Origin of the sequence: Nostoc sp. XA010 (genome assembly GCF_020829625.1) — a bacterium.
Lineage (GTDB): Bacteria > Cyanobacteriota > Cyanobacteriia > Cyanobacteriales > Nostocaceae > Nostoc.
In genome coordinates, this window is sequence record NZ_JAIVFX010000013.1 from 173,015 (window position 1) to 225,540 (window position 52,526).

The following is a 52,526-nucleotide window of genomic DNA, read 5'->3' on the forward strand; positions in this document are numbered from 1 at the left end:
GCGAATGCGTGAAACCAGTTGCGTTGCTAGTAGCGAATGTCCCCCAAGTTCAAAAAAGTTATCGTAAATGCTTACTTGCTCTACTTTCAGCACTTGTGCCCAAATTTGTGCCAGCATTTCTTCAATTGGGGTGCGTGGGGCGACAAATTTTTCTAGCAGTGTGCTGTCTAACTCCGGTTTTGGCAGTGCGCGGCGGTCTATTTTGCCGTTAGATGTCAGGGGTAAGGATTCCAGCATCACAAAAGTGTTTGGCACCATATAGCTGGGGAGTTGGTTGGCTAGGAACTGACGTAGTTCTGCGGCTGTAGAAGATTGTTTCAGCTTCGGTACTACGTAAGCTACTAAACGTTTGTCGTCAAGTTCATCCTCTCGTATCACCACCACGCTTTCCCAAACAGCTGGGTGTTGCGCTAGTAGTGCCTCAATTTCTCCCAACTCAATGCGGAAGCCGCGAATTTTGACTTGGTTATCGATGCGCCCTAAATACTCTAAATCGCCATTGGGCAAATACCGCGCCAAGTCTCCTGTTTTATATAATTTTGAATTGTCAAAAGGACTAGATATAAACCTCTGTGCTGTCAATTTGGGACGAGCGAGATAGCCACGCGCTACCCCAGCACCGCCAACGTACATCTCGCCAGGAACCCCAATTGGCATCGGCTGTAAATATTCATCTAGCACATACACCTGTAAGTCAGGAATCGGACGACCAATTACACTTGCCGTGCCATTCAAATCAGCTTTGCTCAATGGACGATAAGTTACGTGTACAGTTGTTTCTGTAATCCCGTACATATTCACTAACTGTGGCAATTGGTCGCCGTGGCGTTCAAACCAAGGCTGTAAACTTTTGAGTTCTAGGGCTTCTCCACCGAAAATTACCAAGCGTAAGTTCAAATTGCCAGTAGTTGCTATTGACTGTTCGGCTTGAATCAACTGGCGGAAAGCTGAGGGTGTTTGATTGAGAATTGTGACTTTCTCTTGACATAACAATTCATAGAAAGACTCAGGCGATCGTGTCACTAAATAAGGCACTACTACCAGTCGTCCACCATACAGTAAAGCTCCCCAAATTTCCCATACGGAAAAGTCGAATGCATAAGAGTGGAACAGTGTCCAGACATCATCTTGATTGAAGTGATACCAAGAATTTGTCGCTGCAAACAGACGAACTACATTTGAATGGTTGACTAAAACGCCTTTGGGCTTACCTGTGGAACCAGAAGTGTAGATGACGTATGCTAGGTTATCGGGTGTGGGGGTGTAAGAAGGGTTTGACTCGCACTCTTGAGAAATTTTTTCCCAGTCGCTGTCTAAGCAGACGACACGCGCCTGATGTTTGGGAATAGACTCTACTAATTGCTGTTGGGTCAGCAGCACCGAAACTTGAGCATCTTCTAACATGAAGCTTAAACGCTCAGTCGGATAATCGGGGTCAAGTGGCACATAAGCTCCACCCGCTTTGAGAATACCTAATATTCCCACGATTGTTTCTAGCGATCGCTCCACACACAACCCAACCAGCACATCTGCTCCCACGTCCAAAGACTGCAAATAATGCGCCAACTGGTTAGCGCGACAGTTCAACTGGTGGTAAGTCAGTTGTTGATTTTCAAATACAATTGCTACTGCATCTGGGGTTCGCTCAACCTGTTCTTCAAACAATTGATGGATACACTTATCCTGGCGATACTCCACTTGTGTGTTGTTCCACTCAACCAATAACTGGTGTTGCTCAACTTCTGTAAGCATTGGCAATTGCGAAATCTTTTGTTGTGGATTAGCCACAATTGCTTCCAGCAAGGTCACAAAATGCCCCAGCATCCGCTCGATAGTGCTGGCATCAAAAAGGTCAGTGTTGTACTTAAAAATCCCAGATAAAGAAGAATTTGCTTCTGCGATCGTCAGATTTAGATCGAACTGACCCTCCATCTGAGGCATTTCAAAAGGTTTAAGTTTAATCCCTTCTTTATCTACTTCACCTCCTAACCAAAGTTGTTGCGTATGCTCAAACTGTCCCAAGTTCTGGAAAAGGAAGTTGAATACAGCCCCGAAGATAGGAGAACGGCTCGGATCGCGCTGTGGCTGCAATCTTTCTACCAGTAGAGCAAAGGGAAAATCCTGATGCGCTAATGCTTCTGATACTGTTTGGCAAACTTGAGTCAGAAACTCCTGAAAACTGGGATTTCCTGAAAGATTCGCCCGCATAACCACTGGATCGACAAAATAGCCAACTAGTGGCACAAATTCCGGTTGAGTTCTGCCTGATGTAGGCGCACCAACCAGAATATCCTCTTGCCCCGTGTAACGATACAAGAGAACCTGAAATGCAGCTAGCAGAACTATGTATTGGGTCACGCCTTCTGCTTGAGCTAGCTTTTTCAGTTGTTCTGTGAGCTTTTGGGATATTTTGAAATTATAAGAAGCACCGTTATAGGTTTGTATGGCTGGTCTTGGTCTATCTGTTGGCAAGTTAAGTACAGGCAACTCCCCTGCGAGTTTTTGCTGCCAGTAGTTCCACAGTTTTTCTCCTTGAGTACTGGTTAATAATTCTCTTTGCCAACGAACGTAATCTATATAAGAGTGCTTTAGAGGAGTTAGAGATGGCTGAACACCTAGCTCTAGTGCAAGATAGACCGTTATTAACTCTTCTATTAGTAATAGTACAGACCAAGCATCAACAGCAATATGGTGTATGGTCACTAACAAGATATGTTCCTGCTGTGAGCAACTGAACAAACGCACCCGCATTATCGAATCATTTTCGATATTGAAGGGTTGTTGGTATTCCTGAAAAACTCTTTGCTCAAGCTCCTGCTCTCTCCAGATAGAGGCATTTATCTGCTGAAAATCTGTGAACTGAGTTTGATGGATCTGTTGAACAATATTATTATCTTGCTTAAAAAACTTGCTACGTAATTGGGAATGACGGTCAAGAATAATTTTGAGACTTTTTTGTAAATTTTTAATATTTATAGGTGAACAGATACGACAAGTAAAAGCTACATTATAGCCTGCGCTTTTAGGTGCTAATTGCCATAGAAACCACAGGGATTTTTGACCGTAGGAAAGAGGATAAATATTTAAAATATCGGGGCAATCGCGCAGTAACTGTAAAATTTCAGTTTTGTGCTGTTTGAGTTGAGCAATTACATCAGGAGTTAATAAATTTTCAGAACCATCTATTAGCAATTTTTCTCCATCATGCCCCAACTCGATTCCTTTAAAAGAAATGTCTTGTAAAAATTCTAATAAATTCATAATTCTATTTTAATCCTATTACTATTTTTGATATTTACTAGTTGAAATGGCTCATTAGTTTCCTCCTGAATTTCTTTGTCTGATTGCTCATCAGAATCTAAGCCAAGTTCTTCCAATAGATAATCAGTTAGCAAATCTACAGTAGGATACTTAAAAACTAAATTTAGCGGTACAGAGCATTTTAAACTCTTTTGCAGGTGATTTTTCAAATCTAAAGAAGTTAGTGAATCCATCCCTAACTCGAAAAAGTTTTTTTGTATATCAATGGATTCTGATAGATGCCAACCGAGGACTTTAGCCACTACTGAAAAAATATGATCCTGTAAAAGTTTTCGACGTTTGGTAATATTTGTTGTCTTGATTTGTTCAACCATGTCAGATTGCATAACCACAGTTTTTACTGAGGTTTGTAAAAAGTTGGCGAACAACGGCGAAACTGAATTTGATTTTTCTAAAAACTGCACCCAATTTACATGCATAAGTGCAACTTGAGTAGAGGATTGACACAGTAATTGCTCTAGAGCAACTAATCCCTGTTCTGGAGAAAACGTTCCAATACCCCGTGTTTTTGTTTGCTCATCAAGTTGACGCTCTGCGAAGGCTCCTACTTGTGACCAAGCTCCCCAGTTAATGCTCAAACCTACTAGTCCTTGAGCCTGGCGATGATGGGCTAAAGCATCAAGAAAAGCATTGGCTGCCGCATGGTTAGATTGACCTGCATTACCAAGTAAAGAAGCTATAGAAGAAAACATCACAAAAAAGTCTAAAGGCTGGTTCTGAGTTAAAGTATGCAGATGCCAAGCTCCTTCTACTTTTGGAGCCAAAACTTTTGCAAAGCGTTGCCAGTTTTGTTGTTGTAGAACGCCATCATCCAAAACACCAACAGAATGAATAATTCCGCGCAGTGGTGGCATTCGCTCAATTTTTGAGAGTACTTTTGTAATTTGTTCGACATCAGACACATTGGCCTGAATAACATTTACTTGAGCGCCAGCCTGCTCTAACTCTTGAAGTTGCTCATGAACAGCGACACTTGCACTACTACGCCCAACTAATACCAAATGCCTTGCTCCCCGTTGAACCATCCAACGAGCTACCAATAAACCCAAACCACCCATACCGCCAGTTATCAGGTAGGTACTATCTTCACAAAACCTTAGAGGTTTGGGCGCTGCCGTTTCTAGATAATCTTTAGGCTTCTGATAGCGAGCTAACCTAGCGACATAACGCAGTTGGTCTGTAAAGGCAACTTGGTCTTCTGTAGTCGGTAACCAAATTTCCTCAAATAAAGCTTGTACAACTTTTGCATCTGCCTTTGGAGCTAAATCTACTCGCACACAGTTGAGTTCTGGATGTTCGGTAGCAATCGCCCTTGCCATTCCCCACAAGCTTGATTGCGCTACTCCCTCTAGGTTGGCGATGGCGTTCCGCCCAGCGTAGCTGATCGCTACTGCTCCCTGAGTTACTAACCAGAGGCGAGGATGATCAGATAAATTAGTCCCTGTCAATGCCTGGACTAAATGCAAGGTGCTACCGCATCCTAGTAAAGATGCCGCAGTTAAATCGGTTGCGGTGAGTTCTGCTGCTTTAACTGTATCTAAATTCCAGCAATGAACTACACCATATAAACTCAAGGGTTTGCTATTGATGGCCTGTAATAGCTTTTGATAATGTTCTGGGTTGCTTGGGTTAATTTTAAATTGTTGCTGGTCTAATTGTTCATATTCCTCACCAACAAATACCAAGGTACAAAGTTGTGAGTGAGTATCTAGCTTGTCAGCTAACTGTTGCGCTATGCCTTGCCGATCTGCGAATAACAGCCAATGTTTTTGCTCAACTTGTACCAACTCATTTGCTGATGGTGGTACTTGTGCTAGCATTACCATTGCTTTTGATAAAACGCTTTGAGTCTGTTGAGTAGATGATATATTAACTGTGCTTATAAACCCAGTTTCTCGCAATACTTCTTGCCATTGGGTAGCACTAATTAAGGGATAGTCTGGGCGCAAGTGCAAATCACTAAATCGCCACCATCCTGGAGTTAACCCAAATATTAAGTCAAGCCAACGCTGACGCTGAGTTGTTTCTAATAAAATTAATATGCCCTGTTGTGCTAATAATTGCTTGGTGTGTTTGAGGGTTTGTTGTAAATGTTGGGTGGCGTGCAAGACATTGGCAGCCACAATTACATCATATTGCTGCTTTTCAAATCCTTGGCTAAAGGGGTCTTTTTCAATGTCTAATACTTGATATTTTATAAATGGGAAATCCTGGAATTTCTCTTGGGCTTTTTGAGTAAAAGAGATCCCAATATCGCTGAAGTGGTATTCGGTTTGCTCACAGGACAAATGTGGTAGCAGGTAAGAGGTTGTTCCACCAGTTCCTGCGCCAATTTCCAATATTCTCAATCCCCGTCCAGTTGGTAAATGCTCGACAAGTGAAATTATGGCTTGTTGAGCTAAGATATTCATCACTTTTGTCAGTGGCGAATTCTCATATAACTGGGCTGTAGTTGAGTCGTTTTCGGGGAAAAGCAATTGCAATGGATCGCATTTGCCCTGTAGTACTTGGGCTAATGATGGGCCGCAACGTCCTAGAAGAGTGAATTCAGCAATTGCTATTGGATATTGAGTTAACAGGGCATTTAATTTAGCTTGCGGATCGCTGTCTTTTGGCTCGCGGATAACTTGCCATTCCAAAGCTTTTGCTTCTAATACCCCTACTTCTGCTAACATCTCTAGTAGTCGCTTGAATAACCGTTGATGTTGGCTGACTACTCCTAACTGGTTAGCGATCGCACCTGTTGTGAAGCGCTGCCCTAGTTGCAATTTCCACCCCATTGCTGTCAGGGCTTGCAGCACATAGTTAATACTGAGTGATTCTAACTGACTAACTGCTGCTTCATAAACTTTTAGCTGTGGTTCAGCCATCAATTGAGAATATTGTGGCTGAAGTTTACGGCTAATTTCTGCAAGTGCTGGCAGGTAATTTGGAGACAGTTGCTCATTGCTAAAGCGCACTTGAGGTTGCCACTCTACTTCATACAGCCAATTTTCTACAGAATTTTCTTTGAAGTCTAACTGGAGACTTTGCAACAAAGTGTTGGGAGTTGCTTTTTTAGCCTCAAAACCTTTGATGTCTGCAATCAACTGCCCGTTAGCGTCAAATAGCCTGATATTTGCTATAAGGTTGTCCGAATCGGAGTTCTCAGACTGCGTAGGCGTAGCCCGTCGGAGACATCGTACTGCATGACACCATAACTGCTGACTTTGGGGACGTTGGTAAAATTGGAAACTCTCAATTGCGAAAGGTACAAATGTGTCTTCGCTAGGGAAGAAAAAGCTGGTCAGTTGCAAGCAGGAATCTAGAAGACCTGGATATAATTGATACTTCTCTAAATCATCTACTAGATCAAGCCATTTGAGCTTGGCTAGGGCTTCTCCTTCTCCACACCAGACACAATCAAGCCACTGGAAGCTTGCACCAAATTGAATCTGCCGCTTTTGCCAACTTTGGGAAATTTCCGCAGCAGCTATTTGTTGAGTACAGCGCGTCTGTATCTGTTGGAGAAAGACAGTTTCTGGCGTAATGTTAACGCCTTGTGAGATTTTCCCTGTGGCATGGACTAACCACTGACTTACCTGAGTACTCCCATTCGGAACTGTATCAAAGCTGATGAGTTGGAAAGATGCACTACTTTCCTCAAAAGACAGCACTAGCTGCACTGTGCGTGCTTTATCTTCCGGGATAACCAATGCCTGGGGGAAAACTACATTTTCTAACAGACATGACTCACTGGCGAAAGTCAATCCTGCTGCACCCAATAGCAAGGAGAGATAACAGGCTCCAGGCACAACAATTTGGTTATAAACTTGATGATCTACTAAAAACGGTAGGGTTTGGCTACTGAATTCAGACTCAAACAAGATTTCTTTGCTTAAGGGCAACTGGAGCTTTTTGTCTAATAATGGGTGCAGTTTTGTCGAGTTTTGTTGGTGTTGAGGTTTACGGGGTGTATTCTCAATCCAATAGCGCTGTCGTTGAAACGGATAAGTGGGTAATGTAACTTTCTTGCGGAAATAGTCGCGGTCAAACCCTGACCAATCTACTGCCATTCCACCTACATATAACTCACCCAAACTTGAAAGCAACTGTTGCCATTCTGGTACTCCCGGACGCAGAGAAGGCAACCACAAACCCACACTTTCAGGCAAACACTCACGACCCATACCCAACAAAATTGGCTTAGACCCAACCTCTAAAAAGACTCCATGCCCAAGTTGATGTAATGTCTGCATACTATCAGCAAACCTCACTGTTTGCCGGATGTGATTCACCCAGTATTGTGCATTGGTGATATTCTCATCAGCAAGTTGTCCGTTGATATTAGAGACTAATGGTATCTGGGGTTGGTTGTAAGTTATTTGACTAGCTACTTGCTCAAACTCCTTTAACATGGGTGTCATCAATGGAGAATGGAAAGCATGGGAGACTTGTAACCGCTTCGTTTTTACCCCCTGTGTTGACAGTTGCTGACAAATAGCAGCAATGTCTTCACTGGCTCCCGAAATCACTACACTTTCGGGCCCGTTGATAGCTGCTAATGCCACTGTGTCATGAAATGGCGCTATAACTTCCCGCACTCTTGACTCTGAAGCCATCAGTGAAACCATCTCGCCTCCAGAAGGCAGTTGCTGCATTAACTGCCCCCGATAGACGATGAGTTTAAGTCCATCTTCTAGGCTGAAAACGCCTGCGACAGTTGCCGCAACATATTCGCCTACACTATGACCCATCACCACATTTGGTTCAATGCCCCAAGATTTCCAAAGTTGATACAGGGCATATTCAAAAGCAAACAATGCTGGTTGGGTATAGGCGGTTTGATCCAACAAAGATGATTGCTCAAGAGCCTGGGTAGGATAAAGTACTTCTAACAAAGAATGCTTCAAATAAGGGCGGAGAATTTCATCGCACTGCTCGATAGTTTGGCGGAAGATGGGTTGGCTATCGTAGAGTTGGCGACCCATATTGATGTATTGGGAGCCTTGACCAGTGAATAGAAAGGCTATCTTTGCTGGCTTTTTGCCGGGTCGATCGCTAATTAAGCCGATGGTATCTTTCCCAGATGCGAAAGCAGTGAGTCGATCGACCAACTGCTCTCTAGAGTCGGCCACAATAGCAAGGCGGTAGTCAAAATGCGAGCGCCCAGTGTTGGCAGTGTAACAAATATCTGCTAGCGATATCTTCAAATCAGATTTTAAATAAATTTGATATTTTTTTGCTAGTTCTTCTAGAGCCTTATCAGTTTTCGCCGAAAGTGTCATCAAGTGGCTTGGACGCTCAATTCTCGTCACCACTATTTCTTCTGGCACTGACGACTCTTCTAGGATTACATGGGCATTAACACCCCCAAAACCAAAGGAACTTACCCCTGCTCGTCTAGGAATAATTTTTCCTTCTTTTGTCTTTAAATGTTGCCAGTCTTTTGTTTCTTTTACTATATAAAAGGGACTACCATCTAACTTTATTCGAGGATTTAATTGCTGAAAGTTGTTAATTCTTGGCAATTTTTTATATTTCATTGCCAATAATACTTTTATGATCCCGGCAATACCTGCTGCTGATTCTAAATGTCCAATATTTGTTTTTACTGAACCTAATCCACAATAGCTTTCTGCGGTTTGTTCAATACCATAGTGCTGATACAGTTGTGTATATGCTCGTTTTAAAGCATTAATTTCAATTGGATCGCCTAACGGCGTACCTGTTCCATGAGCTTCTATATAAGATATTGTATCAGGTGTAATATTTGCCTTTATACATCCAGACCTTACAACTTGTGATTGAGAATAAGCATTGGGAGAGGTTAAAGTACGAGCATGACCACCATGATTTATGGCGCTCCCTTTAACTATTCCATAAATATAATTTTTATCCTCAACTGCTTTTCCCAAAGGTTTTAATAAAATGACACCTGCCCCTTCACCTCGCACATAACCGTCTGCTTGAGCATCAAAGGTTTTGCATTTACCTTCAGGTGATAACATACCCAACTTACTAAAAGAGATATAACTAGTCGGTGTACACAATACACTGACACCACCAACTAATGCCATCTCACATTCATTTTGATTGAGTGCATTCACGGCTTGATGAATGCCTACAAGTGAGCTAGAACAAGCAGTATCTATAGGAATACTCGGCCCATGAAAGTTGAAAAAGTAGGAAATTCGATTCGGAATAATAGAAGTATATGTACCTGTAGAATTATATCCTTCAATAACTTCGCCCTTATCTTGTAATTCTTTATAATCAAAATTACAAACACCAATAAAAACACCAACGTTATTTCCTGATAATTCTAATGGTGAATATCCAGCATCTTCTAAGCATGACCAACTCAGTTCTAGCATGATCCTTTGTTGAGGATCTATTCGCCGAGCTTCTCTCTCTGATATTTGAAAAAATTTAGCATCAAATTTATCTACATCTTCGATAAATCCTCCCCATTTGCTAGTGCTTGTATTGGGAAGTTCGATATTTGAAGAATAAAATTTATCAAGATTCCATCGCTCTTGAGGTATCTCCGTTACACTATTAACTCCTTTCTCTAAATTTTCCCAAAACTCATTATAATTATTTGCTCCTGGAAATCTACACCCTATACCAATAATGGCGATCGCCTCTGACTGAATGTTAATAATTTCTGCTTCATCGTTCATAATTAAACTCACTAAAAACTAACTCTAATTTTTTAACTTTATTAGTTTATAAATCTTCCTAAATATTCTATTTATTTAAATCAATATTACCTTACTGAACCTTTGATAAAAATGAGTTGGCTTATATAACAAGGCTTAAGCTTTTCTATAATGAGTAAATTTTTAATTTATTTGAGAAGCAATCTTACAGATTCGGTCTTGCTACATTTGCATAAATAGCCTTGATCCTGGCTTTAATTCCATATCCCATTAGACTATTTCCTACAACCGTTATTAGACCAAACATATTTATACCTCCTACGATACCAAACGGAGTTCCCAGCGCTGTAAGTGTGGCTGCGATCGCAGTACAACTAACTCCTGATATTACTAATGATTTTACTCTTTTTTGATACAGACTAATTTATTGTTGAAAAAAACTTGTTTTCTTTAAATTAACATACTTATAATTTCAATTTAAGCATAATCTCATTTTTCTAGAGAAAATGCAACAGCATTTAAAACAATTAACTTAAGAAACTTAAGAAACTTAAGAAAGTTAAGAAAGTTAAGACAGATATTTTTCCTTAACTACCACTTAACTTTCCTAACTTTCTTAACTGTCTTAGGATCATTATTTCTTAACTGTCTTAACTGACATTGAAAAAATATTTAATTAATGATATATATTTAAGTTGAAAAACAAGTTAATTTTTTTAAGGAAAACTCTATGCCTACAAACACAGTCAAAACAGTGAATGTTGTAGCGGTACCATTCTTTGCGCGTTTCTTGTCAGAGCAAGCTACTGAAGGGACAGAGGTTCCTTGGACTTACAAGTTTCCTTCAGATTTGGAAGATAAATAATTTATTTGCTCTTCTACATCTGAAAGTATAGCCGCAGCCACATAGGTTAGGACTTAATGACAAGCGTGAATGCTAGGAATAGCAATAGTTTTACCTCCTGCCTCCTGCCCTTTGTTCTCGGAAAGATACCTTGTAATTGGCTGAATCATAATTTAATAAAGTAGCAGTTATCAAATAACTGAAAACTACTCTTAGAGACGCGATGGTGCAGAGCGCCTGCCGGAGGCGATCACTTTCATATTACCTTATCCATAACATGGAGATGATTGCTTTTTTAGACCCCTAGATTCTTAAAAAATCCTGGTTTATAGAAAGCAATTTTTTCGCTATTTCTTAATAGCTACCTCCTAAAATTATCAAAAAAATATATGCATCTGTCTCGTGATGTTGTTTTATTAATCACCCACAGTGGTGATTTCTTCACTATAGATAGAGTGGCAGAAGCCTTATCAAAAAAAGGGGTGCAACCATTTCGTCTAGATACTGATAAATTTCCTCTAGAAGTGCAATTAGCAGCACATTTTGATAAGTCAAAAAGCTACCACACTATAGACTATAACAACCGCTCTATCAGCACAGAGCAGGTGCAAGCTGTATGGATGCGCCGTATTTGGGAACCACAACTGAGTCAAGAATTAGCGCCAAAGTTCCGAGAAGCTTGCGTCAGAGAATCACTTGCAACTTTAGATGGTTTTTGGGACAGTCTTAAGGGGGCTACATGGGTAGATAATTTAGAGCGGATAAATTATGCAAGTAACAAACTGCGTCAACTACGGATTGCGTCTGAAGTAGGTTTTGTTATTCCCCAAACTCTTGTTACCAACAAAGCCCAAGCAGCACGAGAGTTTTTTCAGCAAGTTAACGGCAAAATGGTGAGCAAGCTCTTAACTGCTCTTTCCCATAGTATGGAAGCTAACTCTTCGTTTTTTCTGTACACCAGCATCGTCAAGTCAGAAGACTTACAAGATGCCGAATCACTGCGCTATTGCCCAATGGTTTTTCAAGAGCAAATTCCAAAGCAACAAGAATTACGGGTGGTGTATGTGAATGGTAATGTATTTGTGGGGGCGCTAAATGCAGATGTGTATGCAGCAGCCAAAGTTGATTGGCGTAAACCTGGTGTTGAGGTTGGTGCATGGCAACATCACCAGCTTCCTGATGAAGTAGTTCACCGTCTCAAAGCCTTTATGGGGAAATTTGGGCTGTTGTTTGGAGCCTTAGATTTCATCATCACACCGTCAGGCGAATACGTCTTTTTGGAAATCAACCCTGTGGGAGAGTGGGGAATGTTGGAAAAAGATTTAGACTTGCCTATTGCAAGTGCGATCGCAGATGCTCTACTTGAAAGAAAGCATGATCAAAAATTTAATATTGGATACTAGCCTGTGGTAACCCACCTAAAGGGTGTCTAGATACTTCACACTTCATACTTTTTATGACCGTATTAATAGTTACGTTTAGTAAAGACAACGAAAGTATTCCTCTAGTCATCAACGAAATTGAGGCTAGAGGAGAAAAAGCATTTCGGTTTGACACAGACAGATATCCTACTGAAGTCAAGCTAGATATTTACTCTGGCAATACTGAACGAGTAATTATTACTGATGGCGAACAGAAGCTAGATTTGAGTGAAGTCTCCTCAGTTTGGTATCGGCGGATGCGCTACGGGCAAAAAATTCCCGACTCAATGGACAAGCAATACAGAGATGCGTCAATTAACGAATGTCGCGCCACAATCAGGGGTATGATTGCCAGCCTTCAGGGATTCCACTTCGATCGAATGTCCAATGTGGATCGGGCTAATAATAAGCAACTCCAATTGCAAGTTGCACGAGAAATTGGTCTTCTAACTCCACGTACTCTAACTTCAAACAATCCAGAAGCAGTTAAGGAATTTGCTCAAGAGTGTAAGCAAGGTATAGTTACCAAAATGCTTTCTTCCTTTGCTATTTATGATGATCGGGGGCGAGAAAACGTTGTATTTACCACTCCAGTTACAAATGATGATCTGGAGAATATGGAAGGGCTGCGTTTTTGTCCGATGACCTTTCAAGAAAATGTGCCCAAGGCGCTGGAGCTGCGGACAACTATTGTCGGACACCGTGTATTTACTGCCGCAGTAGATTCCCAAAGCTTGTCAGGATCTACTTACGACTGGCGCAAAGAGGGGAGAGCCTTAGTTAAAAATTGGCAACCTTACGACTTGCCAGAAGATATTGAGAAAAAACTGCTCAAACTGATGGCTTATTTTGGCTTAAAGTATGGAGCAATTGATATTATTGTCACCCCCGATGGTCGGTATGTATTCCTCGAAGTTAACCCAGTCGGGGAATTTTTTTGGCTGGAGATATATTCACCACACTACCCCATTTCGCAGGCGATCGCAGAAGTATTACTGATTAATAAAAATTAGGGGATTGAGCCTTATATATTTTTCTTGTCTTCTATTTTGAAAAGTGTTAGTGAGATTTCACTATTAAGTTTATTAATCTTAAATTACTTATTGAAAATTATGAATTATTTACATTTGGAGATTAAATCCTTGTGATAAACCTAGTAAATACACAAACAGTTTTAACATTTAATGGGGTAAATGATTATATAGATTTTGGCAGAAACGATATTGGCGGCGTTTTTGCTCAAGGGAGTTCAGCTTTTACGGTTTCAGGACGGATAAATCCACATAAACTAACAAATAAAGCCACTAGTTACGGGACGCGCAATGTATTTTTTGCCCGTTCTTCAGAGAGATTCAGCGATAATTTTGAATTTGGCATCAGTGAAACAGGAAGCCTAGATGTATACATTGATGAAACTGTTAGCAAAAGTATCAAAACCTTTGGGCAAGGAGAATTAACTATAAGACAATGGCACTTTTTTGCTATTGTTTTTAATAGTGGTCAGCTAGCCGTATATCTTGACGATCATGAATACAACGATTCTCTTAGAGGTTCATCTTTAAACAAAGCCACAAGTTCTATAACTCTGGGAGCAACGTTACATAAACAGGTCTATTTCAAAGGACAATTAGCAAACATTAGCGTTTGGAATTATCCCTGTACTCAAGCACAAATTCAGACTCATCGTTGTGGGCTAATAGTTGGGGATGAAGAAGGACTAGTGGCTTACTGGAAATTAGACGATGGGCAAGGTACAACTGTCAAAAACCAAACTGGAAAGTCTTATCAAGGAAATTTTCGTGGCAATCCTATTTGGACTTTAGCAGAAATTCCATTCGCAACACAATCATCAAATCCAGTTCCATTTGTAGCAGAATCATCCAATCAAGAAGATATTCAACTTGAAGAGATACAAACTGAAATAGCAGTTATTCCTGAAGAAAATATCTCACCACTAACTACAAATTTATTAGCAGCAACGGTATCGTTAGTAAGCAACAACGAAGACCAACCAAAGGAAATTCAACAGGCGGAAACAAACAGCGAAGAATCCGAGATTATTCCAACTGCGATCGCTCTCGAACCAGATGACGAGGAAACCAAAACAGACCAAACTGAAGATCCCGTCAATATCCAACAAGCACAAATATTAACTCAGGAGGAATCGCCGTTAGTAAGCAACGACGAAAACCAACCAAAGGAAACTCAACAGACAGAAATAAACAACGAAGAATCCGAGATTATTCCAACTGCGATCGCTCTCGAACCAGATGACGAGGAAACCAAAACAGACCAAACTGAAGATCCCGTCAATATCCAACAAGCACAAATATTAACTCAGGAGGAATCGCCAGAAACCATGAATACAGAAGCCCGTCCCAAATATAAAATACTTTCCATTGATGGAGGCGGTATTCGCGGCATTATTCCTGCATTAATCCTAGCAGAAATTGAAAGGCGGACACAAAAACCTATATTCAGTTTGTTTGATTTAATTACTGGCACCTCCAGTGGCGGAATTTTAGCACTTGGACTAACTAAACCCCGATTAAGTTCTGATGTATCTGATAACTTGCCAGTAGCTGAATACACTGCTGAGGATCTCCTACAGCTGTTTCTTGAGTATGGGGTAGAAATATTTTATGAGCCGTTGTTTGAAAGACTACTTGGCCCATTAGAGGATATATTTCTCCAGCCAAAATATCCTTCCGAAAGCAAAGAAAAAATTTTCCGGCAATATTTTGGTAACGCGCCTCTAGAAAATAATCTTAAAGAAGTTTTTGTAACGAGTTACGATATCGAGCAGCGAATTCCGATATTTTTTACAAATAAAATAGAAAAACAGCAAATAGAATCTAAGAGTTTTCAGAAGTTATGTGGGGATTTTTCGCTCCTAGATGCAGCATTAGCAACTAGTGCCACTCCGACTTATTTTGCTCCTCATCGGCTTGTAAACCCCCATAATAGCGGCATCGCCTATACTTTAATCGATGGTGGAGTATTTGCTAATAATCCAGCCCATTTAGCTATTTTAGAAGCACAAATTAGTAGTAAACGAAAAGCCCAAAAAGTCCTGAATACAGAAGATATTTTAGTAGTTTCTTTAGGTACAGGTTCCCTGACGAGTGTCTACCCTTATAAAGAAGTCAAAAATTGGGGACTCTTACAATGGGGAAGACCGCTTTTAAATATTATGTTTGACGGTAGTAGTGAAGTAGTAGCTGGAGAATTAGAACAGTTGTTTGAGCCTACTGATAAAGAAGCTAAAAGTTTTTATTATCGCTTTCAAACGTTGTTAGATAGTGAATTAGAAGAAATAGATAATACTAAACTCCAAAATACTCGTCAGCTACAAGCTATAGCCCATCGATTAATATCTAACAAAAGTCAACAAATTGATGAACTGTGTAGTCTTTTGTTGGGCTAAATCAGATTTCTTACATCTTGCACCAACTAACTGGTGCAAGATGTAAGATTTTTAATTTCTTCACAAAAGAAATTAGTAATGACTCTCTTAGTCATGTTTTCACTTTATAAGGATTGTAGGTAAGTACAATGGATGAACTCGTCAAAAAAATTTCTGGTTTAGGTCTTCCTGGCATACTTTTCGTAATAGCAACGGGTGCAGCAGGGGGTAACGTCGCTGCCGTTGTCGCTATGCTTTCAGCGCTGGGGGGGCCTTTTGGCCTCTTAGGAGGTTTAGGCTTACTTGGGCTGGTAGCCGTTTTAGGGGAATATATAGCAGGGTTTGGAATTGAAAACATTCTCAAGCTCATCTATACAGAACGTAGCAAAACTGAATCTGTGAGATTTCTTCTCAAAGAAATTCAAGAATTGCCCATTTCAGATGAGTTAAAACTCAAACTGAAACATCATATTAGCCCAGTAGTCGTTACTGAGCCTGACCAAGGCCCTTTTCCGAGAACAGTCGAAATTGTTGATGACGAACCATTGACCTAGTGCATTCGATTTGATTCCCCCTAGCCCACGCCAGTCGCTAGCCTGCTTTAACGCTGACAGTGTAGCTGGCTCCCCTTTAAAAAGGAGGAAATTTAATTAAAGTCCTCCTTAAAAAGGGGAATTTAGGGGAATATACAAATCTCGAATACAACACCATAAAAGTTTTCAGACATTCTCTAAAAGGAAAAATGGCCTTTGAGTCTAACTTAATTCTCAAAGGTCATTTCAAAATTCCTAGTGTAATTAGTAACAGCTACATTTTTAGAATATGCAAACTCCCTCTGTGCCTGAGCAAAATACAATAAATCCTTTTTCAACCTTGATTCAATTTTGGCAGGATGTGAAAGTAGTTGCCGGGCCTTATTGGTATCCAACAAAAGCAGAAGGAAGAGCATTTTCAGATGTGATTCGCTCATGGGGAATGCTCATTTCCTTAGTATTATTAATAGTTGTAATTGTCGGAGCAAATGCTGCAAATAGTTACTGGAATCGCTATGTAATTGATATCGTTATTGAACAGAGAGACCTTGATAAATATAATAGTACTTTATGGCTGTCAAGTCTAATTATTGTAGGAATGGTCTTGTTAGTGACTCTTTTGAGATATGTCAGAAAAAAGATAATTCTTGACTGGTACAAATGGCTAAATCTTCATGTTCTGGAAAAATATTTAAGCAATCAAGCTTATTATAAAATCAATTTTAAATCTGATATAGATAATCCAGATCAACGCTTATCCCAAGAAATAGAACCCATTACTAGTATTGGCTTGAGATTCTCATCTTCTTTACTAGAAAAATCTTTAGAAATGGCCAGTTCTTTAATAATTCTCTGGATAGTTTCTTCACAAATCGCAATTTATTTAGTTATTTATACAATTATAGGTAATTTAATAGCTGTTTACTTGAATCAAGGAATAAATAAAGTTAGCCAAGAAGAACTTGCATTTAAAGCAGATTTTGCATATTGCTTAACTCATGTTCGTAATCACGCTGAATCAATCGCTTTTTTTCAAGGAGAAGATGAAGAATTAAATATAATTCAGCGTCGATTTAATAATGTTTTAAAAACTGCTGAACGCAGGCTGAATTTAGAGAGGGGACAAGACGCTTTTGGCAGAGCATATCAGTCTGCCATTAGTGTATTCTCGATGTTCATTCTTACACCTTTATTTCTTCAGGATAAAATTGATTATGGACAAATAAATCAAGCTAGTTTTGCTTGCTTTATGTTTTCTAATGCTCTAGGAGAACTAATAGCCGAGTTTGGGATTTCAGGACGATTTTCTGGCTACGTAAAGCGTTTAGCAGAGTTTTCAGATGCGCTACAGGCTGCTACTAAACAACCAGATAACGTCAGTACTATTAAAATTATAGAAGAAGAACGTTTAGCTTTTGAGAATGTCACTTTACAAACGCCAAATTATGAACAGGTGATTGTTGAAAATTTGTCATTTGCTGTTGCGCCAGGCGAAGGGTTATTGATTGTTGGCCCTAGTGGTAGGGGTAAAAGTTCTTTGTTGAGAGCGATCGCTGGTTTGTGGAATGCGGGAACTGGCCGTCTAGTGCGTCCTCCTCTAAAAGAAGTATTATTCTTACCCCAACGCCCTTATATCATTTTAGGGACTTTGCGCGAACAGTTGCTCTATCCTCACACAGACAGGAAAATGAGCGATCGCGAACTTCAACACATCTTGCAACAAGTTAACCTGCAACACTTACTTACCCGCGTAGACGGCTTTGATACAGAAGTTCCTTGGGAAAATATATTGTCGTTAGGAGAACAACAACGCCTCGCTTTTGCACGGCTATTAATTACACATCCTAGTTTCACTATCTTAGATGAAGCAACGAGTGCTTTAGATTTAAATAACGAAGGTAATTTATATCAACAGTTACAATCAACTCAAACAACTTTTATTAGCGTTGGTCATAGAGAAAGCTTATTTAATTATCATCAATGGGTGTTAGAGCTTTCACAAGAATCTAATTGGCAACTTCTTTCTATACAAGATTATCAATTGCAAAAAGGGATTATTGTTAAATCAGTTGAAAAGGAGCAAATCACGGTAGATATTTACCCGAAAAATGAACTCAAAATAAAACCAGAATCAGCAGCGAGCGCCACAATTATAGGACTTTCTCATAAAGAGCTTCAGACATTAACAGACTATTCTATTGCTACGATCAGAAGCAAAGCTAATCAAGAAAAGTCTGTAACTACTAAGGATGGTGTAACCTACCACTATAATAAAAACCCAGATGTATTGAAATGGGTAAGTCTTTAGTAACTATTTGTATATTTTAAAATAAGTGATGCTAACTATCAAGCAAAAACAATTAGTTACTTATAAATCTATTACGATTTATGAAAAACCTTACAAATTTCCTACTTTAAAAAATCCCAAACTAAAAAAAGTTCAACGAAAAATTAGAAAATGCCAAAGTTTAATTAAAGAAGGTACTAAGTATCATTCTTATTTTTGGGGAATAATTAAATGGAAAAAAGAACTTAGTCAAGGAGAAACTTTAGCAGAGGTTAAATCATTAATTTTAGATTATACTCAACTTCTGGATTTTTTAGAAAATTATAAAAATAATTATCAAAATTTTTTATTAAAATTTATAGATGATTGGAAAAATCTATTTGATCAAAAATATTATGAAATTAGAAAAGTAAATGAAGAAAGAAGTAAGCTAGAGATAAAGAATAATAAAAATTCTCAAATAATTGACAAGTTAAAATGGGAAGAAGAAGAAAATTTAAAATCTATTTTGTTGTTAAGTAATACTAACTTTTTAATTTTAGAAAAAGTAAAACTACTCAGTGAAGGAATTAAAAATTTAGCGGAAGATACCAAAAATCAAAAGCAAACTATTCAGAAAATACTTAAAGATATAGAGGTGTATCAAGAAATTTATGAATACCAAGTCAGAGCTACAAAAATCCGTCAAGAAATTGCAAAAATAGCTGAAACAGCAATTAATCTAGAAAAATCTTTACAAGATTACTTTAGTCCCTTTCAATCTTTAATAGATGATGTAGTAAAAGTAGATGCAGCTTTTTACACACTTGTAGGAGAAATCCAAAATTTAGCAAGTAGTACTCTAAATTCTCAAGTTAATTTATTAACGATACAAGATACTAGTACGATATCTCATGACATCCTCAATTTATTAGTGGCAAGTTATGAGAAAAAAGATAGACTGCAAGATGCTTTTTTTCAGTCAGAATTATTAGATTTGCAGTTTCATGACTTTGATGTAAGTAAAGATGAGATAACTTTAAATCAAGCGATTTACCTAATATCTAATTATATGTCTACTCAACTGGTTGCTCAAAAGAAAGTGCTAGGGATAGAAGAAGCAGATATTGTTTCTCCTTATCCTCAACTTTCTATCGAGAAAACAGAATTGGCGGAACAACCTAAGAATGATATTGAGTTTACCACAGAATTTAAAAGTAATTGTCATATTGATTACAGTAAATTGCAAAACCTTCTTACACAGTACAAGTGGCAAGAAGCTGATATTGAAACAGCTAAATTAATGCTACAAGTCATGGGTAAGAATGATTGGAATGAAGTTTATAAACAGGATATTCTTAACTTTTCATGCCAAGCTTTTCATAAAATTGATCAACTTTGGCAACAATACAGTCATGGTTACTTTGGTTTTAGTGTTCAGCAAAGTATTTGGAACGAAATAGGCGGTCAAATAGATTATGAAACAGAAAAAAGACTTGGCGATCGCCTGGGTTGGCGAAAAGAGGGAAACTGGCTAAATTACGACCAACTAACTTTTAAATTATCCCCAACGACACCGATGGGACATCTACCAGTTAAATGGTTACATTATGACCAAAATATATTAGACATACCTTCATATTCATCTACAACCCTCCTGTCAATGGCAGCTTGGCGAGTTGGATCTTGGCTAGTATGGCAGATGCATTTATTTTTTACTCGTGCCAAAACTTGTCATGAAATTTACCATGAGTGAATTACACATTATTTAATTAATAATAGGAGAAAAAGCCAATGAATAATATGAATCTGTCAGATACAGAAATAGAAATTTTACTTTTTGGAAAATGGCGTTTTAATACAAATTGGGAAAAAATTTCTATCGAATTTAAAGATAATATGACTTATGAGCAAACTAGAATTCAAACGTTTCTTTTATCTAAACCCAGCGAATTTATCACGGGCAATAAATTTACTGGTGTATGGCACGTAAATGATAGAAGATTATGTTTAATTGTTAAAACTGTTCCTAAATCATTTTTCAATTTGCAAATACTGATATTATCTAGAGTAGATTTGGCAGACATGATCGCTAGCATCTACTCTATATTTGTAACAGAGAATTATGAGGTTATTGAAATTGATAAATTAAAATTTTTAATAAGCGACAAAAATGAGAGAATTGCTGGTATAAAAATCAATTAATACTTTTTTTACGCTTGTAATATTAACTTAAAAAGTCTAATACCAAATTATTGTGAAGCTGCATGAATCTGTGAAAGGCTGCAAGGCTTATGAAATAACGGTTTTAGCTTTATAATTCTATGCAACTTCATACAAAATTGGTATAAGTAAAATATTAAGTTAGTATAAGTTACTACAATTTTTTATTTGGGTAGTAGACTTAGTGAGATTAATTTACAATATTAATATGAATAATATTAATCTTATGCATAGAGAGCTTAGAAAATCTTAAAGCTTGCAAAATTTATTGTGCTAATCTAGTTTAATGCCACTAAGACTAACTATAACTTGAATTTAACTCGTTTTTATCTTACTTATGTATTCTTTTTGAATGGTTTGGCTTTCTGATAATGTGCATACCTAAAATTTTTAAAGTATTATTGTTATGGCGGATAGTGAGTGATGTTAACTCTTGACCCAACACATAAAAGCTACCTATAATACTAACCCAATTGTCCAGTCCGTTTTTTGCTCTGTTAAGCGTTATTGTTGCATTCCTTCGATTATTTGCTCCTTTAAGTATTAAAATACCACCAAAATTAAAACTACCCGATGCAATTAATTTGCTGCTATTTACACTAGCCGTGATATTGGCAAAGGTGTAGCCTAAAAACTTGAGGCTTCCTGCAATACTGGCAGAATTATTGATATTACCATTAGTTGCTTTGCTGAGAGTGACTGTAGCGCCGTTGAAAGCTAAAATCCCAAAATTGAAATTACTTGTAGCTTGAAATCCGCTCTCGTTCAGGCTGATACCTAACGCCGTGAATTGTTTGCCTAAGAGAGTAACATCGCCTAAACCAAAAACCTTTTTATTAGTTAAATCAAGTTTAAAACTAGAAACATTGAGCTTTATAACATTGCCTAAATTAAGAGCTACATTATTAATCGAAACGTTCTGAGTGTTAAATGATAAAGTGCCAGTACCCAAAGATTGATTAAAAGCAATAATATTTGCTGTTCCTGTTGCGCTTTGATTCTTCAAATTAACTGTGAGGTTCGGAATAGTCAAAGTCAAGAAACCTGCTAAACTCAGCCGAACATCCCTCAGATTGACACTATTTTGAGTAACATCAAACATAATGCCTGCTAGGGTATTCCCAAAAATTGAAATTGTTCCTAAACCACTACCGCTACCAGATTTTATATCGAGACTAAGGGCATCAACATCAATACTTAACAGATTGCCTAAACTCAGGCCAAAGTTTTTAAAGGTAGTATTGGTAGGGGTAATTTTAAATTCAACATTTGCAATTTCGTTGTCAAAAATTTCTAGATAACCATCTCCTTGAAGATACTGCTCACTAGGCGTTACCTTTAAAGATAAATCTAAACTATTGTCATCCGTTCCCTTAATTTTCAGAAATCCTAAATCGATTTCCAGAACTTTTAATGAACCAGAGATATTATTAAAAGTTTTATCTCCTTGAAGGATTAAGATTGCCTCATGCCCCCAAGCATTAATTTTGCCATTAATTTCTAAACCTTCTGATATCGCTTGAGCCGCAATTATTGTTGGAAAAGGAACATACTTAATTAAAGGATTGATTTTTCCGTCTCCATCCCCATCAATTGATTCGATATTTAAGTTCACTAAGCTTTCTAAAAGCCCTAGTGCTTTGTTAACTAAATCGGTTGAATAACTTGAATAACCTACTTGTTTGCTAAGAAAGGAAGTGACTGGCCCCCGCCACAAATCTATTAAGCTAATCGCTTGCTTAGGATTTAAAATTAAAGCTAATCTTTCAGGATCATTAGTGTCCATCAGAAAAGCTACCTCAAGGTCTGTTTTTTCCCACTTCAAATCGCCAATGAAGCCAAAGTTATCAAAGTAAGGAGGTAAATACGTTCCGCCTCCTTGAAACCTGATATTGCGAAGTTCAGTTCCTACCAATCCATAGGGATTACACCAAGATGTTTCACCTTGTTGACAAAAGTATGCTGTTAAAGATTCCGGTTCGAGAGAGAGACTACCAGAGAGAAATAACTTAGGTTCTTTTTCTTGGGTCGGATCGTAGCCTTGAAGAGTTAAATTTCCAGTTAATCCAAAGTTTGGCTCTAAATCAGCCTCAATATTTAACCCTATGAGCAAGTTACTAAAAGTAGCCTTAAATTGTTGCTGGGAAAATAGCTGAATATCGCCTGCAATATTAGCTGTTAACCTAACCTGTCCTGCCGGATTAAAGTTAATTATTGCTCTTAAACACCCGATTCCTAAGCTTCGATGAATAAAACTGCTGAAATTTGTCTGGAGATTATTGAAATCAATATTTCCAATAAAGTTGAATCCTCTGCTTAAGTTAATGCAACCTAATTGTGAATGTATAAAATCATGTTCATTCTCATTTATAATTAGCTCTGGGTTGCTTAATTTTAAATCGTTGATAATAGGAAGTTTACTCGTTAGGTTTCTAAAAATAAAATCTTTATTTAATTTATACTTTAATATAGTTTGCGTACCAAGAAATAATTCTACGTCTTGGTTATTTAGTAATCCTTTAAAACTGAGTTCAACTTCTTGAAAAATTTTATAAACTTTATATTTCGGTGAATATATTCTAATTTCAGGTTTGCCAAAAATTTCAATAATTATTTTATCAAGCAGCACATTCATGTATGGAACTGTACTATGAATGCTAAAAATCTTGTCTAAAATTAATTGGAAATCATGCTCAAAGTCTAAATAAGCTTCTGAACTGGATGAAACTAAATTTACATCATCTGAAAACTCAAGTTTTGATTTGATAGCATCAGGTAAAGTAATTCTTGTGAAATCAATGCTATTAGCCATAAGTAAATTGGTGTAGATGTTTTTAATAGATTGTTTTAGAGGTTATTTTTGTCTACAATTTAACTGTATTATCCGCACCTCCATAAGTCACCATTTTACTACTGTTAGGACTGAAGGCAATTTACCAAACTTCGGCTTACAGCAGTTCCCGCTATTGTGAGGTACGTTTTTGTCGTGAAAGGTTACAGGAGATAGCGGGGAGGGCATAAACTGTGCTTCATAACAGCAGGAAGCGCTGTAATGTCCGTTGAATATCTGCGGTGCAGGCTGATTATGCCGCCATATCTAAGCGATTTTATCAACATCGGCGATCGCTAGCTGCTGCAACCACGTCCCGTTGATTGGGATTGGGACTGCCACCGACAACTGACGCTTTGCTGGCCGTAGCTAAGGTTGTCCCGCTGTTCCACCAATGCGTAGAAGGCATCCGCATCTATATCGATTGCATCTTATCAACGGGCGTAACCAATAACAGTATGTCCCTGTTGAATAAAACCCTCGGTCGGGAGCATAACCTAAACCTTTACTTATGCCTGTAATTAAGATGAGCTTACTCATATTTTTCTATTATTCCTGCTCTGAATCAACAATTCGTGGGAAAAAATAACCGCTACCTCTTGCTGTAATAATAAATTCTGGGTCGTTGGGATCGGATTCTACCTTTGTCCGCAATCGTGAAATATGCACATCTACCACACGGGTGTCTGTACTTATCTCTGGTACAAAGCCCCACAATTTCTGTAATATTTCAACCCTTGAAAAAATCTTTCCCGAATGATTCACGTAACTTCTCTAATAAGCTAAACTCCACACCTGTCAACCGAATGCGTTGCTCATTTTTGTGGACTTGGCGTTTATTTATATCGATTTTCAGTCCGCCGACATGAATTATCCCAGAGTTAGGAATAGTATTGATACTACTTTTGTGGGAGCGCCGTTTTAGTACACAGGCAATTCGAGCTTCCAGTTCTTTAGGAGAGAAAGGTTTCGTCATGTAGTCATCAGCACCGAGTTCTAGCCCAGTGATTCGGTCTGCTACATCTCCTAAAGCTGTGAGCATAATGATTGGCACGTCTGACTCTTTCCGTAATTCTTGGCACACACCGTAGCCATCCAACTTTGGCATTACATCCAGAACTATCAAATCAGGGGTCAACAGGCGAAAAGCTGATAAAGCTTCTTCACCATCACTAGCTGTAACTACGCTGTAGCCAATCATTTCTAACCGCGTCTGTAAAATCCGGCGGATGCTGGCTTCGTCATCTACTATTAAGATTGTGCCTTTCTCACCTGATAATTTTTTCAACGCTGTTCCTCCACAGCGAGAACTCCTAACCCTTCATTATCTGCTTGTTAGGAGTCAAAAGCGCAAAACAATCTTGAAGTACAGTTATGAGGAAAGAAGCGAACGCTTAATACTTGCATCTGTGCAACTAGATTATGCTAGGGCATCTGCCCGAAAAAGATATTTATGTCCAATTAATAAATTCCTCAACAAGGGACTCGTATTTTTCATAGATTTGGTGTACCTTGTTAATTTCGTGCAATTATTAATACCCATCTTTTCCCAACCTTACCCATCAAAATTTTAAGCCAATGCCTTTGAAGGAACAGCCAATGAATACTTCTAATGAGATACATAAGAAAATCATCAAAAAATCCGACAAGCTTACCCTGAGACAGATGAAGTTAATTGAAGAAGCAGAAGACCAACAACTTCTAGCTAATACTGTCAATTCTCCAGCCCCTGTGGTTGAGGTTGAGGAGAAACCAGTAGCGATTTCAGAGCCTAGAGTTCCTGACTATGTTCCATTCCTTGACAATCCTCCAGTACAATCTGTGGGCAATTCCGGCTGGCAGGTTTCTGATGTCTGGCGGGATATTCGGGTAGATGATTTTTGTAATTAAAGCAGACAATTTCTATTCCCAGACGGTTCTGCATCGAGGCGGTTGCAGTTATCCACGATCTGAATGTCAGAGATTGAGGAACAGGCACTTGATCAGAGAGAAAAGTTTTTCCGAATGCATTCTTCGGCAGCAATACCTCTGTCTCTTCGCTGAACCAATATTATGGCAACCGCCTGAGCAACTTTTGTAAACTATCTTTGCACCAAGTCAAAGTTATAGTTGCATTGTGCCTATAATAAGTTACGGCTAACTATAACTGAAAGTTAGCACCCTGTAAATGGTTATCGCTTGGATTACGCGTCAAAGGCGATACCAAGACAAGCAAAATTTATCGGCAGCGTAATAGTTTTTATTCCGTTGCCAACATGCACCCTCCGCGATCGCATGTTGGTGAAAGTGTTGTATATCAAGGGAAGTGGTTTTAATCGTAGATTATATCGGATAAAAGATAAGGGTATCTTATTTTGTGTTCATATTTGTATGTTACAAATGTAGTATCATGTCACTGAAAGCATAAGCATAATGTGAGCAACTTGCTTGCTTTATAGTTTCAAACTGGGTTGCTCAAGTTATGAGCTTAGGACATTGAGGCGATCGCCGACCTTATGGAGCGATTATTCCAGCTTGTAGTAAAAGCTGACGCTCCTCAACTCTGTCACGACGGTTTAACTGCAATAACCCAATCGTAACCCGACCTATGGGGCTTAAAGGCACAAATTCAGACTCACTTAGGCGAAAATGTTCATGCCAGATGTCTTGGCGAGGATGATACAAGGGTACGATTTTTCCGGTTTCTGGATCGACAGAGGCAAGATCACTTCCTTTGTGCTTATTGCACAGAGTACAGGATAGGGCTAAATTTTCCGCTTCAGTCCGTCCACTATGTTTTTCAGCAATGATGTGGTCAATCTCATGAGGCGCAAAGGTAGCGACATCAGGAATCAGACAATACTCACAACAAGCTTTTGCCCGTTCATAAACCTGTCTTCGGAGAGCTACAGGAATATAGGTTTTGCTCATTCTGCGTCAGCTTCTTTGATCTTCTTGAAGGCTCTAGCCTTAGCCATTCTGACAATATGCTCTAAATATTGATACCCCTGCCATTGCTGCTCTTCTGTTGCGGTTAAGCCTACCGTCCGATTTTTTTCTACCAGAGTGTTAATTTGAGCTTGCAGGGATTCAGAGGGACGCAGGGCAATAATGGCTTCAGCAGTGGGTAGGCTTGCCAGAAATTCTACGACTTCAGCCATACCTGAAAATCCTGACTCAGCGATGGCATTGAGTTCTCGTAACCCCAACTCTAGGATTTGAGGCAGTTTGTCTGCAAAGGGTTGAAGCTGATTGACAACTTCATCAGGTAAGTCAAATGTAACTTGCATAGACGTTTGCTTTTACTACAAGGATACACTTTCTGGATTTTAGCTGACAGAATATTCCACAATTGAAGAAGAATTCAGCTATTCTGAATTCAGGAGTCAGAATGAATGAGTGGGGGATTCAGACCCACCACTCGATTCTTGCACCACTAAATCCCCGATTTAGTGGGGGAGCAAAAACGCCGTTTATTCATCCGCCACTCGCTTAACCTTCTTCTGAATTCTGGCTCCTGACTCCTGAATTCTGTTAGTTAAATCAATCGGATACCGCGTACCTTTGGTCGGCGTAGCCATCGCAATTGTCACCTATGATGCGACCGTAGCAGATCAGACAAAGCGGGTGATTCAGATGCAGGTGTAGAGTCATAAAAAAGTTCAACAATAAATAATAAAGTCCAACAATTTCTGTTAGGTGCTTTACATAATAAAGTCCAACAATTTCTGTTAGGTGCTTTACCCTTACATTTACCTCAGCGATCGCTTTGGTAAATGTCAAGCCTACGAGCGAGTTGTAATTAATCGTTTGGTTCTAAAAGCTTGCCCAGAGCTTCAACGGACTGTCGCCAGCCGCTTTCCATGCCGCTAGCAACCATGCCGTCACGGTCTGACTGGCTCATTGCTGTGCTATGGGTATGAATCTCAGTTGTATGTTCGTCAATCGCTACAAACTCAGCTTTTTCCAGCATGACATGCCCACGTTCCGGCATTCCCAAGAATTCAAATGTCTGCACGATTCGTTTATCTAGAGCGACTTCATGAAAACAGCCAGTAAACTCATACTCGTGACCGTCTTCTGATTGTTCAGCAATGTGCCAACTGCCGCCGTCTTGACAATCGAAGTGATACACTTTCATTGGATTACCGCGACACCACCACAGGGCAAACAGTTCTTCTTTGGTATATGCTTCAAATACCCTTCCTAATGGAGCTTTAATTGTGACAGTACCCAGGATATTTTGTGAATTTTCTGGAACTGTTACTGTCAGATGTGCCATATTAGCCTCCTGCTACTTTGTTATCGATCTTCTAGTAGTTTTTCCAGAGCATCAAAGCGGGCACTCCAGATTTTTTCATACTCGCCCAGATACGCTGCGGCTACTTTGAGAGTTTTCGGCTGAATCTGAATAACTTTCTCCTTACCACTTCGACGCTTGGTAATTAGTCCGGCTTTCTCCAACACACTGATGTGCTTTGCGATCGCTGCAAAAGACATCGCATAGGGTTGTGCTAATTCGCCGATAGTATGTTCTGCTGTTGCTACCCGCTTAAGAATGTCTCGCCGCGTCACATCAGCCAGAGCAGCAAAAATTTTATCAAGGGCTACATTTGATTCAACCATATAGTTGAATGATATCCAAACATACAGATCGTGTCAAGTGACGAGGCGGAGAACTTTTACCTTCTGTCTTGGGCAAATTCTACCTGAAGTCACATACAATTTTGGGTGTCACTTCCACTGTGCTTCCAGGCGATCGCTAGGGAATCTTATTCCCAGCTTGCTCTACTGCCTGTTGCCATACATTTGCTTGTACAGCCGGTTCCAACTCAGCTTTCGCCAAAAACCGCAGTTGTCGTTCATTGGTCGGCATTGGGATTTCTCACCCAATCAAACCTAAATGCCGATGAAATGCTTCAACTGCATTCGCTAGACCATCCTCAGCCCTGATTTTCTCACCTAACTCTTGGGCTTTCTTCCGCATCACCCCATCGCCCAGTACGATTTCAATCGCTGCCGCTAGAGTTTCTTCTGATACCTTGTGGTACGGTATCGGTTGTGGGCTGACTCCCAACCGGGTTAGCTTTTCACCCCAAACTGGCTGATCTGCAAAGAAGGGTACGGTAACTGATGGTGTTCCCGAACGTAACACTGCCGCCGTTGTACTTGCTCCTCCGTGATGTACTATTGCTGGCACTTGGGGAAATAACCAATCGTGAGGAACTTCCTTGATCACAAACACTCGTAGCGAATCTTTTACATTCACTGTTCTTCCAACGTCACCCCATCCTGATAATATAATCCCGCCTTGACGTGTTTTCTTTAAAGCTTCCACGATGTAGTGTGTAAGATATTCTGGATTGGGCATGGTCATACTGCCAAATCCAAAACACAAAGGTAATTGCTTTCGTCCCAGAAAATCCTCTAGTTCCAGGGGTGGCTCGTATTCGGAGGCTTGGTCAATAAACCAAAAACCAGTCACATACACCCATGCAGGCCAGTCACGGGGTCTTGGGATAACGTGCGAACTAAATCCATACAATACAGGGATTCGTGATACATTCGCCGGAGTCTTCCGTCTGAAGCGTCTGCCCAAATACGGTAAGGGCGGCAATTTCAATGTTTCTGTTCTGAAGTGATTGAGCAGTTGACGATATCTTTGCCAGTGCAAGAACTCTACTAGTAAGTAGCAGCCATAATTGATCGCTTTCTTTAGCGGGTTTTTAGTTGTTTGAGCAAATTTCAAAAACCCAAACATCCCTGTGGGAGTCAACGGTAGAACTGATGCAAAAAAGCAAGGTACGCCTAATTTCTCTGCAATGTGATATCCCCAATTGGCTAGCGGCGTGTAGATAATTACCTCACTTCCAACACACGCACTCCAAGCTGATTCCAACTGTTGAAGTAAAAGCTTATCTCCTTCTTCTTTTTTCAACTTTTCTCCCGCAATCAATCGCTGCCCTTGTTTCGATTGCAAAAACTCTTGCATATTGCCAGCGATCGCTGCAAACTCCAGGTCGAACTTCCTCACAAATGGCTCAAAATTCTCATGCGTTGCTACGGTTACTTCATGCCCCGCACGTTTCAACCCAATACCCAAAGCACAGTATGGTTGCAAGTCTCCTCTTGAACCTACTGTTAGGATCGTAATCTTCAGTTTCCGGCTTGGTGCAGTCAAACTTGCCTCAATTGGTTTCTCCACTCAAAACTCCGGCTCTACTCAAGATTGTACTGAATTACCTGTTGTTGGAAGACAATAAGCTCTTCTTAAGCCTTTGGTTTTGGAGACGAAGACAGCTTCAAGCGATCGCAGATGTGGTAATTGTCACTCTAGTACAAGTCTACAACCCTACTTCCCGACAATTGCAACCAGAAGTGGTACAGGACTACTCTTCACTTAAACGCGTATCTCTAGAATAAATGTAAATAATTTATACACTAAATCTTTAAGTAATATAGGAGTTAATTATTTAACCTCATCTCTTAAAAAGAATTACAGAAAAAAATATATTACTACCATTACTCCTGGTAAATTTGAAGGGCAACAGTATATAGAATATATTTTTCCTATACTTAAGAATCATCGCATCATACTTGTAGCCAATAGCCATACTGTAGGCACTTGTACAGTCGGTAAATTACTAGAAATTAGATATAAAAAAGTTGCAAGTGATACCGAAAAATGACTATCTTAACAGTAACTTCGACAACTTCGATTTCATGTGGCGTAATTTTTACTGGTGACTTAGCCAAACTTGCAATATTAAGTGTTGAAACAGCATTGAATCATGTCGATAGCTGTGCGGTAGAGTATCGGTGAACTGCAACTTACGATCAATAGCTTTTCTCTTCCATTCTGATGCTAAGTATTCTTTTAGCTTGATATTAGTATCATCTAGAGTGATAATAGCCCTTAAGTTCAATCTTAAAATCAGGATTTTAGATTGCCAAGTTTAACATTATTTGAGATTCTGAGTAAAAACTTATTTAAGTAATTTTTATTACTTAAGTTTTTGATAGATAAATGAAACCAAAAAATAGTATTTTTTTAAATATTGCTGCTTTTTCACTAATTACTTCTTTTTTCATGACTAATTCATCCAACGCGCAAATAGCTCCCGATTTGACTCTACCTAACAACACAAGTATCAAGATAGACGAAAACATTAGAACTATTGAGGGTGGTACTCAAGTAGGAAATAATTTATTTCACAGTTTCAAGGACTTTTCCGTTCCTACAGATACTAGCGTCCATTTCAACAACGCGCTGGATGTTTACAACATTATCACTAGAATTACTGGCGGTTCCGTCTCTAATCTTGATGGGCTGGTTAGCGCCAATGGTACAGCTAACTTATTCTTGATCAATCCCAGTGGCATTGTCTTTGGCCCTAATGCTCGATTAGATATCGGTGGTTCTTTATTTGCAACTACGGCTGACTCTCTAGAATTTGCCAATGGTTCTGAGTTTAGTGCTATTAACCCACAGCAACCACTGCTGACTGTGGATATTCCTATTGGTTTGCAGTTTAATGGTAATTCTGGAAGTATTACTGTTCAAGGAAAAGGACACACAATTGAGCAGAACGATTTTTTTACCCCTCTTAACCCTAGTAAGTTAGCGAACAGCCTGGAAGTTAAACCTAATAATATTCTTGCTTTGATCGGCAATAATATTACCTTAAATGGAGCTATTCTTAAAAATACTAATGGTCGGCTCGAATTAGTTAGCCTTGAGGAGGGAGTAATAAATTTAAACAACCAAAATAATCAATGGTTAGTCTCTCCCGGAAATAACTTAGTTTATAAAGACATAATAATATCAAATAACTCTTTACTTTATGATGGTAGCTCTAATGGTTCAGGAAATTCTATAGAGATTTATGGAAATAATATATTTTTAGATAAAGGCTCTTTAATTATTGGACAAAGTTTTCAAGATAGACAATTGGGTAATATATTTATTAAAGCTGTAGACTCATTGAGTATACAAAATGAATCTCAAGCAACTGCTACAGGCATTTTTAATATTAATTTTAGCAAAAATACAGGTGGTAACATTGAATTTAATAGTGGGAGAATCTTTTTAAAAGCTTCTCAAGTTGCTACGACAACTTTTAGCAGTGCTGCGGGTGGCAATGTCATTGTGAATGCTGAACAATTAAATTTTGAAGGCTTAACTCTTGAAAGTATTTCTCAAGGGTCTGGAATTAATACATTTACTTACAATGCCGGGAAAGGCGGCGACATTATTGCAAATGTCGGACAAATTGTTGCAAATAATGGAGGATTACTTACAACAACTTTTGGCAGTGGAGATTCTGGGGTTTTAAGACTAACCTCTAACTTTATCTCTTTACGGGCAGGGAGTAGTATAGGCTCTGCAACTTTTGGTCAAGGTAAAAGTGGTAGTGTTTCAGTTAATTCAAACTCTATAGAAATAATTGGCACATCTACTGGTTTAGGTAACGCAAGTAACATTCAATCATCTACTTATAAAGATGGCAATGCTGGTAATTTAGAAATTAATAGTTCAAATTTATTATTACAAGATGGAGGTGCTATTACTACTAGTACTTTCGCTTCCGGCGATGCTGGTAATTTATTTATTAGATCCTCAGAAGCAATTACAATATCAGGAAAATATTTAGACACATTAAGTGCTATATCTTCTTCAGCACCTATACTAAATGAACGCCTCAGAACCGGATTAAGATTACCTCCAGAGCCAACAGGTAGAGCGGGAAGTTTAACTATTGATACTCAAAAGTTAACCATTTCTAATTTTGGACAGCTTAGTGTAATAAATCAAGGCTCCGGTGACGCTGGTACTATCAATATCAATACAGACAAAATCGACATTACAAATCAAGGGGGAATTACAGCGACAACTGCTGTTGGAGAAGGCGGTAACATCAATTTGAAAGCAGAAAATGTTCAACTGAATAATAGCTTTATATCTGCAACCGCAGGCACAAACGGCAGTACAGGCAATGGGGGCAATATTGGTATTGAAACAGGTGCATTAATATTGCAAAGTAACAGCCAAATTACAGCCAATGCCTTTGAGGGTAGGGGTGGGAACATCAAAATCAATACCCCAGGTTTATTTGCCTCGCCAGATAGCCAAATAAAAGCTACTTCAGAAAGAGGAGTTAACGGCTCAGTACAGATTAACACTACTCAAATAGATATTGCTAACTCTGGGATTAGAAATACTGTCTTTCAGTCTCCACAACCGTTTAACACTTGCTCGCCAGAACCTCCTAACTTGCCGAGTGAACTAACTATCTCCGCTAAAGGAGGACTTCCCGCTAGTCTTGATGATTTATCTAGCACTACACTGGGGTGGACAGAACTGGGGTGGACAGACTCCTCAGTACCTATCTCTTCTCAACCACTACCCCAATCTACTCAAACTGATAATACGGAAAATATAGTGGTAGCCCAAGGGTGGCGCAATAACGGGGATGGGACTGTTAGCTTTGTGATTACCCCAGATCCAAGTGACGATATGGGTGCGTACAGTTCGCCATTGAAATCTTCTTGCATCAAGAGAGTACCAGATGTAGGGGGCTAAACATTGAGTTTACATTTACTAGCGTATTTAACGGCAAGTCATTTTTCCTTGGCACAACTTGAGTCTGGTGGCATTCATCAAAAAAATCCGCCAACCATACAACAAACACCCCTGTCGCCCACTCCTTTACCTCCAGCACCGCCACCATTAACGCCTCCAGCATCCTCTACTCCTTTGATTCCCCAAAGAAGCCTTCAACCAAACAATTTCGTTAAAATCAAAGTTCAAGGTTTTCGGTTTCAAGGAAATACAGTCTTTAATAATCAGGAGTTAGAGAAAGTATTATCAGATTTTGTCGGTCAAGAAATCACTTTTGCTGATTTATCAGAAATCAGCGATAAGGTTACTGACTATTATGTAGAGCAAGGGTATATCAACTCTGGTGCATATATTGGTGTTGCTCAGAATCGATCTCTCAAGGTTGACAATGCTATAGTTACTGTCTCAATTGTTGAGGGACGAATAGAAAAAATCAATATTGTCGGCGGCAACAGACTACACAACTATATCCGCGCACGTATTCCACAACCTATTCTCAACAGTAAACGCTTATTGCCAGCACTACAATTACTTCAACAAAACCCATTAATTGAGAAAATTACTGCTTCATTGAAAGAGGGAAGCAAACCAAGCCAAGCTATTTTGGATATTAATGTACAGCCCCAACAGGAATTTAAGGTTAATACTGGTCTAGACAACTACCGATCTCCAGTCATCGGAACTTTCCAGCGCCGCATTGATATCTCGCACAATAACATACTGGGATTGGGAGACGGACTAAGCATTGGTTATAGAAATACAGATGGCAGTAATGCGATTACCCTTGGTTATTCTGTACCTATCAACCCAAACAATGGTACTATCAGCTTTGTTTACGCAAATATTTCCAACAATATCATTGAGCGACCGCTTAACGCCCTGGATATCGTAGCCGATGCATTGGCCTATGAAATTAGTTTTCGCCAACCTTTAATACAACAGGCTTCGGCTAACTCGGCACAAGAATTGGCATTGGGGTTAACTGTTTCGCGGCTAGAAAGCGAATCATCGTTGCAAAATACTCCTTTTCCTATCTCGGCGGGCGCAGATGCTTCGGGGCGCACAAGGATTTTTGCACTCAGGTTTTTCCAAGATTGGGCAAATCGCAGCCTTAATCACTCTTTTTACGCTCGTTCAACCTTTAGTTTAGGTTTAGATGCACTAGATGCTACCATCAATCCCGAACCTCCCGATGGGCAGTTTTTTACTTGGGTAGGTGAAGCTCTATGGTTAAAGCGTTTAGGCAATAGTAACACTTCTGTTGCTATCCGCTCACGCCTCCAATTGGCGGATAGACCTTTACCAGCTTTTGAGCAAATTAGTCTTGGAGGCATCAGTACTGTCAGAGGTTATAGGCAGGATACTTTTATATCTGACAATGGATTTCTTTTATCTACAGAATTACGCATTCCGGCTTGGAAAACGACTACGCAAGAATTACAGGTCATCCCCTTCATTGAATTTGGCACAAGCTGGAACAATAGTTCTGATACTTTCAGCCCTTCAGGTAGTTTAACCTCTATTGGTCTAGCTCTCCAATATCGCAGCGATCGCTTCAATGCCCGTCTTGATTGGGGCATTCCTCTGAATGAAATTAACTCAAGCTCCAACACATGGCAAGAAAATGGCATTTATTTCTCGCTTAATTATCAACTGCTTTAAAAAAACTAAATATTTATTTCTAAGTTTATTATTTACGCTAATAGTGGTGATTAACCATGAAGTAATACTAGCAGCATCTACACCTACTTTAGAAATAGCAAAATCTCTCACACAGCAGGGTTTTTCACAATTGTACGATGGAAAACCAGAAGCTGCATTTAAAGCATGGCAAGCAGCTTATCGAGCCTATGAGCAATTAAACAATGAGCAGGGAATGAACGGCAGTTTAATTAATCAAAGTCTGGCGCTGCAAGCACTAGGCTCTTATACTACAGCTTGCCAAATCCTCACTCAAGCTTTATCTCTAAATAATGGTATTTGCCCTGATTCGCTACAGAAACAAACTAATTTTTCCCAATTGTCTTATTTAAAGTCAACACTTCATCAAAAGCAAATCACCGAATATTTTCAGTTGACTGGATTTTATAACCTAGCTAACGTGCTTCGGGTTATGGGCGAACCTGAAGTTTCCTATGTAATCTTACAAGAATGTTTAACATCGGTAGTACAATTACAAAACAAAAAAATCCAAGACAATTTATTACTGAATTTAGCTAATACAGAAGTAATACTTTATAATCAAGCCAAAAGTAAATATCAACTTACTGATGACTTTGCTGCTCAAAAAAAGGCAATTATTTTAGCTAAGTCTAAATTTGTTGCCGCCCAAAAAATATACCAGAAACTCAGCAATAGCCAAAGTACAGTTTCTCTACAGGCTAAATTAAATTGGCTAAAGTTACTTTTAGATAGTACATCATCACAATTTTCTCAAGATATACCAATCAATGAGTCTGTTTCGGAAATCATAAATGATATCCTTGCAAAATTAGAACAATTTAGAACTTTGCCAAAGATTGAGTCAATTTATGGCAAACTTAAATTGTCCCGAAGTTTAATAAACATTACTCAAACTCCTACTTTAAAACTCAAAGAACTAACCAGTACCAATTTACAATCTGTAGCTTTATCCTTATCAGAGGAGGCATTAACTAATGCTAAAGATTTGAATAATCTTAGAGCGATTGCTTACAGTTATGGTACTCTAGGTAAGATTTACACTACTTATGGAGAGTTATCCAAAGCTGAAAATTCCTATTATGAAGGGGTGTTATATGCTCAATCAGTACAGGCTTGGGATATCGTCTATCAATGGCAATGGGAATTAGCTCGGCTTTATAAAGTATCTGATAAAATCGAGCGAGCTAATCAATTTTATGCAACTGCTATCAAAAATCTTGATAAAGTGCGTAGCGATATTTTACTGTTTAACTCTGATATTCAATTTGCCTTTGAAGAAAAAGTAGAGCCACTTTACCGCGAATACATATCATTATTACTTAACAAGAATATTTCTAATAAAACCTACAATAGGCAAGCTATTAAAATTCAAGAACAACTTAAATTTGCTGAAGTAGAGAATTTCTTACGTTGTGGTAAATTTGCTGAAAACACCCTAGATGCAAGATTGGATCGCGGATTAAAAGATTTGGATTATATTGTTTACCTCATTAAATTAAATGACCGAGTGGAGGTGCTTGTTAAAACTTCTCAAGATATCTATCGTCATACAATAGATTTAGATATAATTGGTGAACCTCTGACTAATTTCTTCAATATTATCCAGAACTTAGAATTCGTTGATATTAAAGGTTATAACTTTCTCACCTATTCGCAAGCTGTTTATCAGCTTTTGATTCAACCTATCAAACAATATTTACCCTCATCGGGCAAAATAGGTTTCGTCCTAGATAGTTATTTTCAAAATTTGCCCCTAGATATGTTATATGATGGGCAAGAATATTTATTAGAGAAATACATTATTTCTGTAGGTTCTAGTGCTAAACAATTGCGGCAATCGCTGCTTAAACCAGCTACAACTTTAGCTAGTGGCGTTTCTCAGATTAGTCCCAGTTTCAGTAATCCTATCGTCCCTAGAGATTTACGTCCTTTACCTCAAGTCAGATTAGAGATTGATAATATTAAGAAAGCTAATCCCTCTGCCATTACATTACTTGATAGCGAATTTACTCATGAACGATTTAGTAAAGATATTGAAAACAATTCTTTTTGGGCAATTCATTTAAGTAGCCATGCTCAATTTAGCTCGGACATTGAACAAACCTTTGTCTTAGCATGGGATATTCCCCTGATGGTTAATGATTTGAAAGGTTTACTACAAAATAAAAGCAACCTTGATCTACTCGTGTTGAGTGCTTGCCAAACTGCCAAAGGTGATAGACGCTCCTTTTTGGGTATTGCTGGCATAGCCGCACAAGCCGGAGCGCGTGGTGTTGTAGCCAGTCTATGGCTAGTTGATGCTGATTCTACTGCTCAACTGATGACTAAATTTTATGAAGGACTCAAATCTGGACTTACTAAAGCCGAAGCACTAAGATCAGCACAACTCAGTTTATTAAAAAGTGACAAATATTTTCACCCATATTATTGGAGCGCATTTATTCTCGTTGGCGGATAACTAGTTTGCTCCTTGACCTTTGCCTGTGCTGCAATCTTTATGCCAGCTTCTGCTAAAGCTAACTCTACAGTATTATTTGCTTGTTGGGCTAATTTCTTAGCTGTTAAATACGTTTCATTAGCTTGTTGAGGGAACTTAGCTATTAAGTAGCGATCGCCTAACAATCTATAAATTTTGGGGTTCGTTGAACCTGCTTTAGCTCTAACATCTAACACTTTTATCGATTCATTGACTAAATTGTATGACTCATATACTGCATCCATATCAATCGCCAATTCATCAAGCGGCTGTTGAAGGTTTAAGAGAATGTTAATAGTCTGTTTTACTTGTTGTAGTCTTTCATTTGAAGCTAACAATAACAGCGCCGAGCTACTATCTATTACTTTATCGCCCCGCATAGCCACTATCTCTACACTGTATGCTTGCCCTGGCTTCAGTTCTGCAAGATATTGCGGATAGGTCAGGGTTTCACCCTTGACTTCTAGTTGCCAGTTAATACCTCCGTTTCCTTTGACCTGCACAATGTAGTTGGTAGCTCCCTTTGTTCTAAACCAGGATAATGTCGGTCGTGAGTTGTTGATTACTACACCATACGGTGTAATCTTATTCGGCTTGTTCTCTTCATTCGGCCCTTTAGCGATGACGCAGTTTCTCCCCTGTAAAACGTTACATCCTCTACCTTCGTTCGCTTGTAATGGTAAACAATGTTTACCTACCACATCATTAGGGATGTCTATTATTATTCCTCTTGGGTAACAGAGGATTTTTACCTTCCCACCATTGGCTGTTCTAACTCTATCTTCACTACATAATTTTGTTAAAGGCTTATGGTGAATATCTCCATCTATCACTTTCGCTATTGGTTCGCAAGAGGCTTTAGATTGCCGGTTTGCCCTTACTACTTCCTGCCCCCGCACACGACTTACAGTGACGTTTGCTAATATCAATCCTAATATAATGGCTCCGATCTGAATCTTCTTCAACATGAGATTTATATACTTATTTTTCTACAAAATATTTTTCAAAATACTAAAATTTATCTCTTTTTAAATATCCTTTCTATTAATTCCCCTCGCCATTTTTGTACTTCTGGCAACCACGTATCCATCTTTGCCAGTAAGCATATTTCACCGTAACCACTTGCAGAATTTATATCTCCTAACGCTTCTTTCGCTTTCGATAACAAGCAATACACATCAACTCTTTGAGAATCTAAATTAAAGGCTGTTTGCAAATCTTTATCCGCCCCTTGATAATCTTTTTGCATCAGTTTCGCCCAGGCTAAATTTTTATACAATGCTGCTCTTAACTGTTTATCACTAGATGGGGCTTTATTCAATCCTTCTATTGCTAGTTTTTGAGCTTGAGTATAATTTCCTTGCAAATTATTCAACCTAGACAAATTATTCACAGCAATTAACGCCTGCTCCTGACCAGATTTAATTGCTAAGTTATATTGTTCTTGAGCTAAATCATATTTTTCTTGACTTTCATAAAAGTTAGCTAAATTGTAGTGTCCTGTCCAGGAGTTAGGCTCTAGCCTAAAAAGCTGTTGGTAACTTTTATTTACACAATCTATATCTCTCAAAAATTGACAAGCCAATGCTAGATTATTATATGAATCTATATCATTCGGATTATATTTAGCCGCTAAATTATAATATTTCTTTTCTAATTCTAAATCTTCTTTAACTCTTGCTGCTATATCAAAGTAGAATTTGGAAATTTGATTACTTAATTCCGGGCGAATTTTTACTGCTTGGTCAAATACCTTTTGCGCTTGTTCTGTATTATTTTCCTCCTCTAGCTTTTGCCCTTGTGCTATTAAACTATTTGCATACATTGGTAATCCAACTGTATAACCTAGTAATCCTACCAAACTAATGCTGGCGATCGCCGCACTGAACATGAAGGGTTTCGACCTTGTTAGTCTATAAATCTTATTTTGCTTAGGCAGTTTTTTCAGTCGCCACAAAATAATTCCCGTTGTTTGTGGTCGATGTGCTGGGTTTGGAGCCATCAACTCCTCAATAAAATCCGCCAATGGCTTATCTATCTGTGGTGCTTTATGTCTCCAGATCAGTCTCCCCGCATCATGATTTGTCTCTAATTCTCTTAATTTTACCCCCGTCACCAAGCGAAGCATAGTCCGACCTAAAGCATAAAAATCCGACTGTGGAACCGCATGACCATGCGCTTGTTCTAGCGGACTGTAATAATGGGAAATTACTTTGGTGATTTCGTAATTACTGATAGTTCTGTCCGTTCCTCCAGTTGAGCTTACTTTGGCTAAATATGTATCTGTTATCTGGCGTGCAGCCCCAAAATCTATTAAATATAAATGTCCATCCGGATCTAGAATTATATTGCTTGGTTTGATATCTCTATGAAAAAATTCTGTATGATGTACTAAATCTAGTATTGCTACTATTTGTTCCAACCAATCTAGTGCTAACTCTTGTGAAATTGGTGGATGAGTTTCTATCCAATCTTCTAAATTTTCCCCTTCAATTTTATCCATGATTAAGCATCGGAATTTGAAGGGGCTGTTCTCTAATTCGACGGTAAAGTAGTCATCATCTCCGTTTGTCTGCGGAATATTTGGATGATTTATTAATTGCAAGGCTAAAACCTCGCGCTCAAATCGCTCCACAAATTGAGGCGAATTCCATTTTAATATCTTCATGACTCGTCGTTTACGCCCAGGACTCCACTGCGTCCCAGAATCCTCTATTTCAAAAATCTCATTTGCCGTGAACGGGTTGCGATCTAATTCTCTTAATGGTTTAACTAGACGGACACGTTCATTGATCACTAAAGATGTACCGCAAGAAGCGCATTTGTCGGCATCATCAAGATTCTGCCGTCGTTCACACAGAGGGTTTATACAGTAACACGACATCTTGTCTTAACTTTTTATTAAAGAATTAGCATTTGAGCAATATTTCGTTATTGACAACATTATAAAAATATTTCTTATGACTATTGCTTTTATTCACATTTAATGCCATAAAGCAAAATCTTTTTGTGACTTCAAGTCACTTTGCATTAAAAATTATATGTTTACATTTACAAGATACTATCAAAACCCTCATAGAATAAGGCTTGAGCAATAGGTGTCTAATCTGGGTGACTTTGTTTTGCATAAAAACACTCATTTAATCTTTTAGGAGATACACTTATAATCTAAAAAGCTGATACTATTATAAGTGACTCAGAGTCATAAGAATTAAATAGCCAGTTGATTTGATTTTACAAACGTTTCTTGCGGAACTCACGTACCAAAAGGAAAACTTCTTTTATGGATTTGAGCATTGAGCATGGGGTAAATTTTCAGAATTCTCTTTCTTCATCATTTTTTACACAAGAGCAACAGTCTCTGGAGTTACTACAGTCTTCCCCAACCGTATCCTTTTACCAAGCTCTAACTGTAGTCAACAATATAATTTTTACTGAAAAAAACCGCTCCTTGACTAAACCTGAGATCGCCGTCCTCAAGGGTGCATGGGAAAACCAAGATTTTTCTGAGATAGGGCAGCAGTCTGGCTATAAGGCTGGCTATTTACAGCGTCGTATAGCTCCTCAACTGTGGAACTTGCTTTCTGAAACAGTAACCAAAGGACAACAGGTCTTAAAGAGGAAAGTACGAACCCTGCTGACAGAAGTTGTTATAAACTATTATCAATCTAATCCCCATCTAGAACTTCCTTTATTTGATAGTCAGTTTATTAAAGGTCAACTTCCTAGCTCTAAACTATCCAATTTTTACGGTAGGCAACAAGAACTATACCACTTAAAGAAATTAATTAACAACCATCGGTGCATATCTTTAGCAGGTGTCCCTGGGGTTGGTAAAACTGCTTTGTCCGCAAAACTCTTAGCAGAACTTAGCTTAGACTCTACTCAACACTTTGATTTCCTGGTTTGGAAATCAGTAACTCACTCAGTACGCCTTCAAGATTTATTGGGCGAACTAATCGATTTAATTCAACCAGATACTTCTCTCAACTTACCTGAATATACTCAAGCTCTGATTACCGCCTTAATTAAGCATTTACAATCTCATCGTTGTTTACTCGTACTGGATGGTTTTGAAGCTCTGTTTAAAACCTCTAATTTAGAACAAAGATTAGACTATAAAATATTCATGCGTCGGCTGTTAGAGGAAGAGCATAAGAGTTGTGTATTACTGACTTGTCGAGCTTTACCTAATGAAATTCATGCTATGAGCAAAGATGACCGATCTATCCTCTATTTTCGGGTAGACGGTTTAGATACAGATGCTGCTCTAAATTTTTTATCGGATCAAGGTTTAACAAACAAAAACGATTGTCTTGATTTAATTAAAACCTATCGTAGTAATCCCTCAGAATTAGCCACAGTAGTTCAAAAGATTAAACATTTCTTTTCTGGCAGTACAGAAATATTTTTTAAAAATAAAACTACTTTTATTACTGATGAGTTTCAATCAATGTTAGATGAAACTTTTGGTGAATCTTTGGAGCAAACCGAACGTTATATTATGATTTATTTAGCTAAAAAATTATCCCTAGACCCCACACCGATTAGTTTTAGTGACCTATTAATACAGATCAATTCTTCTAATAATATATCGGCTTCTACTTCGGCAATTATTAAAGCTTTAGAAAAGTTAGAACAACTATCTTTAATTGAAAGCATTAAAGACCCAAACACTAAAGAAATCGCCTTTACTTTGCAACCTGTAGTCAAAAAATACATTAATACTGATCCCTTGGGTCTAGTAAAGTCACAAAACTCTTTCCCCTCATTAGCTAACGCATTTTAGAGAAGTATTTATGCTCCTAAGAAAAAACAAAAATCTAGCTACTAAAATTTTAACGACAAATAATTATGTAGAGAATTTACTCCAAAAACTGTTTTTTTCTACACAAGTAGCTTTGAATCCAGCTGATCATCGGTTTGCGCTGCACGAACCTAAGCAAAAAGTTTTCCCCGCCAATCTGAAGATGAAGTTTTTAACCTACTACTAGGGTTGGCTTGAGAAAAACCCTTATAAAATAGGGTAATTTTATTACGTTTAACAAAACAGGAGGTAGTATAACTCAGCATTTAAACCTCACTAGATGCGAAAAGAAGCAAAGTTCTGTAAGATCAAGCATGTTCATGTATAAACCTAAGAATCAAGAATGGAGGAAAAGCTCATACATAAAAATTTAGGCAAAACGCACTAGGGAGTACGCTTTGCCTTAAGGTGAAAAGAAACGACATATTTTAGGGCGGGGTTGATCTCGGCTGACAAAGAAAGTGGCACTTAAAGTTTGGCGACTTGAAACCACTGACTTGTCAAAAGATACCCACGCTGCTTTGCTATTGCCATTATACTCTAAAGCAATACGCACGGCCAGCTTTTGCTGACCGTTGGTAGTATTTTGACAAAAAATTTATATTTAAGATATGTAAATTTTTGTAAAAGCAGCGTCATAGGCAATTCGCAAAACCCTACGGAAAGCAGCACAAAGCGCGTCTACGCAATTCGCAATTGCAGAGTAATTGAATAATTAATGAATTCAGGCTCTTTTACTCTACTTCGTCTATGAGGAGGAAGTACGGGCGTAAATATAACTGCGGATTGCGAGTTAGTAATTGCGAATTGATTTAATCGACCCCCTCTGAAACTTGACAATAAAGTTATCGGAGGAATCTACCGTGCAAAATAACCAATGCCCATCTCTTCTGGGTATTGGGGATCAAGTGTTGCCAGGTAACATTTGTGAATACCCCAATCATCTGACCGCCGCCGAGTATCATGAGTTAGCGGTGGGCAGCGCCATTCATCGAAGCTTGATTGAGCGCAACTTTTTCCATGTAGAGGGAGAATCAGTTTATGATTTCCTGTTCATATCTGATAAGCTGCCACGCAAGAATGCGGGTCGGGTCACGGATGGATACATCAAAATGTATCAGCATCTATTACTGGGTGGGACGTGGATTCAGTCACTTGACCCGTTTAAAAACTGGCAACCGATGGAATGGGGAAGGATCAAGCCCAACTTCCCGCGCATTGATTGGCAAAAAGGCAAGCCAGTTAAGTACGAGTCACCGCCCAAAACCCCCAACCGCGTTACCTACTTTGATGTCGCTAACCCCATCTGGGACAAAGTTGCAAAGCGTTATTTAATTAAGCGCTATCATTCACTTTTAGCATTGCGCTTGCTGGATCAACTCAATCCATTAATATTTTGGGAGTGGATAAAGCAGCATCCAGAGATTCCGATTATCTTATGCGAGGGTGAGAAGAAAGCCGCTTGCTTGCTCTCTTTGGGGTTTGTAGCGATCGCACTGCCGGGGATTTGGAACGGGCGCGTCGGCAAACAGGATTTTGATGAACGGTTGCATCCTGACTTAGTACCAATGGCTCAGGCGGGGCGCAAGTTCATAATTCTTTTTGACCACGAAACTTCTTCTAAAACCAGGTGGTCGGTGTTTCAAGCCACTGTTCGCACTGCAAAAGCAATCTTAGCGGCTGGTTGTGAATGTGAAGTTGCGCTGTTACCAGGCCCAGAGAAAGGTGTTGATGATTTTGTTGTGGCGCGGGGCGAAGATGCTAACGCTCTACTGACCGCAATCATCAATGATGCTAAATCACTTGCTGATTACAAGCGCTCGTATCGGGCTAAGAAATGGGGACTTAGCAAATACAAACCAGATGTCACTGTTAATGTCAAGTATCTCTCTGAGGCTTTGTGCATTCCTGAACTTGAAGAAAAATGCTTGAGAGTGCCTGAGCTTTATGAGCTTGAAAAGGAACAACTTTTCACGCCATCTATAAAAGGACATTGGAGAAAGAAGGAGTCTACCGATTCTGGCGGAGTTAATTCAGACAAATCGAAGAAATCCCCTACCTTCAATTTCCCAAAATCAGGACTGGTCGTACTCTGGAGCGACATGGGTACAGGGAAAACCGAGTTAATGCGCTGGTGGCGTGACCAAAATCCTGATGCGCGGTTCCTCAACAATGGACATCGGGTTAACTTGCTGAAAAATCTTGCCGAACGCTTGCGGACGGCGATGTATTCCGACTTGGGTTACACAGGTTTAGCCCAGGCTCAAGCCCTTAGTATTACTATTGACAGCTTGCACAAACTCAATACTCAGTCTCTCACTTACGGCTGCATATTTATAGATGAAGCCTGCCAATACCTCACCCACTTACTGCACAGTAATACTTGCAAACAGCACCGTGCCGCCATTTTGGAGGTACTGGAATATATAGTATACAATGCGCCACTGGTCGTCATCGCTGATGCACACATGGATGATTTAACGGTAAACTTCTTTCTTGCAATGCGACCAAAAGGTGAAGTACCTTACATCATTAAAAACGAATGGCGAAACGGTTCACGCACAATTTATTGGTACGAGGGGGATAATTCTAGCGCCATAGTCGCCCAAATCTCGGCAGCGCTGATGCTTGGAGAAAAAGTTATGGTTGCCAGCGACAGTAAGCGTTTTATCAAAAAACTCGACAAATCCTTTACAATCAACTACGAAGAATCTAACTCCGAAAAATCACATACACAAAAAAAATATCGTATCTGGTCGGTTCACTCTGACAATTCTGGCAGTGATGAGAATGTCGCTTTCATCAAAGATATCACCAACGCCGTCAAAAACTTTGATGCCTTGTTCGCCTCTCCCAGTCTCGGTACTGGTGTCGATATTTCTGAGTATCATTTTGACTTAGTATTTGGTGTGTTTCACGGCGTTTCCCAAACTGCTACTGAATGCGCCCAACAGCTTTACCGTTATCGTCCAAAAGTCCCGTTTCATATTTGGGTGGCCCCGCGTCCTCCCTTTGGTTACAAGGATACCAATGCTACCAAGATTAAAGAGCGCTTACTCCAAACCAATGAAATGACCGCTTTTCTGTTGCGAATTGACAGAGAAACGGGTAAGCGGGGAGCGGAGAAAGATTGGGCGCTTGAGGCTTACTGCCAAATTATGGCTAACCGCCACTATTCTCTCAATAATCTGCGTGATGATTTGCGATCGCTGCTCACGGAAATGGGCAATACATTTATATATGTGGGAAGTGATTCAGATCCTCAGTCTCTCGAAAGTCTTAAAGCAGCAGCACAAGCTTTGGATAGTGCCCACAATTCGGCTGTTGCCAAGGCCAAGAATATTACTTTGAGCGAGTACCGTGCCCGTCAGAGCAAAGATTACCTTGACCCTAATGAAATTTTTGAATGCGAAAAATTCCGCATTTCTGATTCTTACGGCATCGAAGTAACCGAATCACTCGTAGAAATGGATAAAGGTGGTCGATTAATTAGAGCGATCGCTGGACTTGAGGCAATTTTAGCCGCACCCGAAGAATCGTTTACTGACCCCAAAACTGGGCAAAGTTATCCTACCCCACCAACAATTGTCACCCAAAAAGACCGCACCGAGCGCGACAATCTCCCTTTGTGCATCGACTGGGGTAATTACTCCGCACGCTGGCTGGCTAGATTTAACCTGGGGCTGCATCAAATTCTCACTTCTTTAATGAAGGGTGATGAAGTTACTGCCGACGATTCCACCTTACTCAAGATGACGGAGATCGCTATACATTGTGCTGCTCACGTCAAAGCAATTCTTGGGTTTACTATTCCACATGATTGTAAACCTATTTGGTTGCTGGCGACTTTACTAGAGCAGCTGGGGCTAAAGTTGACCTTCCGTAAGCAGGGCAAGCGCGGTCAACAGGTGAAACTTTTCTCTTTATCAAAGTTGGAATTGGAATTTGCTCTCCAAGTAATTGCTCATCGTGAAACGAAGCGTAATCAAAAAGAAAATCGAACCTATTACGCTCCCCAAACCTGTACTGTGTATAGTGTAAACCCGAATCAGCAGCCCGTATCCATCCCCCCCCTTGATGCTATAGGGAACTCCCATTGCCAGGGGGAAGATACTACCGAATTTGAGTCGCCTCCGACCGATCGCATTACCCTACTCCACTGCGTAGAAATACTTCGCTCTGGCATTTCTCGTGGAGTGGACGCAATTAAAAGCATTCTCAAGCGATGGCAGAGTGATTTGCGCTGGGAGACGGTACTGGAGTTGGAGACGATCGCGGCAAATGAACTGCGTAAGCTTGAGTCGGCAGTACCAGAATTTTACGCCTTGCTCAATGAAGATGTGTTGCCTATCGAGGAGTAATTTCCAATATGGTCTGTTTCAAAGATCCATCAAGTTAAAAGCGCTACTGTCATTAGGTCTAGCCTTGAGATAGCGATCAGTGATGGCTAAATTGGCATGACCCAAAGTTTCTTTCACTAGTACCGGATTAGTCCCGCGCTCAATAGCGTGAGAACCGTGGGCATGACGTAACCAGTGAGCCGAAACCAGTTCGCTTAATCCGGCTTCGAGTGCGATTGCTTTGACAATCGGGTGCAAGTTTTGACGGTCTAAATGTCCCCCCTTTTGACTTGGAAACACTGCTTGATTGGCGTGAGCCGAAGCTTTGAACTCCATTAATTCCGCCCAGAGTTTCGGCTTGATCAGAATTGTCCGATTTTTGCTGCCCTTGGCTTTACGAACATACACCTGACCACTGTCGCCACGGGGTGTCAAATCTCCCCAAGTCAGATCACAGATTTCACTTGCCCGTAACCCTGCCTGATACAGGAGTTTGATAATTAACAAATTACGTAGGGCTGTGTACTGCCGTTTGGGAGTTTTCGCATCAGCTAAATGCTTATTGGCTGCCCGTACTAACAATTTAATATCAGCTTCATCAAGATAGCGTTCGTTGATTACATCTGGCAATTCACCCAGTTTTAGTGCCATACCCACATTAAAAGGGAGATATCCAATTTTATGAGCGAAACTAATCAAGCTCTTAGCCGCAGCAATGTATATCCGCTTTGTGCTTTCGGCATTGCCCCCAAAAGAACTAGCGTATTCTACCAAGTCTTCATAAGTCACTTTTTTGAGCGGCTTGTCCAGAAAATCCAGAAATCGCCTAGTGTATCGCTGGTAAGCCCGAATAGAAGACGACGCTTTTCCCTCCAACCACAGCGCAATCAACTTCGCCTCCGCCTGCGCTACTGGCAAGGAAGCGATCGCCTTTCTATGTGCTGTTAGGTGGACTAGAGAGAGCGTCATTTTTATTACTCCCTTAAAAATCAGACACAATTGTAGTTTCGTCTGGTTTTATAGTGTCTGATTTTTATTGTCCTTTAAAATGGGCGTTTCAACTCACCCTCAAGCGACTGAAAATTTCTCGATTTTTGCGTATAGTACACCTCTAATACTGAGGAGCGTGACAAACACAATACTGTTATGCAATTGTTCAGCAGGGTATTTATTTTGAAAAACCTAAAAATAGGTGAAAAAAATAAACTAAAAATGACTTTATAGTTAATAACTGATATAAGAGGTCAAAGAGCGTCCTCCAAATGCGATATACAAATACTGCAAATGTAGTTTTTGGTAAAAAAAACGGACAAAGGTGCTTATTTTAAAGAACTTGTACAAAATTCTCCCCTACTTATGTTGCTTCGGTACCAATCGGAATAGGGGGTTTATTTACGCCGCAGTGTACTGCTTTTTCAGCGCTATCACGCCATAAAACTATAGAGTTATTTTTAGTTTATTTTTTGAGAGTGGTTTGATTGCTTTGTGTTTAAGACACTTTTTTTCTAGAACCGCAAACGGGAGCTAGAGAAGTAGTTTCTCAAGAATTGCCAAGGCACTTACCAGTAATGAAATGCCCCGCCGTCGCTTACGAGACACGGGGCGAAAGCGTTAAAGATGAATGGCACTAAGTTAAGCTGAAAAGTATGCAGCGTAAGGATTGCAGAGGAGCAGGGGAGCAGAGGAGAGATTTATACAAGTTCTTTCCCCCCTGCCCCTCCGCACCTCTGCCCAAGAGCTTGCCACCACGCAAAATTCCCTTGGCAGACTACTAGCTACCAGATTTCTCACTCTTGATTGAGAGCAACAACCGCAAGCCGGGTGAAATTGTTAAGTTGAACATTTCTAAATTGCAATCGTCGGGTGCAAAAAAGCGCTTTCCAACCGATGCTGTAATCGTGTATATCGCGGTTGGTCGTCACTAGAACGCAAAGCCTTGGATATCGCTTTCTTGGAACCAACGACAATCGCTAACTGCTTGGCACAAGTTAATGCTGTGTACAACTGTTTACGAGACAACATCATATAAGGCTGCGTATAAATTGGCAGAATTACTACCGGATATTCTGAACCCTGGTTTTGATGAATGGTGAGGCTCCAGGCGAGGGCAATTTGATTTAAGTCTGCTCTGGTTCTAACGACAGTATGCTTACCATACTGTACAGTAACTTCCATCTCTTCAAGATCAATGGCCTTGATAATTCCGAAGTCGCCATTAAAAATTTCGTGATTATGATCATTAGTCAGTTGAATGATCCGATCGCCTTCTCGTAATAAATTCCCGCCCCTGGTAATCTCTACTTTGTCGGGACTGGGCGGATTAATCAACTGCTGCAATACGGTATTGAGGTTACGAGTCCCAAGTAAACCGCGCGACATGGGGCAAAGCACTTGCACATCAGTAGCTCGATTGTAACCCAGGCGGGGAATCAAGTCTGTAATGATTTCGGATATTGCTTTAACACCATGTTTGGGGTGATGACCGCCGCCGTGCCACAGACACTCAGACACGGGATTATCGGAAATCGGTTCAATCGTGGGAAACTGGCTTCGGTTAATTTGGTGAGCAGCAGTGATAATTGCGCTCTGTTGGGCTTGCCTAAATACTTTGGTCAACCGCACCACCGGAACGTGACCAGAATTAATCAAGTCAGCAAGGATTTGACCGGGACCGACAGAGGGTAACTGGTCAATGTCACCCACTAGCAGTAGTTGGGAACCGTATTGTATCGCCTTTACCAAAGAAGATGCCAGAAACAAATCAAGCATACTAGCTTCTAGCGCGACAATTGCGGTATGGGGTAAAGGGTTTTGATTATCGCGTAAGAAGCCCATTGTCTTTGGGTCAAATTCCAACAAGCAGTGTAGCGTCTTGGCTTCGAGTTGTGTGATTTCACTCAGGCGTTGAGCAGCGCGTCCAGTTGGCGCAGCTAAGGCGATAGATTTGCCCATTGCTTTCCACAGAGAGACTATGGTCTGGGTGGTGAAAGTTTTACCGCAACCGGGGCCACCAGTAAGAATCATTACCCTTGAATATGCAGCCATTTCTACCGCTAGCTGTTGCTGTGGTGAAAGTTTGATTTTATGACTCTTGGTGAAGCGCTCAATCCAGGCGCGAACACAAGGCATATCTTGTGCAACTGGTTGGCAAAATCTAGATTGTATTAATTGAGCAAGGTTCTGTTCTGTGTGAAAGTACGTTGGTAGATAACATAGCAGCGTTTGGTCTTCGATTTTCTCGCGGATTAAGTCATCCTTGAGTGCCATGTCTTTGATAATATCAGCGAGGGCATCTTCTTCGGGTGTGTGATCTGTTGTAGTCAGCAGTTTGATCACATTCTCAATGAGTAAAGTCTGGGGTAAATAGCAATGCCCATCGGCAGCAGCTTCGTTCAAAACATGAATTAAACCAGCACGGTAACGGAACTGACTATCAGGCGCAACTCCTAAATTAAAGGCAATTTTATCAGTTCTCAGAAAACCAATACCGTAGATGTCAGCAGCTAACTGGTAGGGATTGCTGGTGAGAGTAGCGAGTGCTTCATCCAAGTAATGCCTGTAAATTTTGACTGTATAAGTAGTAGAAACGCCATGACTGTGGAGAAATAGCATTAAATAAATGTAAGAGATGTAAGAAAATAAAATAAAAATAAGTTGATAGCTAAATAAAGATATTTTGAATTGAAGCAGAGACTTGATATTTGGGTTATGCCATCGGCGACGGCGACCCGGACGCGAACAATCCCACAAACTATCGAGTTTGCCCCAGTACCAGCGATGAATTGTGTCGCGTACAGTCTGTGGATGCCATTTTAAGTATTGTGCGATCTTTAGCACTGTCCATCCAGCGGCTGATAAGCGTAGTACAGTGGCACGACTTTGAGTTCTTGGTGGTATACCTTTTGCTTGAGTGAGTGCTAGTAGGGCTTGATCTTCTATTGGTGACAGGTCAACTTTTAAAGGCGCTGGCATCTTGGTCAGGGGTAAAAATATTTACGACTAAAAGAGATTATCCCAATTTGATGTGCCATTTACCATTTCCCTGTTTTGGGAATACTGAATTGATATTGCTGTTTGCGCTCTGGCTTGCGTACTTTTTTTTTCTAGTAGTTTGGTAGCGACTTTGAGTTTTTTGATGTGCCTGTGTACTAGAAAAGCTAGGCGTAGAAGAAACGATATTAAAAATAGCCAAAAAAGTAGAATTATAATTTCCATTGCCCGTGGATTGTAGATGCTTAATTCCACCATGCAGTAAATTTATTATCTAAAGCATCAGAAATATCCTTGCTAGAAATAGGAATACTCGGATGGTGGGCACTAGAGAACACCAGTAAGTATACGCCTGAAACAACAATTAAGAATTCAATGGGCAGCTTAATAAGAATATATTTTTATCAGCAATGTGAAAAGTATTGTAATTTCCTGCACCAGTATTTTAGTAGGAGGCTATCTCAATTCTCGTATTGATGAATAAGTCGGTTGATAGATGATTCCATGTGAAATTGTACGGGATTTAATTTACTTGTTGAGCAACTCTAAGTCCCAGGTATAAAAACCAATCTGCTCAGGAACCCTAGTGAATCGCCCTATGCGATGACCCCGTGATAACTCATTCAATACCTTGTTTTTCACTTCTCTAATCTCAGTCGCAGTGAGTTCGCCATAGATTCCGTTGGTAATTTCTGAAACCCCGAAAACTTTACCCGAATTATTTTCTAGAAAAGTTGTTAGTGCATCAATTAAAAACTGACCCTGAAATTCTTCGAGCATTGGTATGTCTTTGGGCTGGGGTGGCAAAACTTGTTTCTTATTTTTGCCTTTGACTCTGGTGGACGAATTTTTCGTCTCTGGTTTGGGTAACAAAGTTAAAGAGAGAGTATAACATCCGGGTTCTCCTGGGACACTGAACCATTTGTTAGTTTCCAAGCCATGAGTGAGGGATGATTGAACTCTGCCTTTGATGACCTTGAAGGCATCTGGCTCTAACTCCCCATAGAGCATTTTGACAATAAAATCGATGTGAACAATTGTGCCAATGTGTTCTGCCAAAACCTGTTCAATAGCTTCCGGGCGAGACAGGGATTGGAAAATAGGCAGCATGGCCGTCTCGGTTCCATAGAGCGCTTGCTGTTGAGTTGATGTTTCTATCGGTGGCTCTAGGAGTACTGGAGTATCTGTAGCTGCATCAGATTCTTCACCTGACCAAGCTTGTATAAGTGTGAATATGTTTTGTTGAGTGGAGTCAAGCAATTGTGTTGCGACTGTTAATGTATCCTGTGAATCGTCTAGCTCAAGATGGGTAATAGGTTCAACATCGTCATTAACAGATTCCTCACTTAAGAATAAGAAGAAGTTTTTTCCTTTTTCAGAGGTGAATTCTTCATTAGCCACCTCCTCAGTCAAAGACCAGTTAGATAATAGAGCTTCTACATGAGTGAGATTTGCTTTGGCTAGGGTATATAATTTTTCGTAATCTTCTACAAGAGGTGCGTAGTAATCCCGCAATGCTAATAATGACTCGATTGCTTTTTGGGGAGGCTCTAAAGGAAAGGGGCTATTCATCAAGTTTAGAGTTAAATATACCTTGCGACACTCATATAGTTATGAAACGACATCGAGTGAATTGGAAAAGAATTGACAGTTTCACATCTATTGTAAAGTATTTGAGCAAGTTAAAGCTCCGCTCTGCTTTCCATGTTGTCAAAGTGATTCATACTACAAGAGGATCGCGCTACCCAAAAAGCAATCGAGTGCATTCCCCCTTGGTGTTATGGGAGGAACTGCACTCGTCGAATTTTACTTATTTAAGCAGTTGTGAATTTATAAGTTTTTCCATTTTTCAAGGGTGAGACAAGGTTGTAAAGCAGTAGTAGGTATAAATCCACTGGAAGAAACACCGAAATTGTTTAAAGAAGCAATTTCGTTTTTGGCATTATCAATGGCTACTTGTATAGCTTTGGTTTTATCTTCAGGGGAAAGTTTATCAATTTTAGCGCTGTCAGGTTTTGGAAGGGCAGAACCTTGTCTGAGTGAAAATTCGTTTATTTTGTAAAACTGATCTCCTCCTTGGGGTTTACCCAATAAGAGACAACCTTTAGATTTAACAAACAAACCAACATTTTGCATACTGA

The 52,526-nt window shown here is 39.5% G+C and carries 30 protein-coding genes and 2 pseudogenes (1 of these 32 cut by a window edge); 16 read left to right on the top strand and 16 right to left on the bottom strand.

Annotated features, from left to right (window positions below):
• Both LC608_RS20010 and LC608_RS20015 read right to left on the bottom strand, forming a co-directional pair.
• Positions 1-3,261, bottom strand: partial view of a non-ribosomal peptide synthetase gene (locus LC608_RS20010; protein WP_229555178.1) — the start only. 7,509 nt of this gene lie to the left of the window's left edge; only the first 3,261 of its 10,770 coding nucleotides appear in the window; its start codon is at positions 3,259-3,261; the stop codon falls past the left edge of the window.
• On the bottom strand, positions 3,258-9,986 hold the full coding sequence (locus LC608_RS20015; RefSeq protein ID WP_229555179.1) for a type I polyketide synthase: 6,729 nt from the start codon (positions 9,984-9,986) through the stop codon (positions 3,258-3,260). Before LC608_RS20015 ends, LC608_RS20010 begins: the two co-directional genes overlap by 4 nt.
• A gap of 709 nt (positions 9,987-10,695) precedes the next feature.
• Here LC608_RS20015 and LC608_RS20020 point away from each other — a divergent pair.
• The 8 genes from LC608_RS20020 to LC608_RS20055 all read left to right on the top strand — a co-directional run bounded on the left by LC608_RS20020 (position 10,696) and on the right by LC608_RS20055 (position 20,640).
• Complete coding sequence (locus tag LC608_RS20020) at positions 10,696-10,830, top strand: microviridin/marinostatin family tricyclic proteinase inhibitor (protein WP_229555180.1); 135 nt, start codon at positions 10,696-10,698, stop codon at positions 10,828-10,830.
• A gap of 368 nt (positions 10,831-11,198) precedes the next feature.
• Positions 11,199-12,212 (top strand): MvdC family ATP-grasp ribosomal peptide maturase, encoded by a 1,014-nt coding sequence (locus LC608_RS20025; RefSeq protein ID WP_229555181.1) that lies wholly within the window; start codon positions 11,199-11,201, stop codon positions 12,210-12,212.
• A 53-nt stretch (positions 12,213-12,265) separates the two neighbouring features.
• Positions 12,266-13,243 carry an MvdD family ATP-grasp ribosomal peptide maturase gene (locus tag LC608_RS20030; RefSeq protein ID WP_229555182.1) on the top strand — a complete coding sequence of 326 codons (978 nt, stop codon included), beginning with the start codon at positions 12,266-12,268 and terminating at the stop codon, positions 13,241-13,243.
• A gap of 131 nt (positions 13,244-13,374) precedes the next feature.
• On the top strand, positions 13,375-15,657 hold the full coding sequence (locus tag LC608_RS20035; RefSeq protein ID WP_229555183.1) for a patatin-like phospholipase family protein: 2,283 nt from the start codon (positions 13,375-13,377) through the stop codon (positions 15,655-15,657).
• 128 nt (positions 15,658-15,785) lie between these two features.
• The gene (locus tag LC608_RS20040) at positions 15,786-16,190 is read left to right on the top strand and encodes a hypothetical protein (protein WP_229555184.1); all 405 of its coding nucleotides are present in this window, start codon (positions 15,786-15,788) and stop codon (positions 16,188-16,190) included.
• Positions 16,191-16,458: 268 nt separating this feature from the next.
• On the top strand, positions 16,459-18,477 hold the full coding sequence (locus LC608_RS20045) for an ABC transporter ATP-binding protein/permease (RefSeq protein ID WP_229555185.1): 2,019 nt from the start codon (positions 16,459-16,461) through the stop codon (positions 18,475-18,477).
• A gap of 28 nt (positions 18,478-18,505) precedes the next feature.
• The gene (locus tag LC608_RS20050) at positions 18,506-20,191 is read left to right on the top strand and encodes a GUN4 domain-containing protein (protein WP_229555186.1); all 1,686 of its coding nucleotides are present in this window, start codon (positions 18,506-18,508) and stop codon (positions 20,189-20,191) included.
• Between the two features lie 38 nt (positions 20,192-20,229).
• On the top strand, positions 20,230-20,640 hold the full coding sequence (locus LC608_RS20055) for a hypothetical protein (protein ID WP_229555187.1): 411 nt from the start codon (positions 20,230-20,232) through the stop codon (positions 20,638-20,640).
• Positions 20,641-20,989: 349 nt separating this feature from the next.
• On the opposite strand, the gene LC608_RS20060 is transcribed toward LC608_RS20055, so the two are convergent.
• The 3 genes and pseudogenes from LC608_RS20060 to rpaB form a co-directional block, all read right to left on the bottom strand.
• Positions 20,990-23,470, bottom strand: a complete 2,481-nt coding sequence (locus LC608_RS20060) for a hypothetical protein (RefSeq protein WP_229555188.1) — start codon at positions 23,468-23,470, stop codon at positions 20,990-20,992.
• 298 nt (positions 23,471-23,768) lie between these two features.
• Positions 23,769-23,897, bottom strand: a complete 129-nt coding sequence (locus LC608_RS36930) for a hypothetical protein (protein ID WP_267871141.1) — start codon at positions 23,895-23,897, stop codon at positions 23,769-23,771.
• Between the two features lie 140 nt (positions 23,898-24,037).
• Positions 24,038-24,776, bottom strand: a pseudogene (gene rpaB / locus LC608_RS20065) (response regulator transcription factor RpaB).
• 311 nt (positions 24,777-25,087) lie between these two features.
• Between rpaB and LC608_RS20070 the strand changes: the two are divergent.
• Positions 25,088-25,378 (top strand): hypothetical protein, encoded by a 291-nt coding sequence (locus LC608_RS20070; RefSeq protein WP_229555189.1) that lies wholly within the window; start codon positions 25,088-25,090, stop codon positions 25,376-25,378.
• 603 nt (positions 25,379-25,981) lie between these two features.
• On the opposite strand, the gene LC608_RS20075 is transcribed toward LC608_RS20070, so the two are convergent.
• The 5 genes from LC608_RS20075 to LC608_RS20095 form a co-directional block, all read right to left on the bottom strand.
• Positions 25,982-26,398 carry an HNH endonuclease gene (locus LC608_RS20075; protein ID WP_229555190.1) on the bottom strand — a complete coding sequence of 139 codons (417 nt, stop codon included), beginning with the start codon at positions 26,396-26,398 and terminating at the stop codon, positions 25,982-25,984.
• The gene (locus tag LC608_RS20080) at positions 26,395-26,757 is read right to left on the bottom strand and encodes a hypothetical protein (protein ID WP_229555191.1); all 363 of its coding nucleotides are present in this window, start codon (positions 26,755-26,757) and stop codon (positions 26,395-26,397) included. The genes LC608_RS20075 and LC608_RS20080 overlap by 4 nt, the downstream gene beginning before the upstream one ends.
• Positions 26,758-27,269: 512 nt before the next feature.
• Positions 27,270-27,749: an SRPBCC domain-containing protein gene (locus LC608_RS20085; protein WP_229555192.1), complete on the bottom strand. Its 480-nt coding sequence runs from the start codon at positions 27,747-27,749 to the stop codon at positions 27,270-27,272.
• A 20-nt stretch (positions 27,750-27,769) separates the two neighbouring features.
• Complete coding sequence (locus LC608_RS20090; RefSeq protein ID WP_229555193.1) at positions 27,770-28,093, bottom strand: metalloregulator ArsR/SmtB family transcription factor; 324 nt, start codon at positions 28,091-28,093, stop codon at positions 27,770-27,772.
• A 259-nt stretch (positions 28,094-28,352) separates the two neighbouring features.
• Positions 28,353-29,672 carry a glycosyltransferase gene (locus tag LC608_RS20095; RefSeq protein ID WP_308189898.1) on the bottom strand — a complete coding sequence of 440 codons (1,320 nt, stop codon included), beginning with the start codon at positions 29,670-29,672 and terminating at the stop codon, positions 28,353-28,355.
• Between the two features lie 41 nt (positions 29,673-29,713).
• Between LC608_RS20095 and LC608_RS20100 the strand changes: the two genes are divergently transcribed.
• From LC608_RS20100 to LC608_RS20120, 5 genes are all read left to right on the top strand, one after another.
• Positions 29,714-29,890, top strand: coding sequence for a hypothetical protein (locus LC608_RS20100; protein ID WP_229555194.1), 177 nt, complete (start codon positions 29,714-29,716; stop codon positions 29,888-29,890).
• A 262-nt stretch (positions 29,891-30,152) separates the two neighbouring features.
• Positions 30,153-30,290, top strand: a complete 138-nt coding sequence (locus tag LC608_RS20105; RefSeq protein WP_229555195.1) for a hypothetical protein — start codon at positions 30,153-30,155, stop codon at positions 30,288-30,290.
• A 267-nt stretch (positions 30,291-30,557) separates the two neighbouring features.
• Positions 30,558-33,050 (top strand): filamentous hemagglutinin N-terminal domain-containing protein, encoded by a 2,493-nt coding sequence (locus LC608_RS20110; protein WP_229555196.1) that lies wholly within the window; start codon positions 30,558-30,560, stop codon positions 33,048-33,050.
• 3 nt (positions 33,051-33,053) lie between these two features.
• Positions 33,054-34,751: a ShlB/FhaC/HecB family hemolysin secretion/activation protein gene (locus LC608_RS20115; protein ID WP_229555197.1), complete on the top strand. Its 1,698-nt coding sequence runs from the start codon at positions 33,054-33,056 to the stop codon at positions 34,749-34,751.
• Positions 34,678-37,230 carry a CHAT domain-containing protein gene (locus LC608_RS20120; protein WP_229555198.1) on the top strand — a complete coding sequence of 851 codons (2,553 nt, stop codon included), beginning with the start codon at positions 34,678-34,680 and terminating at the stop codon, positions 37,228-37,230. Before LC608_RS20115 ends, LC608_RS20120 begins: the two co-directional genes overlap by 74 nt.
• Here the strand turns inward: LC608_RS20120 and LC608_RS20125 are convergent.
• Both LC608_RS20125 and LC608_RS20130 read right to left on the bottom strand, forming a co-directional pair.
• Positions 37,197-38,216, bottom strand: a complete 1,020-nt coding sequence (locus tag LC608_RS20125) for a fibronectin type III domain-containing protein (RefSeq protein ID WP_229555199.1) — start codon at positions 38,214-38,216, stop codon at positions 37,197-37,199. The genes LC608_RS20120 and LC608_RS20125 overlap by 34 nt on opposite strands.
• A gap of 50 nt (positions 38,217-38,266) precedes the next feature.
• Positions 38,267-40,132: a protein kinase gene (locus LC608_RS20130; RefSeq protein WP_374108416.1), complete on the bottom strand. Its 1,866-nt coding sequence runs from the start codon at positions 40,130-40,132 to the stop codon at positions 38,267-38,269.
• 399 nt (positions 40,133-40,531) lie between these two features.
• On the opposite strand from LC608_RS20130, the gene LC608_RS20135 reads away from it, so the two are divergent.
• Both LC608_RS20135 and LC608_RS20140 read left to right on the top strand, forming a co-directional pair.
• Positions 40,532-42,037 carry an NB-ARC domain-containing protein gene (locus LC608_RS20135; RefSeq protein ID WP_229555201.1) on the top strand — a complete coding sequence of 502 codons (1,506 nt, stop codon included), beginning with the start codon at positions 40,532-40,534 and terminating at the stop codon, positions 42,035-42,037.
• A gap of 881 nt (positions 42,038-42,918) precedes the next feature.
• Entirely contained in the window at positions 42,919-46,416 is a 3,498-nt protein-coding gene (locus LC608_RS20140) for a plasmid replication protein, CyRepA1 family (protein WP_229555202.1), read from the top strand.
• Between the two features lie 18 nt (positions 46,417-46,434).
• Here the strand turns inward: LC608_RS20140 and LC608_RS20145 are convergent, their stop codons facing one another.
• The 4 genes and pseudogenes from LC608_RS20145 to LC608_RS20160 form a co-directional block, all read right to left on the bottom strand.
• Positions 46,435-47,364, bottom strand: coding sequence for a tyrosine-type recombinase/integrase (locus tag LC608_RS20145; protein ID WP_229555203.1), 930 nt, complete (start codon positions 47,362-47,364; stop codon positions 46,435-46,437).
• 876 nt (positions 47,365-48,240) lie between these two features.
• On the bottom strand, positions 48,241-50,367 hold the full coding sequence (locus tag LC608_RS20150; RefSeq protein ID WP_229555204.1) for an AAA family ATPase: 2,127 nt from the start codon (positions 50,365-50,367) through the stop codon (positions 48,241-48,243).
• A 546-nt stretch (positions 50,368-50,913) separates the two neighbouring features.
• On the bottom strand, positions 50,914-51,957 hold the full coding sequence (locus LC608_RS20155) for a hypothetical protein (RefSeq protein ID WP_229555205.1): 1,044 nt from the start codon (positions 51,955-51,957) through the stop codon (positions 50,914-50,916).
• 258 nt (positions 51,958-52,215) lie between these two features.
• Positions 52,216-52,526, bottom strand: a pseudogene (locus LC608_RS20160) (hypothetical protein); the annotation flags it as partial.

Coding starts and splice junctions, on each gene's coding strand:
- LC608_RS20125 (WP_229555199.1), bottom strand. CDS start 38,216: ATGTTGAAGAAGATTCAGATCGGAGCCATTATATTAGGATTGATATTA.
- LC608_RS20030 (WP_229555182.1), top strand. CDS start 12,266: ATGACCGTATTAATAGTTACGTTTAGTAAAGACAACGAAAGTATTCCT.
- LC608_RS20070 (WP_229555189.1), top strand. CDS start 25,088: ATGAATACTTCTAATGAGATACATAAGAAAATCATCAAAAAATCCGAC.
- LC608_RS20015 (WP_229555179.1), bottom strand. CDS start 9,986: ATGAACGATGAAGCAGAAATTATTAACATTCAGTCAGAGGCGATCGCC.
- LC608_RS20025 (WP_229555181.1), top strand. CDS start 11,199: ATGCATCTGTCTCGTGATGTTGTTTTATTAATCACCCACAGTGGTGAT.
- LC608_RS20145 (WP_229555203.1), bottom strand. CDS start 47,364: ATGACGCTCTCTCTAGTCCACCTAACAGCACATAGAAAGGCGATCGCT.
- LC608_RS20020 (WP_229555180.1), top strand. CDS start 10,696: ATGCCTACAAACACAGTCAAAACAGTGAATGTTGTAGCGGTACCATTC.
- LC608_RS20110 (WP_229555196.1), top strand. CDS start 30,558: ATGACTAATTCATCCAACGCGCAAATAGCTCCCGATTTGACTCTACCT.
- LC608_RS20060 (WP_229555188.1), bottom strand. CDS start 23,470: ATGGCTAATAGCATTGATTTCACAAGAATTACTTTACCTGATGCTATC.
- LC608_RS20080 (WP_229555191.1), bottom strand. CDS start 26,757: ATGCAAGTTACATTTGACTTACCTGATGAAGTTGTCAATCAGCTTCAA.
- LC608_RS20150 (WP_229555204.1), bottom strand. CDS start 50,367: ATGCCAGCGCCTTTAAAAGTTGACCTGTCACCAATAGAAGATCAAGCC.
- LC608_RS20075 (WP_229555190.1), bottom strand. CDS start 26,398: ATGAGCAAAACCTATATTCCTGTAGCTCTCCGAAGACAGGTTTATGAA.
- LC608_RS20055 (WP_229555187.1), top strand. CDS start 20,230: ATGAATAATATGAATCTGTCAGATACAGAAATAGAAATTTTACTTTTT.
- LC608_RS20105 (WP_229555195.1), top strand. CDS start 30,153: ATGACTATCTTAACAGTAACTTCGACAACTTCGATTTCATGTGGCGTA.
- LC608_RS20135 (WP_229555201.1), top strand. CDS start 40,532: ATGGATTTGAGCATTGAGCATGGGGTAAATTTTCAGAATTCTCTTTCT.
- LC608_RS36930 (WP_267871141.1), bottom strand. CDS start 23,897: ATGCCTTCTACGCATTGGTGGAACAGCGGGACAACCTTAGCTACGGCC.
- LC608_RS20090 (WP_229555193.1), bottom strand. CDS start 28,093: ATGGTTGAATCAAATGTAGCCCTTGATAAAATTTTTGCTGCTCTGGCT.
- LC608_RS20040 (WP_229555184.1), top strand. CDS start 15,786: ATGGATGAACTCGTCAAAAAAATTTCTGGTTTAGGTCTTCCTGGCATA.
- LC608_RS20050 (WP_229555186.1), top strand. CDS start 18,506: ATGCTAACTATCAAGCAAAAACAATTAGTTACTTATAAATCTATTACG.
- LC608_RS20045 (WP_229555185.1), top strand. CDS start 16,459: ATGCAAACTCCCTCTGTGCCTGAGCAAAATACAATAAATCCTTTTTCA.
- LC608_RS20130 (WP_374108416.1), bottom strand. CDS start 40,132: ATGTCGTGTTACTGTATAAACCCTCTGTGTGAACGACGGCAGAATCTT.
- LC608_RS20085 (WP_229555192.1), bottom strand. CDS start 27,749: ATGGCACATCTGACAGTAACAGTTCCAGAAAATTCACAAAATATCCTG.
- LC608_RS20120 (WP_229555198.1), top strand. CDS start 34,678: ATGAAATTAACTCAAGCTCCAACACATGGCAAGAAAATGGCATTTATT.
- LC608_RS20155 (WP_229555205.1), bottom strand. CDS start 51,957: ATGAATAGCCCCTTTCCTTTAGAGCCTCCCCAAAAAGCAATCGAGTCA.